Here is a 54,296-nt window from a genome sequence, read left to right as displayed (position 1 = left end):
GGTGGCCCGCGTCGAGGCGCTGTCCTGCCTGCGTTCGGCGGGGATGACGGTCAGCGGGATGCGCCGCTACCTGGAACTACTCGCCCAAGGGCACTCCGCGGCAGCCGAGCAGCGAGATCTGTTTGCCACACAGGCGGAAAAGCTGGCCGCCGACGTCGAGCAGCTTCAGCTGCGTCTGACGTATCTGCGGCGAAAGACAGATCTGTGGGACGCCCGTGTACGCGGGGACGCCATCGCCGAGAACCGCGCCGCCGAGGCGATCACTCGCGTACTGGAAGAATTCACGTACTGAAGGACTGAACAAGATGAGCACAGAAGATCTCACCGCCTCCACTCCCGAAAGCGAGACAGTACTGGTCACGGGTGGCACCGGCTTCGTCGGCGGCCACATGGTCGCCCGGTTGCTGCGCGAGGGGTACCGGGCCCGTGTGACGGTCCGGGAGTCCGGACAAGAGGCGGGGGTGCTGGCAGCCCTCCAGCAGGCCGGGGTCGATCCGGCGGACCGGCTGGAGTTCGCCGTCGCCGACCTCAGCGTCGAAGCGGGCTGGGCGGAAGCCATGGGCGGAGTCAGCCACGTACTGCACCTTGCGTCGCCCTTCCCGGTCACTCCGCCCGAGACGGAGGACGAACTCGTCCTCCCCGCCCGTGACGGTGCGTTGCGGGTGATCTCCGCGGCCCGAAAGGCCGGGGTTCCGCGGGTCGTGATGACGTCCTCCTTCGCCGCAGTCGGGTACACGGTGAAGCCCGGCAACCGCTACTCGGAGGCGGACTGGACCGATCCGGACACCGAGGGTCTGCCCGCCTACCCCAAGTCGAAGGTCCTCGCCGAGCGTGCGGCCTGGGACTACGTCCACAACCACGGAGACATCGAGCTGGTGGTCCTCAACCCCACGGGTATCTTCGGCCCTCCGCTGAGCAACCGGTCCTCCGGCTCGGTCGGACTGGTGAGCGGCATGCTGACCGGGCAGATGCCCGTGGTGCCGATCATGTACTTCGGCGTCGTCGACGTACGTGACCTGGTGGACCTGCATCTGCGGGCCATGCTGCACCCGAAGGCGGCGGGGGAGAGGTTCCTCGCGGTCAGCGGGTCGTCGATCAGCTTGTTCGGCATTGCGCAGATCCTTCGTGAGCACTTCCCCTCGGCAGCCGGCCTGCTTCCCTCCGCCGAACTGACCATCGAGCAGGTGCGCGAGGCCGCGAAGACGGAGCCGGCCCTGCGCGGGGCCGCAGGTCTGCAGGGCCGGATCCCCGTCATCAGCAATGAGAAGGCCCGTTCGCTACTGGGCTGGGAACCCCGGGATGTCAGCGAGACGATCGTGGCAACCGCCGACGCCCAGATCCGACTGGGCTTGACCCTGCCCGAGAACGACAGCCTCCGGTCGTGACCGACCTGGCGGCGTCCGCGCGATGGTCATACCGTGGTCGGGATGCCGAGCTCGGTGAGCAGGCCGCGTACGCGGTGCTCGATCTCGTCCCGGATCGGTCGGACGGCGTCGACGCCCTGGCCGGCGGGGTCGTCCAGCTGCCAGTCGAGGTACCGCTTGCCGGGGAAGACCGGGCAGGTGTCCCCGCAGCCCATGGTGATGACCACGTCGGACGCCTGGACTGCCTCGGTGGTGAGGATCTTCGGGGTCTCGGCGGAGATGTCGATGCCCCTCTCCTCCATCGCCTCCACGACGGCCGGGTTCACGGCGGCTGCGGGAGTTGATCCGGCCGAGCGCACCTCGACCCGGTCGGTGGCGAGGTGGGTGAGGAACGCGGCGGCCATCTGGGACCGGCCGGCGTTGTGAACGCAGACGAACAGCACGGAGGGGCGCGGGGCGGCGGTGCTCATAGCGGGTGTCCTTGAGGAGCGGGAGGAGTGGTAGGGGAGGGGCGGTCAGGAGGAGGCGAGTTCGGGCTCGCCGTGCGTGACGACGACGTCGTCCGCTATGGACACGGGGCGGCCGTACAGCACCGCCACGGCGCCCAGCCCGAGCGCGGCGCCGAGCAGTTGGGCCGCGATGAAGGGGGCGACGGAGGCGGGGGCGATGCCGGTGAAGGTGTCGGTGAATGCGCGGCCGACGGTCACCGCCGGGTTCGCGAAGGAGGTGGAGGAGGTGAACCAGTAGGCGGCCCCGATGTAGGAGGCCACAGCGGCCGGGGCCAGGGCGGCGCGGCCGATGCGCTCCAGGCCGAAGATGAGCAGGATCAGCCCGGCCGTGGCGACGACCTCGGCCAGCCACAGGTGTCCGGCTGACCGGTCGTGGGTGGAGAACGTCACCAGCGGCTTCGCGAACATGGCGTCGGCCAGGACCGCGCCGCCGATTGCCCCGGCCATCTGCGCGGGAACATACGCGGCGACCTCCCGCAGGGCAGGGCCGGTGTTGTCACGACGGCCGGTGAACCAGGCGGCGAGGGTGACGGCCGGGTTGAAGTGCGCGCCCGAGACCGGCCCGAACAACGTGATCAGCACGGCCAGGCCGAAGACGGTGGCGAGGGAGTTGGCCAGCAGCTGCACGCCGACATCGTCCGACAGTTCGGTCGCCTGGATACCCGAGCCGACGACCACCGTCACCAGAAGCCCGGTCCCCACGGCTTCGGCGGCGACGCGGCGGCCGAGCGGCGCACTCACGCACTCGCCCCGGCGGTCTGCGGCGTTGCCAGGAACGCGGCGAGCTGGTCCAGGACGCCGGGCAGCACCCAGTAGTACACCCACGTGCCGCGGCGCTCGCAGTCGATGAGACGGGCCTGTCGCAGCAGCTTGAGGTGGTGGGAGATCGTCGGTTGAGACAGCTCGAAGGCCGGGGTCAGCTCACAGACACACACCTCGCCGCTCTCCCCGCGCGAGGCGATCATCGACAACAGCCGAAGCCGCACCGGGTCGCCCAGTGCCTTGAACACCTTCGCCAGCTCCCCGGCGCGTTCCTCGTCCAGGGGCGCGGCAGTCAGACCCTGGCAGCAGGCGGCGTTCTGGCCGATCACCTCAAGCTCTTGTTTCGACATACGTCTATGTTGACGTCTTTCGATCCAAGGCGCAAGGTTGCATCAACGAACGTCAATACAGGCCGTTCCGAGGCGCTGCCATGCCTCGTCACCGAGGAGTGAGTCATGAGCGAACAGTCCACCGACCTGCGCGAAACCGTTCGCCGGCGATACGCCGCGGCGGCCGTTCAGGTCACCGAGGGCGGCACCGCCTGTTGCGGGCCGCAGGCTGTCGAGGTCGACGAGAACTTCGGCTCCACCCTCTACGCCGCCGACGAACGCGACACCCTGCCCGCCGAAGCCGTGGCCGCCTCCCTCGGCTGCGGGAACCCCACCGCCGTCGCCGAACTCCGTGACGGCGAGCGCGTCCTCGACCTCGGCTCCGGCGGAGGCATCGACGTCCTGCTCTCCGCCCGCCGCGTAGGCCTCACCGGCAAGGCGTACGGCCTGGACATGACCGACGAGATGCTCCAACTCGCCCTGGCCAACGCCGAGAAGGCGGGAGCGACGAACGTGGAGTTCCTCAAGGGCACCATCGAGGCCATCCCGCTGCCTTCGAACTCCATCGACGTGGTCATCTCCAACTGCGTGATCAACCTGTCCACCGACAAGCCGGCCGTCTTCGCCGAGACCTTCCGCGTGCTGAAGCCCGGCGGCCGGATCGGCGTCTCCGACGTCGTCGCCGACGACACTCTCCCCCCGGAGCAGCGGGCCGAGCGCGGCGACTACGTCGGCTGCATCGCCGGAGCGCTCTCCTTCGCCGAGTACCGCCAGGGCCTGGAAGCCGCTGGATTCACCGACGTCGAGATCACCCCGACCCACTCGGTCGCCGACGCCATGCACTCCGCGATCGTCCGGGCCACCAAACCCCGGATTGCCGACGCCTCCTTGAGCATGATGGGCTCCACGCAGACCGAGGCCGAGGCGTCGTCAGGCTGCGGCTGCCAGAACTGAGCGAACGCGGGTTGGCAGCGCGGACGCTGCCCCAAGATCCACGCCGAGTTGGCTGCCACGGGGCCGGCACCGGACATCCCGGGAACGGAGAACAAGGGCTGTACGGTGCCGGCCGATCCGGACGTGCTGGTGCGCGTCTACCGCCCGCACCAGGCACAAGGCGCCGCCGTCTGGCTGTACGGCGGTGGATCGGTCGTCGGCAACCAGGACACAGAGGACCTGGCACCCGCCACTAAACGTTTGCTTCTGTTCTCGTGGCGGACGCGGCTGCAACGGCCGTAGCCAGTGGGTCGCGGACTGGGCGGTCAAGGAGGTCCGGGAGGTCGGTGGTGGTGCCGTCCAGGAAGCCGTGTCGGATGCCAGTGGCGATCGAGGCGAGCATGGGCGGCTGGAACGGCAGCAGCCCCGGCGTCTCGTCGAGAAGCCTGCGCCGGTACTCGACGAGGCTGATGGCGCCGTACGGGACCCCGAGTCGGTCGGCCACCTGTCCCGCCGTGATCGGCGTGCCGACGAGGTCGTAGACGCGTCCGCTGTGCCGTGTCGGATTCGCCGCAACGATCGCCGCCGCGTCGGCGAGATCCTCTCGCGGGACCGCGGCCAGGGCGCCGTCCCCGAACGGGGACTCCACACCACTGTCGGCCCAGATCAGGAGACCGCCGAAGAGTTCGGCGTAGAGGCCGTTGCGCAGGATCGTCCACGGCAATCCGCTTGTCCGGACAAGGCGTTCGGTCGCACGGTGCGCGAGCGCGAAACCGAGGTGGTCACCGGCGCTGGTCAGGCTTGTGTAGACGACGTGGTGGACGCCATCACGGACAGCGGCCTCCAGGACCGCCGCGTGCCGCCCGACGACCTGGTCGTCCTCCGCATAGCCGGCGGAGATCAGCACCAGGGTCGACACACCGGCGAGATCGAGGCCCGCAGGGTCATCGAAGTCGAGACGCCGCATGCCCTCGCCCGGTTTGCGGCTGCCGCCCGTCGCGACGACGTCGCGAGCGTGCAGCGCCGCAAGAGTGGCCGAGCCGAGGTTCCCGTTCGCTCCGGTCACCAGAATCATGTCAGTCTCAATCTGCCGTCGTGGTTCTCATCGGTAACTACGCTTGATCCTTGACCGCACGCCCACGGGCCACAAGAAGGCAGTCTGATGTCACTCACGCACACCGGAGTAACCACCACCCCCGCCGACCTCGATCCCTGCGGACGCGAGGACCACCCCGACTGCGGCATCCGCGACGTCCTGGACCGCATCGGGGACAAGTGGTCGGTACTCGTGATCGTTGAACTCGCAGGCGGGCCACGCCGGTTCCGCGAACTGCAACGTGCCATCGACGGCATCTCCCAGCGCATGCTCACCCTCACCGTACGAAGGCTCGAACGCGACGGCCTCGTGCTGCGCACCGTGTACCCGACCGTCCCGGCCCGGGTCGACTATCGCCTGACCGAGACCGGATCAGGCCTGACCCACTTGGTCAAGGCACTCGCCGACTGGTCCCTTGCTCACCGTGCCGTCATCGCCGAGTCACGGCACACGTACGACCAAACCCACCCCGACCATGACATCCGATGACGAGAACAGTCATCGCCGCCGCGAACTGAACACCCCGCCGAACTCTCATGCGGTCACAGCCCTAGCCGGCATGGTCTGCGGCGGTGTGTTCGAGGATCGCCGGGACGATCGTCGGCCAGTCGGCCGGCTCGACCCCGTGGCCGGCGTTCTGCAGAGCCAACAGCGTGCCGTCGGGGATCTGTTGTGCGAGAGCCTCACCATGCCCGAGAGGGAACATCGGATCCGCGGTCCCGTGGATCACCAGCGTGGGCACGGCGATCGAGGACACGGGGGCTTGTGGGAGCGCGCCGTCCGGCAGTATGTCGTGGTTACGGGCCGCGGCGAAGTCGTGCGCACGCTCGACGTCGCGACGTACAAGGCTACGGGCAGCAGTCTCATCGAATGGGCGTCGGCCCCCCGAGAGCACAAGCGCGTAGGCGACCAGGTAATCGATCACCGACTCGGCATCCGACCATTCAACCTGCGCGGATGAGACGAACCGCATGAACTCCTCGGTCGGCGGAGGGAGTTCGCGGTTGCCGGGCACAGCAGAGGACGTGCTGATCAGGACGAGGGAGAGAAGGCGATCGGCGTGGTCGAGGGCGAGCAGCTGCGCCAACGCCCCTCCGGCCGAGACGCCTACGACATGAGCTGTTGAGATCTCATAGGCGTCGAGCACGCGGATGGCGTCGCCAACCAGGTCCGATGCGGTGTACTCGGGACGGCCCGGCTCGTAGGTCACCGATCGACCCGTGTCGCGGTGGTCGTACCGGATCACGAACCTCCCGCTCCCGGCGAGCATCCGGCAAAAGCCCTCCTCCCACCAGAGCATCGAAGCTCCCGTGCCCATGATGAGCAGAACGGGTGGATCGGACGGGTCGCCGAAGGACTCGGTGCAGAGCTCAATGCCGTCCGCCTCAATCACGCACTCGGTCATCGCTGCTTCTCCTCTCCTGGCCGATTGTGCCCATGCGTCGAGGGATTGGCCACGCGGCGACCCGGTCGAAGAGTCCATGCACTCGCCGCTGTGGTGACCGGCGAACAGGGCGTTCGACGCGCCGCCTATCCTCCGGTAGGTGCGTCCATCCGCTGGCTTCCGATGACGGAAAGCAGTTGGAGCTTGTCGTGGTCCTCCGTACCGGGGATCGCGGTGAACACCAGGAGCGATTGGGCTTGGTCCGGGTCGACGAGTGTCTGACAGTGAAGGTCGATCATCCCGACCTGTGGGTGCAGGATTCTCTTCCGGTTGGTGTAGGAGACGCCGACTTCGTGCTGGGCCCAGAGTTCCGCGAACTCGGGGCTCTCCGCGGACAGACGCTCGGCGAGCGCGGCGGCGTGTGAGCCACGGCCTTCGCGGGAGGCGACCGTGCGGAGCTGAGCCACGTAGACCCGGCTGTGCGTGGGGTGGTCGTCCGGCGCGTAGTGCGTTCGCTCGTTCGGGTCGGTGAACCAGCGGTAGACGATGCTTCGCGCGAGGCCGGTGAAATGTGTCTGGTCGCCGAGCAGGGCCACCGCCAGCGGGGTCTGCACGATTGTCTCGCCGGTTGCGGTGACGACCTGCGCGGGGGTGTCCTCGAGTCGATCGAGAATGCGCATCATGCCGGCGTTGACGTGGTCGTCGCGCGTCGTGCGAGCCGGTGCGTTGTGTCCGGCCAGGACGAACAGGTGGTCTCGTTCGTCGAGGGTGAGCCGGAGCCCACGGGCGATCGCGGCGATCATCTGCTCCGAAGGCTGTGGTCCGCGGCCGCGTTCCAGACGGCTGTAGTAGTCCGTCGACATTCCGCACAACACGGCCACTTCTTCGCGTCGTAGCCCTGGCGTGCGTCGACGCTGCCCCGGAGGAATGCCGACGTCGTCGGGTTGCAGCGCCTCTCGACGCTTGCGAAGAAATGTCGCCAGGCCGCTCTGATCCATACCGACACTGTGCCTCACCCGAATACGGCTATCCACTGTCTGCCAGTCCCAGGCTGCCGGCCCAGCCTGGGACTGGCAGACAGTGGATAAGCAGGCACTGGATGGCTTCTCGGATCGCGCGTCAACTGGTCATCGGGGTTCGGCACACCTTCGCGAGCCCCTGCTGAACGACCAAGGAGCCATCGTGAGCACCACCCAGAAGATCGCCGTCATCACCGGAGCCAACCGAGGTCTCGGACGCGCATACGCGCTGCACCTCGCCAGGGCAGGTGTCGACGTCGTTGTGACCTATCGAAGCAACCGGACTGAGGCCGAGGACGTCGTGTCCGCAGTCACGGACCTGGGACGTTCCTCCCTCGCGCTGCGGCTCGACACCAGCGTCGTGAACACCTTCGTGGACTTCGCCGAGCAACTCGGCGCCGAGCTCCAAGCTCGCTGGGGCAGGACGACGTTCGACTTTCTCGTCAACAACGCCGGTACCGACCTCACCGCCCCGTTCGCCGAGACGACCGAGAAGGACTTCGACGATCTGGTGAACGTGCACCTCAAGGGCGTGTTCTTCCTGACGCAGACCCTGCTGCCGGCGGTTGCCGACGGCGGCGCCATCGTGAACGTCTCCAGTGGTCTGACCCGTTTCGCGATCCCGGGGCATTCCGCCTATGGCGCCGTGAAGGGCGCGGTCGAGGTCCTCACCCGCTACCAGGCCAAGGAGCTCGGCAGCCGCGGCATCCGGGTGAACACCGTCGCGCCCGGGGCGACGGCGACCGACTTCGGCGGCGGCATGATGCACGACGAACAGGTGCGGAACTACCTCACCTCGCAGGTCGCACTGGGACGCGTGGGCGAACCCGACGACATCGCAGGCGCGGTGACGGCACTCCTCTCGGATGCGAACCAGTGGGTCACCGCGCAGCGCATCGAGATCTCCGGTGGACAGAGCCTGTGAGCACCGGCCCCGTTTCCTTTGCCGGGTGTCCTCGGAGTCGCGGAAGTGGGATACGCCGAGCAGACAGGGCTCCGCATCGACTGCGCCGGCGTCGACGATCGCGTGAGCGGTGCCCACCTTCACCGAGGCAGCAGCCCCGCTGCCTCCGTGACCGGCCGCGGCCCACTGATTGGAGCATGACCATGACTGACGCATTCCAGACCGCCGCCGGGCTCGGATGGGCGAGCCTCGCCTCGACCGACTCGCACACCGTCGCCTCCTTCTACGGGGCCGTGCTGGGCTGGGCGATCACGGAGACCGATGGCCGACTGATCGCATCCGCCGCGGGCGCGCAGGTTGCCGACATCACCGTCGCCACTGAGGCCGACGGGCCATCTGGATGGCTCATCCACTTCGACGTCGACGACCTCGACGCCGCGCTGACCGCCGTCTCCAAGGCTGCCGGTGCGGTCCTGCCCTCGGTCACCGGCGGCTCCGCCGAAACCGCGGTCGTGACCGACGCCAACGGAACACGGTTCGCGCTCCGTACGTCCGCCACACGGCACCGCGCGCGGCCCGCACACGGCACCCTCGCATGGGGCGAACTGATCACCGACGACGTCGACACATCCGCGGCGTTCTACCGCGGGGCCTTCGGGTGGGGGCTCACTGAGCCGAGTGGTCCCCTCGGCCGCCGTGAATGGCAGTCGCACGGCAGGTCCTTCGCCGGGCTCCTGCCACGGCCACCGGCGATGCCTGCCGGGACCCCTGCGTACTGGGACATCTACTTCGCCGTCGACGACATCGAGGCCGCCGCGACAGTCGCCACCGAGCACGGCGGCATCCGGCTCATGCCGCCAACGCCCATTGAGATCGGCACAATTGCGGTCTTCCTCGACCCCGCAGGCGCCATCTTCACACTCGTTCAACTCACCCCCGAGGAGGCCGTCGCGTGAGCACCAGCACTCGCGACAAGCGTGACAAGACCGGGAAGGTCGGGCTCGTCACCGGCGCCGGATCCGGCCTCGGTGAAGCGGCCGCCAGACGACTGGCAGCCGACGGCGCGCGCATCGTCGTCGCCGATCGTGACGCCGGGGCCGCCGAACGCGTCGCTGCGGAACTCCGCGCCGCCGGACACTCGGCATCCGCGTTCGCCGCGGACGTCCGCTCGTTCGACGACACCGAGCGGCTCGTCGCTTTCACCGTCACGACCTACGGCGCCCTCGACCTCGCCTTCAACAACGCCGGCGTCACGCCCGGCCTGGTCGAGGTCCACGACATCGCTCTCGACGACTGGAACGACGTCATGGGCATCAACCTGACCGGCGTCTTCCACAGCATGAAAGCCGAGATCGCCCACATGCTCCAAGCCGGCGGTGGGGCCATCCTCAACATGGCCTCCACCGCTGGAGTGATGGCCCACGCCGGGCGGGCCGCGTACTCGGCCTCCAAACACGGCATCGTCGGCCTCACCCGCTCAGCCGCCGTCGAATACGCCAAGCGCGGCATCCGCATCAACGCCGTCGCACCCGGTCCGATCGACGCGCCATCGGCACGAGCACTCCCGCCGGAGGTCCGCGCCTCAATCGCCGCGAAAACCGCGATGGGCCGGGTGGGCCAGGTCCACGAGGTCGCCAACGTGGTGAGCTTCCTACTCTCGGACGAAGCCGCCTTCATCACCGGTTCCGTCTACGAGGTCAACGGCGGCCAGACCCAACTCTGAACGTCGCGCAACGGCGAACTCCTCAACAGCTCGGTACCCATGTGCGGCCCAGCGTCCTCGTCATGGACGAGGTTGTGAAAGTGCCGGTCACGCCGACTCGTTGATGGCTGCGACCAGCATGGCCGCTCCCTAGGGAGCGGTGCGACTGTCCGTGTCGGCGGCGTTGATCCTATTGGTCGCCAACGCTTGAATCAGTCGGCGATTCGCTTCCTGTGCGGTCATTCCCCAGTCCCACTCGGTTTTGTGGAGCCGTAGGGAGACGACACCGTGCCACGCCGACCACAGCAGGAGTGCGGAGGCGAAGGGTGCGTCCGGGTCGACGAGCCGTGCGAGTTCGACGATGCGTGCCTGGAGGCGGGGGCCATGCGCGGCTCTGGTCTCCGGCAGTGGGTCACTGCTCTCGAACAGGAGCTGGTACGCGCCCGGGTGGGCGGCGCCCCAGGCGATGTAGGCGTCACCGGCGACGACCAGGTGATCGTCAACCTCGTCCGTGGCGTCGAGGGCCGTCTCGACCGCTTCGACCAGCGAGGCGTATTCAGTGTCGAGCACCGCGGAGCGCAGGTCCGCCTCGGAGGGAAAGTGCCAGTACACGGCCGAGGGGGCCACCCCGCAGGCCCGGGCGATCGAGCGCAGCGACGGAACTGCCACCGCTTGCGGATCCGCCAGCATGCCGATCGCGGCGGCCACGAGCTCGGAGCGTAGGTCGCGGTTGTCTGACTTGGTCACCGATTCATTGAACACCCGTTCATGGTAGCGTGCAATGAACAGGTGTTCAGGAAGGTGGTAGTGGCATGCTCAGGCTGATGACGGTGATCAGGAAGCGCCCGGAGGTTTCCACGGAGGACTTCCGCCGGTTCATGGAACTGGAGTACGGACCGACCTATGTGGCGCTTCCCCAGGTCAAGGAGTACGTGCAGTACTACCTGACGGACCTCGCGGCGGACGGGGAGGAGGAGCCGATCGACGCGATCGTGCGGATCGGCTTCGAGTCGGAGAAGGAGATGCGCGAGGCCCTCGCAACCGAGGAATACCAGAAGGCGCACGAACTGCGGACGGCCTACATGCGGGAAACGTCCGTCGGTATTCATTCGGCAGTTCTGGACCGCAGGGTGCAACTGGTCTAGGGAGCGTTGCGACCGTGCTGTTCACAGCCGCTCGTGCCCCTGCTTGACCGCGAGGTGAATCTTCGTGGTCATGCCGCCCCGGGAGCGTCCGAGCCCGTGGGCGTCCGGCTCGGTGTCGATCCTGCCGGGAGGCTCTGCGCTGCAGATCTCCTTTTTACGTGCGCCGGCGGCGTGCTGGTGGGCGCGGCAGACGGCCGAGTCCACGCTCACGTTCCAGCTGATCAGGCCCTTCGCTTCGGCTTCGACCTGCAGTTGCTCCAGGATTCCCTTCCAGGTGTCGTCACGCTGACATCTGCGAAAGAGGTCGTAGGCACGATCCCGCGGGCCATATCGTTCAGGCACGTCACGCCATGGCGTCGTCGACAGCGCGGCGGCTAGTTGACTGTCATGGCGCGGCGGACGCTCTCGCGGAGCAGGACGCGACGCTGCTCGTGCAGTTCGGGGGGCTCCTGTGCGGTTGCCGCGTAGACATTGCTGACCGGTGACCACGCCATGGACATGGCGATCACCATGGCCATCACGTCGAACGGGTCTCCCTGGCGTACCAGGCCGGCGGCTTGGGCCTCGGCGATGGCGTGCAGTTTGCGGTCGTCGAGGCGGTCGGGGTCGTCGACCAGATGGCCGGCCGGGCGTCGCTCCAGGCGCGCCCAGGTGGCCAGTCGGATGAGGTCGGGGCGGCGGAGATACTCGTCGTAGAGGCGTACGGCCCAGTCCGCGAGGTCGCCGGCGTCGATGGGGACGACGTTCACGATTCGCTCCAGCGAGCCGAAGAAGAGGGCGTCGAAGAGCCCGTCCTTGCTGCCGAAGTAGGCGTAGAGCTGCGCCTTGTTGGTGCGTGCGGCGGCCACGATCCGCTCGACGCGTGCTCCCGCGATCCCATGCTCGGCGAACTCCTGGGTCGCCACGTCGAGGATGCGCTGGTACGTCGCGGCTCCGCGCGAGCTCAGGGGCTGATCAGCCATTTCCCTACCTTACCAAACAGAACAGTTGGTTTGCCTGATGGGTCGGATGGCCCTACTCTGAAATAGACCAACCAGTCTGTCTGTGGGGAGATGTTATGAGGAACACCGTTGGCTGGCAGGTGGAAGGTCCGTCGACGACGCTGCGGCGGACGCCACTGGAACGGCGCGACCTTCGCCCCGACGACCTCGCGGTCCGGGTCGACTACTGCGGTGTCTGCCACACCGATCTGCACGCCGTCAGTGCCCGGGACGGTGAAGGAGGACAGCCTCTGGTGCCGGGGCATGAGTTCACGGGCGTGGTGACTGAGACCGGACCCGCGGTCACCCGCTTCGCCGTCGGCGATCCGGTCGCGGTGGGCAACATCGTCGATTCGTGCGGCGAGTGCGCCATGTGCCGGGCCGGCCAGGAGAACTTCTGCCAAGCTTTTCCGACCCTGACCTATGGCGGCATCGACCGGCACGACGGATCGGCCACACTAGGGGGCTACTCCCGCGAGTACGTCGTCCGTGAAGCCTTCGCCTACCCCCTTCCCGCAGGTCTGGATCCAGCCGCCGCCGCTCCGCTGCTCTGTGCCGGGATCACCGTCTGGGAGCCGTTGCACGCCCTCGGTGTGGGGCCGGGAACGCGCGTCGCCGTGGCGGGACTTGGCGGCCTGGGGCATCTCGCGGTGAAGATCGCCGTAGCGCTCGGCGCCGACACCTCGGTTGTCAGCCGCTCACCGGACAAGGCCGACGACGCTCGTCGTCTCGGCGCCCACGGTCTCGTCGTATCCACGGACCCGGAACAGATGGCTGCCGCTCGCGACCGGTTCGACGTCGTCATCGACACCATCTCCGCCCCGCACGACCTCGGCCCCTACCTGCGTCTGGTCGCCATGGATGGGACGCTCAGCCACCTTGGGCATCTCGGACCCGTCAGCGTGGAGACCACCGACCTGCTCGTGGGGCGCAAGAAGCTCAGCTCCGCGGGCAGCGGCGGCAGGCTCGCGACCGCCGCCATGCTGGACTTCTGCGCCAAGCACGGCATCACCGCCGACATCGAACTGTTCCCCTCGGCGCGCGTGAACGAGGCCCTCGATCGACTCCGGCGCAACGATGTCCGCTACCGCTTCGTACTCGACATGTCCGACCTGGGCTGAACTGCGAGGGCCGCCGGGCATATCGCAGTCTGCCCGGCGGCCACCCCCGATGTCCTGGTTGCGGGGAGGCTTTCACCGGCGAGTGTGGCCGAGCTGGGCCATGACCTCGGGCAGCCGCTCCCGCGCCAGGTCGTACTGCGTGGTGTCGGTGTGGCCGCGGTAGACGGTCTCGATGACCATGACGAGCAGCAGGTGCAGGCAGTACAGACGGCGGCGCACGCTCTCGGTCTCGGTCGGCGGAGGATGCCCCTAGCCGCGTATGAAGTGCGTGGAGTCGCCGAAGGCAGCCATCTGCGTGCCGGTGGACCCGTGCTCGATGAGCGGGTCGCCGAAGAAGGCCCGCTCATGGCCGATGACGCACGCGATCATCCCGTCGCGGACCATGACGTTGCCGTCCCACAGGTCCCACTCCACCAGCCGTGGCTCGCTCACCTCGTCCACGCTCGCGGCGTGTTCGGCCAGCACCTCGCGCACCGCGGACGAACTGGCCGTTCACCGGGATCACGAGGCGTCGGTGATCGTGCTCGAGTACGCGGTGCACGGGCAGGCAGTTCAGACCGGGCGGACCGACGACAACCACTTCGTCTCTGTGATCACCGTCAAGGACCGCAAAGTCACGCACTGGCGGGACTAGCTGGATCCCGTCGCAGTCTTCAACGCGACCGGATGGCCTGCGCGTTAGAGGTCGGCTCGCGGCGGTTCCGAGGTCGACGCTCTCGCCGCGGAACCCTGGTGGCGGAGTGCAGGAGCTGTGGCGGGATCCACGACCTTTTGCGAGGACGCGGGCCGCTGCCTACTGACCCGAGAGGAGACGGTGGCCCACGATTCGCCTGGTGGTCCTGGCCGCGCCACCACCCGGCACCCCTGGGTGGGTGAACCGTACGAAGGGCTCACCGCGTCACGCAGAACAACGTAGGGGATCGGGTGACGGTGCCGGGTGAGGGCGAGGTCCGCAACGGACAGGGCTCCCGTGCCGTTGAGTTCTCCGGCAGAGCGCTGAGGCTGTTCAGCACCACAGCAGCGTGCGGGGCCGGCAGCTGCCAGGCCGACCACGTCGGCGGGTCCTCGGGGGTCGCAGGTCTCCCCGGCGGCTTCTGCTGCGGCCTTCAGCAGGCGCGCGGCCAGTTCTGTAAAAGTCAGCAGGTCCGGGCCAGGTGCCGGGCGGCTGGTGTCGCGTACCAGCGGGTGCAGCCGCGCAACCGGCAGCGCGTCCAGCCGGCCGCTGAGTGCCAAGTCAACCTGACACTTCCTCCCGTCGCCGTTCATCGCCGGCTGTGGCGGGGATGGCGTTGTCGATGAGGACGGCGGCGATGGCGGCGGCGGTGGGAAAGGCGTCGGCGTTGATGACCCGGGTGCGGGCCGCGGCGCCGTCGATGAGCAGCGCGAGCTGCTCGCCGAGCTGTTCAGGGTCGGCGGCGCCGGCTTCGCGGGCGGTGTCGGCGAGCCGCGCGGCGACGGCTTTCTTGTAGTCGCGTGCGTACTGGGATGCGGGGTGCTCGGGGTCGTGGAGTTCGACGGCGGTCGCGATGTAGGGGCACAGGGGTGTGGTGGGGGGGATGTCGAAGGCGGCGAGGAGCCGTTCGCGGGGCGTGAGGTCGGTGCGGTCGAACACGCCGGAGAGAACGGAGGGGTCGAACCGGCGCAGGTACTCGGCGACGAGTTCGTCCTTGCCGGTGAAGTGCTGGTAGGCCGTGCGCTTGGACACCTCGGCCGCCGCGCAGAGCTGGTCCATGCCGGTGCGGTTGATGCCCTGCTCGCGGAACAGTTGCTGGGACGCGCTGAGGATGCGCTCGCGGGCGCCCCGGCCGCGGCGGCGGCCCGTGGGGCCCTTCTCCAACTCCGTCATGCGTCCACCGTACCGCAGCTAGGTAACGACCGGTGTACATAGTTTGCGTCCCGACCGCCCGACCATTACGGTAAGCACACAGACCGGTGTACTTAATGCCGTCGCCCCAGGTGCACACGGCACCACCGACCAAGGGAATGACTATGGGAAAGCTCGACGGCAAGGTCGCGGTCATCACCGGCGGCACCACCGGCATGGCGCTGGCCGGCGCGAAGCTGTTCGTCGACGAGGGAGCGCACGTCTTCATCACCGGCCGCCGCCAGGACGCCCTGGACGAGGCCGTGAAGCAGATCGGCCGCAACGTCACCGGCGTCCAGGGCGACGCCGCCGACCTGGACGACCTGGACCGCCTGTACGACACCGTCAAGCGGGAGAAGGGAAGCCTCGACGTGCTGTGGGCCAGCGCCGGAGGGGGCGAGCCCGCCCCGCTCGGCGAGATCACCGAGGCCCAGTTCGACACCTGGTTCGGGCTCAACGCCCGCGGCACCCTGTTCACCGTCCAGAAGGCCCTCCCGCTCTTCAACGACGGCGGTTCCATCCTCATGACCGGCTCCAACGCCTCCCTCGGCGGCTTCCCCGGCTGGAGCGTCTACGCCGGCAGCAAGGCCGTCCAGCAGGCATGGGCCCGCGTCTGGCTCAACGAGCTCAAGGACCGCCGCATCCGCGTCAACGTCCTGACCCCCGGCCAGGTCGCCACTGCCAAGCAGGCAGAACTCTTCGACGAGGCCACCAAGCGCCAGTTCGAGTCCCTCATCCCCCGCGGCCAGATGGGCCGCCCCGACGAAATCGCCACCGCCGCCCTCTTCCTCGCCTCCGACGACTCCAGCTACGTCAACGGCATGGAACTCGTCGCCGACGGCGGCACCACCGCCATCTGAACCCAACAACACACAACCAGGGCAGGACATCTCATGAGCAACATCAGCATCATCGGCACCGGGAACATGGCCCGCACCATCGGAGCGCGGGCGATAGCGGGCGGCAACACCGTAGAGGTCCTGGGCCGCGATCAGTCCAAGGCCGCTGACCTGGCCAAGGCTCTCGGCGGCGACGCCACGACGGGAGAATGGGGCACCGCCCCGGCCGGGGGCATCGTCATCGTGGCCCTGTTGGCCGACGATGTCGTGCCGGTCGTCGCCCAGTACGGAGACGCTCTCGCGGGCAAGGTCATCGTCGACATCAGCAACCCCTTCAACTCCACGATCGACGGGCTGGCCCACCGCGAGGAGACCTCGATCGCGCAGGAAGTCGCCAAGGTCGCCCCGGCCGGCGCCAGCGTGGTGAAGGGGTTCAACACCGTCTTCCGTCATGTCCTGGAGAAGGGCCGGCCCGACGTCTTCATCGCCGGCGACAATGCGCAGGCCAAGGCAAGTGTGGAAACGTTCATCAAGAGCCTCGGGCTGCGCCCGCTGGACGTCGGCGGCCTGAAAATGGCGTACTGGCTGGAAGGAGCGGGCCTGCTCACGATGGGCCTCGCCAACCACGGGGTGGGGAACTTCGACTTCGCCCTCAGCGTCACCGAACTTCCCGGCTGAGCAAACGGTTGACGGATCACCGAAGTAGTCGCCGATGAAGCTTGGTTTCACACTTCCCGTGGTCGGGCCCGCTGTTGAGGGAGGTGTTCGAAGTCTCAACCCACCGGCACAGGAGCCCTGTTGGTTCCCTGTCCTGCCGCACTCGACCTCCCGCACATTCTCGTCGAGTGGGTCACGATGCTCATCGTCACTCAGTGCACCGAGAACCGCGCCCTCGCCCAGGCCCGAGCTCCCGTCGAACGCGGCATGGCGTGACTGAAGTCCTGGCAGATCGTCCGCAGATCCCGCATCAGCTTCAACCGCATGACCGTCATCGCCAAAGCCATCCTCACCCTGGAGAGGCAACGCTGAAAACGCTCGGTGAGTGGCCGTCAGGTCCGGAGTGTCAGTGTTCGCGGCGGAGTTCGTGGTACGTGCGGAAGTCGAAGAAACATAGACCGTCGATCACGGTCCCGGACTCGATTTCCAGCAAGGTCCAGGGGTGGGCGGAGTAGTCGTCGATCGCAACGCCTCCATGCCGAAGCAGGAGCGCGACCATGAGGTGGACCTCGGCGGTGCCATCGATCCGCCCGGATATGTCGATCTGCACTGCCCAGGTGGGGCGGTGACCGAGCGTCGCTTCGAGGACTGCCACTTCGTCGGGATCCCAGTCCGCGAAGAGTGAGCCGGCTCGTTGGTCGTCGATTTCGATGTAGACGTTTCCGTCCAGAGTCCACGGATCACGCTGCTGAGGCAGGTGTCGGTCGAGTGAGGCGGCTGTCTCGGCTCGCTCACCTGCGGGGAACACAAACACGCTGCGCACGAGAGGAGCGTAGAGGGTCGGTGTGAAGGGACTGGCGCCCTGATCCCTGCGGAGCGGGTGTTGTCAGGTGGTGGCCCAGGTGCGCAGTTGGCGGGCGATCTGGGCGACGCCGACGGTGGCGGCCGTGGCGTCCCGGACCAGGGCTACCGCGTCCTTCGGCCGGTAGGTGAGGCGGTGTCCGTTGAGGGCGAGGTAGGCCTCGCAGGAGTGCCAGGCGAACGCCTCGTTGGAGTGTTCCAGGGCGGGCAGTCTCACCAGCGTCTGCAGCAGGGATGCGGCCTTCAGGTACAGGGAGCCGTAGACGTCGCGTTCCATCGCCCGGGCGTTGGCGCGGGCAGCGGCGGCATACAGAGGGCCGTAGTCGTCGACCTGGGGGTCGCCGTCGAGGAGTCCTGCTGCGTGCAGCAGGAACGGCACATCGAGGGAGTGGGACTGTTGCGGGGCAGGCTGGCTCACGCGGCGTGGCCCTGCTCGCCCGCATGCAGTTCCCTGCGGGCCTCTTGCTCGGCGGCGCGCTGCTCGGGAGCGGGGTCGGAGCTGCTGGGCTCGGCGGCGAACGCCTGCCCGCTGCGGTCCATCGAGTCCTTGAAAGCGGCGAGGAAGCGGTCCTCGACCGCGGTGGCACGCGCGTAGGCGGCGGAGAGGATGTACTCCTGCATGCTGACCCCGGCCTGCTGCGCGGCGGCCGCGATGGCGGCCTGCTGTTCAGGATCGCGGAAGCGCAGGCTCATCGCCTTGGAATTCGACATGGTATCCACGGTATCAGTGGTATCACTCGTTGCCCAGGGTGATGCTCCCGCCTCGGACACAGGCCATATCCCGAACCTGTGCGGGGCGAGCGTGGCCCGGCTTCCGCAAGCTGGGCGTGGCCCGGCTTCCACAAGCTGTTTTCCGGGTTCGTGTGTCAGTTTGAGCCCCACGATGTCCTCCGTGGTGGCGGTCGGCGCAGGGGATCGGAGGAGGCTCATCGGGAGCGGATCCGGGTCGTCACCCACGGGATGCTGCGGCCGGTGGCCGCTGCCAGCTCCCGAAGGGTGGCCCCCTCGGCGGCCCGCTCGCGCAGCCACACTGTGATGTTCCGCGCGCCGACGCGCTCGGCGGCGGCCCGGTCGTTGAGCTGTACGCGTGAGTGCCGCCCGGCGGCGGAGTTCTGCCCCGTCGCGCGGACCTCGATGCCGTGCTCGGCCAGGAGACGTCGCAGCCTGCCTTTGCCGATGCCGAGGATGCGTGCGGTGTCCTCGATGCTGTTGTGCCGGTCGACGTACAGAGTCCGCAGTGCCTGCGCGAGGTCCGTGAATCCCCCGGCGCCCAGCGCGGCCGCCGTACGGTCGTCGGCGGTCCGGGCCTGAGTGCGGCGGCCGGCGGTGAGGCTCTCCCGGCGCACCCGCCGTAGCTCTTGCGGATCCGCCTGCTCGCGGGCGACGGCCCGGCGCGCGCGGGTCAGTTCGCCGGAGCGGGCCATCGCCCGGCCCGCTGCGAAGCGCGCCTGAGCATCCTCCGACGCCCGGTACCTGGCTCTGCGGATGCCGGACTGCTCCCGCGAGAACTCCCGCGCGCTCAGTGCCCGGGCGCGCAGCAGGCCGAACTCCTGCCGGTACTCCGCGGCGGTCATCCTGTGCGCACGCACATGCGCCCCCAGCGAGCGAAAGGCCCGCCCGCACACATGACAGATGACGGTGTCCGCGGCCTCGTCACGGATCAGTCGACCGAAGTCGGGGTGCCGGCCGGCGCGGTCACTCTCCTCTCTACTCTGCATTCGTGGACCGGTCATGGCCGTCTCTCGCCGGGCTGCGGTTCCTCGAGCTGCGATATCTCGGGCTGCGATATCTCGGGCTGCGCTTCCTTGGGATGCGTCGACTGCACCTGGAAGAGCCGAGGCTGTACGTCGGTGGCGATGGTGGCCGCCTGGTCCATGCGGACGAGGGCCTCGGGGTTGGCGAGCATCGCGCGGTAGTGCTCCTCGGACTCCCACTGGGCGTAGTCGATGACGCGCTCACCGTCCTGGGAAGCGTGGAAGTTGGCGCAGATGAAGCCGGGCTGGTGTTTCATCGTCTCCTCGGTGGCGCGGGCGAGCAGGGTGATGAGTTCGGCCTGGCGGTCGGGGGAGATGGTGAAGACGTTGATGAGCGTCGCAACCGGGCGGGTGCTGACGATCTGTGCGGTAACGGTCATGTTCCCCTCTCTCCTCCTACGGGTGGTGTGGTCGGCAGGTGAGGACGCGCATTCCCCCGATCGGAGGCGGCCCCGCGCCCTGCGCCACCTCTGGCGAACCAGCGGCCGTGGAGCAACTGTTTGACCACGGCGGTGGCGTCCCAACCGGACCTGCGGGCGGGGGGATCTCGACGGTGCGCACGACAGGGCTTCGGACGACGGCAAGGGTGATTAAAGGGGCTGGGCGGCGAACGCCCGGGCGGGGTGGCGGGGGCTGAGGAAGACGACGATGCCTTTGCCGTCGGGGGAGGGGTGGGTGGCCTGGGTCCAGCCCTGACGGCGGTAGAAGGCCATGGCTCGGGTCGACTGGACGGAGGTGAGCAGCCAGGAGCGTCCTTCGGGGGCGTCGGCCGTGACCGCCTCCAGGAGGTCAGCGGCGATGCCCCTTCCGTGGGCGTCCGGGCGGACGGCGAGTTCTTCGATCTCGCGGGCTCCGCACAGCCAGCTCGCGGTTTGGTCGGACCCGAGGCCGGCGGCGGCCTGGGGGTAGCAGCGGTCGGTGGGGAAGGGGGCGAGGGTGGTCCAGGCGGTGGCGAAGCCGGTGAGTTCCTCGCCGGCGAAGGCCAGCGCGGCGGTGAAGCCGGGACGCCTCACGTTCATGGGCAGACGGCCCACGAATGCGACGGCCTTCTCCGCGTCCTCGTTCCAAGGCGGAGCACAGAAGGCAGCGACGTACACGGCGCGCAGCGCGGCGGTGTGGGCCAGGAGGTCGGCGCCCTTGAGGACCTGGATGCTCATCAGGCTGCACCTGCCAGGGATGCCGCCGGGTGCAGCGTGGCGTACTCAAGAGGTGCGGACGGGTCGATGGACAGGTCCAGCGGGGCGGGTTCGGCCCCGGCGCGTACGAGGAGGTCACCGACGGCGGCGATCATCGCGCCGTTGTCCGTGCACAGGCTGAGGGGCGGCACCCGCAGCTCGACGCCCGCCGCCCGGCAGCGCTCCTCGGCCAGGGACCGCACCCGAGAGTTCGCGGCGACGCCACCGACCACGATCAGGCTCCATACGCCGTGCTCGACGCAGGCCGCGACGGCCTTCTTCGTCAGTACGTCGGCCACGGCCTCCTGGAGCGAGGCGGCCCCGTCGGCCACCGGCAGCTCACGGCCCGCGTGGCCCTCGGCCCAGCGTGCGGCGGCCGTCTTCAGCCCCGAGAAGGAGAAGTCGTACGAGTCGGGCAGCGGGCGCGGGAAGGAGACAGCACGTGGATCCCCCGCGCGCGCTGCCCGGTCGATGGCCGCACCGCCGGGATAGGGAAGTCCGAAAACCCGCGCGACCTTGTCGAAGCACTCCCCGGCGGCGTCGTCGAGGGTGTAGCCGAGGTGGACGATCCGGTCACGTGCGAGGTCGCGGACGAGGAGGAGGGAGGTGTGGCCGCCGGAGACGATCAGCGCCATGCAGGGGTCGGGCAGCGGCCCGTACTCCAAGGTGTCGGCGGCGACATGACCGGCGAGGTGATGCACGCCGTACAGCGGGACGCCCAACGCGTACGCCAGCCCCTTCGCCCCGGCAAGCCCCACCTGGAGCGCCCCCGCCAGGCCTGGCCCGGTCGTCACCGCCACCGCGCCGATGTCGGCCAGCCGCAAACCTGCCTCGTCCAGCGCCCGTTGGATAACCGGCCGCACGGCGTGCACGTGCGCGCGGGCGGCGATCTCGGGCACGACGCCGCCGAAGCGGGCGTGCTCGTCCATGCTCGACGCCACCGCGTGGCCCAGCAGCCGCCCGTTCCGGACCAGCCCCGCGCCGGTCTCGTCGCAGGACGACTCAATTCCCAGCACGATCGGAAAGCCCATGCCCACCCCTCCTGCACTCAATAAGCTATCGCAAGTAGTGTGCAATAGGGAGTTGGGTGATGTGTACCCGAGCGCGAATGTGCAGGCTGCCGACCGTCGCCCTCGTCGGGTCGGGTCGGGGCGACGGCTGGGAGCACCTTCTGGCCCGCTCCCGCAGGTCCCGCCCAACTCCTCAATCGTGCCCGCCGCAGTGCATGGCGTGGGTGGCGCCCACGCATGACGGTTGCCCTCCCGCGACACGACATGGTCCTAGGGCCAATGCCTGATCGGCGGGGGCCCTCATCTGCTGTTAGCGTGCAGTTGCATACTATGGGCAATAACAAGGCCGAAGGATGTTGGACATGGCGGTTTACACGCTTCCGGAGCTCCCGTACGACTACGCGGCGCTCGAGCCGGTCATCAACCCGCAGATCGTCGAACTGCACCACGACAAGCACCACGCGGCGTATGTGAAGGGTGCGAACGACACGTTGGAGCAGCTCGCGGAGGCGCGCGACAAGGAGTCGTGGGGTTCGATCAACGGGCTGGAGAAGAGCCTGGCTTTCCACCTCTCCGGCCACATCCTGCACTCGATCTACTGGCACAACATGACCGGCGAGGGCGGCGGCGAGCCGTTGGCCGCCGACGGTGTGGGCGACCTCGCGGACGCGATCGCCGAGTCCTTCGGCTCGTACGCCGGGTTCAAGACCCAGCTCACCAAGGCCGCCGCGACCACCCAGGGTTCGGGCTGGGGCGTCCTGGCGTACGAGCCGCTCAGCGGTCGGCTGATCGTCGAGCAGGTCTACGACCACCAGGGCAACGTCGGCCAGGGCTCGACCCCGATCCTGGTCTTCGACGCCTGGGAGCACGCCTTCTACCTGCAGTACAAAAACCAGAAGGTCGACTTCATCGACGCCATGTGGGCCGTCGTCAACTGGCAGGACGTGGCCAAGCGCTACGCCGCCGCCAAGGAGCGCGGCGACAGCCTGCTGCTCGCGCCGTGACGGCGTAGGCGCGCACAGATGTCCTGCTCGTGATCGTCTTCTCAACCTTCACGGGGCAGGCAGTAAGAAGAAGGGTTCCCGCAAGGACGTGACTTGCGGGAACCCTTTCTTTCTCAGCTTGTTTTTCAGCATCTCTCATCAGCCATGGCCAGGCTGTCCCACTCGGCGGTGCGGTCGCACCAGCTGTGCAGGAGTACGCGGTCGTGGCCGACGGCGAGCAGACCGGCCCCCGTTGCAGTGCGGTAGTCCTCGACGGCCGCGACGAGCGCGGTGTGGTGGAGGCGTCCAGCATCGCCGTCATCTCGTCGCAGATCAGCCAGCGTGGGCGCAGCACGAGTGCGCGGGCGAGGCAGGCGCGTAACCGGGAACGCTCGTCGTGGCCGACGACGTAGACTTGAGCAGTTTGCAGTCCTATCTGGAATACATGCGTACCCCGGCGAACGGCTACCAGAGCGTCACCTTCCCCGTCGAGGACGGCATGGAGATCAGCTGCCGTCTCTGAACGGGAAGCCGTTCTGTGCCATGTGGCGGCCGCCCACCGGGTCACACCAAGGGCCGCGTTAACGGATCGAGGAATTTTCCTGGTTCACGAGTTACGCGTGCTCACGGGCAGAACAAATAGCTCAGCGTTCACCTCGCGGCGGCTAGGACCAAGGACGCCACGGCCAGCAGGAAGTAGCCGCCTGGAAAGGCCATGTTGTGGATGACCCGGGCGCGGAAGTGGGCGGCCAGGGCGCCGATGAAGAACAGAACAAGGCCGATCGCGGCGGCGATGCCGATGAACCGCGCGCCCAGGAGCCCAAGTAGGAGCCCGACAGCTCCGACAGCCTTCAGCGTGGCAAGCGGGACGAGCCAGGACTGCGGGAGGCCCACTTCAGCCGAGTTGGCGAGGACGAACTCGGCCTTTGAGAAGTCGGCGATGGCGATCCCGGTGTTGACCACGATCGTGATGACGGTAACGACCACGTAGGCGGTGAACATTCGTATGCCGCCGGTTCAGCCGACAAAACGGTGGGCGCCTAGCGCGTCGCGTGGTTGCGGTGTCGGGCCGCTCCGATATCTGGTCTTCAGTACAGGCATGGCAACTCCTCGTCGTTCCTCAGCGTTCGCGAGCCGCTGCTCGCGTGCCGAATCAAGGCTCGTCCAGCCCTCGCTTCACGTCCAATACCTGCGTCTATAACCTGACGGCATGGATGTCGATACCCGGCTGTTGCGCTACTTCATCGCCGTGGCAGAGGAGGGGAGCCTTACCCGCGCCGCGGATCGGTTGTTCGTGTCCCAACCGGCGCTGACCAAACAGATCAAGCAACTGGAGACCCAGCTGCGAGTGCGGCTGTTCGCACGGTCCCGTGCCGGCATGGCGCTCACGGAAGCGGGTCGGACCCTGGCGGAGCGGGTGCCGGCCCTGCTGGCCGACTGGGACCAGATACTGCGGGAGACGAAGAGCACGGCCGACCGGGCAGCCCACGTGCTGCGGGTCGGCTTCCTGGCCAGTGCCGCCAACGAGGCCACCCCACACATCATCACGGAGTTCACCCGTCGGCAGCCGGGCTGGAGGGTCGACATGCGGCAGGCCGCATGGTCGAACCCGACCGCCGGGCTCATCGTCGGAGACGTGGATGCCGCCCTCCTGCGGCTGCCCTTCCCAGGCCAGGAGAGCCTGCGAGTGGAGGAGTTGTTCACCGAGCCTCGGTGGGTCGCGCTCCCCACAACCCACCCGTTCGCCACGTGCGACCAGATCCCCTTCAGGGACCTGTGGGATGAGCCCTTCGTGGCAGCCCTACCAGAATCAGGCTGGTGGCGGGACTATTGGCTGGCGACCGACGAACGCGACGGGCACCCGGTCCGCATCGGCGCCGTCACCGACCAACCCGACGACTGGCTCAGCGCGATCGCCAACGGCTACGGCGTCGCCCTCGCCCCCGAATCGGCCGCCCGCTTCTACGCTCGCCCAGGCATCGTCTACCGGCCCGTCAGCGGCGTCAGCCCGAGCCGGGTGGGTATCGCCTGGGCACCGGCCGACGACTCCGATCCCGTCGTCCAAGCCTTCGTACGCTGCTGCCTCGACAACAGGCAGCCCCAACACGACAAGACCACCGGGTGCTGACAGGAACGAGCTTTACCTGGGTCCAGGACACCCGGGTCCTGTCTTGGTCAGCGTGAGCAGACCACGCTGACCGGTGCGCTGGGCGCACTGCCTCGTGCACCGGGGCGGTCGCTTCCCACAGGGGCTCCTCTTCCTCCCGCCGCTTCTTCCAGTGTGCAACGTAGGTGCCCGCCGCCCAGGACGCCGAGGCAGGGGCACTCCGCGGTCCAAGCGCGTCGCCCTCGTTCGGTCCGTGCTGTTCGGACCGTGGTAGGGCTTACTGGAATTCCACTGATGGCGCCTGCGCTGACCAGCCGGTTTTCCAGCGCCGACAGCCCGTGACAAGGAGGGCCGCGATCATGCGTGAGCTGGCGGACACCGCACGGCGGTGGGCAGTCGAGGGCCGTACGGCGGTGCTCGCCCGGCCTATCACCGACCGGGGTTTCGGGTTCCGCCACTTCAGGTACCGGGGGTCGTCCTCACCGGCCTCGACTGCCGGCGAGTTGGTGCAGCCCGTCCACGCTCTGCGTGATCACCCGCACCGGGACCCCGAACCGCGCCAGCTCCGCCACTGCCCAGTGCGCAGCATGGGGTTCGGTCTGCACCGTCGCCTGCCCGCCGCAGGTGACCAGGTTGAGGTTCGGTTCCGCCCGGACCCGGTCCAGGTTCGCGGTGGGAACAACGAACCGACCCACCGTGGCGGGCGTCAGATCGAGCGCCGTCTGACGCACCTTCAGGTTCGACAGGTTCGCACATCGCCGGGGCCCTGAGCGTGGCCAGGGGACCGTAGTGCAAACAACCTGCTCAATCTGTCCCTGGAGGATCGGGCGTAGAGGCTGGTGTTGACTGTCGAAATCGCCGCGGCAGCGCTATCTCGGGGAGATCAGGACGAGGGGGAGCAGCACCTGGTCGATCATCTCGGCGATGTCCTGCTCCGTCAGATCGTGCGTGTCGAGAAGGGCGCGCTTGATGACCAGCGCGTGGAGGACCTCCAGGACGGGCGGGGTCAGCCGTTCGGGATTCACCTCGCCGCGCTCGGCGCCATCGAGCAGCACGGCGGTCAACGCCGCGAAGAGCGGCTCGAGTATCTGAGATGTGAACCTGGCCAGAAGCTGTGGGTAGCGGTGTGCTTCTCCCAACAGGCTGCGGAATGCGTCGGCCCTTTCGCCTGTCAGCGACGCGGTCATGTGGTGGGTGAGCCCGATGAGGTCGTCCCGCAGTTGCCCGGTCCGTTCATAGCCGTCCGGATCCGAGCCCAGCTTCTCCAACGTGTCGATCACCAGTGACGTCGTGTCGGGCCACCGCCGGTACAGCGGGCTCTTGCCCGTGCCCGCGCGCTCGGCGACGCCGTCGAAGGTGAGCCGTCCGAACCCGACCTCGGCCAGTTCGGCGAGGACCGCATCGGAGATCGCCTTCTCCACCGCGGCTCCCCGTCGTCGCGTACGGACAGGGCGCTCGGTGAGATCAGCGGTGCTGTGACGGCTGGCCATATCGCAAGCGTATACGAGTTGGGTGCGCCGAGGTACGACGCATCGAGTGAGGGTGGTACGGGTGCGCAATGGCCAGGGATCAGCAGAAGTGCTGATGCGGAAACCGCACTCGACCTGCTAGTTCGCGAGTCGCTGACTGACCGGCATCAGATAAGGACGAAACTGTCCTTGACGGAGGAGGGGCCCATGGCTACTGTCACGAATTAAAGCGGCGCCTCGGAGAAGAGGACCGTGAGGTGCTGGTACCTGGACGGTCGCGAGGCGACGACCGGCCGGATCGGCAACGAACAGCAAGCACTACCCGACACCGTCGCAGGCGCTTGGCAACAACGCCGTGCGGATCTGTCTTGAAGCGAGCCACGAGTCGGTCACCTCCTCAAGTCGCCGGATTGGCGCGTCGGCAAATACGCCGGCACCGGCCCGAGGAACATCGGCTCGACCTTCAACTGTTGCAACGTGGTCGGGGACTGGACATCACCTAGTCAGGGGTTTGCGGTGTCTGATTTGCGTTTCATGCGCATGTGCTGGTGGAGCGTGGGGCGGTTGTTCCCACGGTCAGGAAGCCATCAGGGTCGCCTCGTCGTCGTAAAGACAGAACAACCCGCTGCGGATGTCGCCGTGCCGGGGCAGCTGCGGCGCGTTGTGGGCCAATTGCCGCGCGGCTTGTGGGCGGGACTGGTGCAGATGGGCAGGGCGTTGGGGGGCGTCCCGCAACCACTGGTCGGCCCACCCCCGGGCCACCCGGAACGGCTTGTCCACAACACTGCCCTGGACGCTGAGGAGTGGACGTTGTGGGCCGACATCCTCGGCCGGGCGCCTAGTGGTTGAAGGGGGCCAGGCGTTATGCCGGGAGGTCAGGAGGTCCGCCGGGTGGACGGAGTCCGTCGAGCAGGCCCGTACTGCACCTGTTGAGTCGTCGGCCCCCAGCGCGCGGGGCCGCCCCGCGCAGCCGGCGATCGCAGCCAGCCGGTTGGCATCCAATAGCGACCAGGAGGTAGTCATGTCCCTGTTCCGTCTCGACGCGAGCATACGAGTCGAGGGCTCACACAGCCGCGAGATCGCCGACATCGTCGAGCAGGAGTGGCGCACCGCCCACCCCGATTCACAGGTCGTCACGCGGCATATCGGCATAGACCCGATCCCTGCGACCGCATGGTCGACCGCTGTGAACGCGACCTACGTGCCGGAGGATCATCGCTCCCCGGAACAGATCGGGGCGGTGAACCTGGCCGCAGAGGCGGCCGATCAACTGATCGGCGCAGACGCCCTGCTGTTCGCTGTACCCCTGTACAACTTCGGCGTGTCACAGCACTTCAAGGCCTGGGCAGACCTTGTGATCTGCGACCCGAGGATGACCGCGGGCGTCGAGCCGGCAACTGCGGGTAAGCCGACGGTGCTGGTGACCGTACGCGGCGGCAGCTACGCACAGGGGACACCGCGCGAAGGGTGGGATCACGCGACCGCCTGGATGCACCGCATCCTTGCCGACGTGTGGAAACTGGACCTGAAGATCGTGGAGTCGGAGTTCACGTTGGTCGGTGTGAACCCGGCATTCGAGCAGTTCAAGGCTCTGGCCACGCAGATCCGCGCCACCGCCGAGCAGACCGCACGCGAGCACGGCCGCAGCCTGGCCGGCGCGATCAGGGTCTGACGCCCGCCCATTGTCAGGGGTCACCTGTACGTGGCCTGCTTGACGCATCATCGGCATCGTTTTGAGCCCCCACACCCTGCGCTAACTCCTCAGCTCGCGCTGGTTTCTTGGTGTGGCTCTCAACAGGTACGAAAGCCGTGGGCGTTCCGCTGCTGAACGTGAGACGAGTTCATCGATGCTTCCGAACTCGCCCGTCGGTTGCGCTCGAATATCAGCGCTTTGTTTCGTCAGATAGTCTTGCGCAAGAACATCTTGGATCGTATTATCTGGGTAGAGCCTATCGCTGACCATGAGTCGCGGAAGTGCCTTCCCGGCCGAGGACTTGCCCGCCCGCCGTGCGTGGGGCGAACAGGCATTCGCCCCCTCGACCGAGACAGTATTCAGAGCCAACAGGCCGGCGCCGCAGATACGTATGCGAGGCGCCTATTGCACCTCGCGTCACAAGGAGACAAAGCATGAGCATTAATACTTCTCCCAATCGGCCGGTCATTCTCATCAACGGCATGGCGTCCAATTTCGAGACGCAGTGGCGCAGGGGTGGCTGGGTCGACAGCCTGGAGGCGGCGGGTCGAACTGTGATCGGCGTGGACCTTCCCGGCCATGGGGAAAACACGGATGCCGTAGGCCGCGACGCCGCTGACCTCATCCTCGAAGAGGCCGCCAAGCACGGATCGGTTGACGCCATTGGATTTTCCGCCGGCGCCTGGGCCCTGTTGCTGGCGGCCAGCGAGCAGCCGGCCCTCTTCGAGCGGATTGCCGTTCTCGGTGCCGCCGACATGGTGCTGACCGCCGGGCTGCACCACGCGACCATGCAGCAGCCGCTCGTCGAAGGTCTGCGTTCGGCCGAGGAGCCGACGGACAATCTCATGGCGCTGCTGATCCGCACGATGATCGCCGACGCGGGCAACGACCGAGAGGCGGTCGCAGGCCACCTCGCGTCGAGCCATCGCTTCGTCACCGTTGAGGGTTTGGGTGCAATCAAGGCCGCAACCCTGGTCGTCGACGGCGGCTCCGACGGGGCCGGACCGTCGGAGCTGGTGGCGGAGAAGATTCCGAATGCGACGCGCTTCACTGTCGACGGCGCAGACCACTTCGACATCCCGACCAGTAAGCAGTGCGAGGAGGAAGTCGAGACGTTCATAAACAAGGCCGGCTAATAGCCGACGCAGGCCGGGCACGGGTCGGACCTCTTGGCGGGGCGTAGACGCAATACACGCCGACTGCACGTTCCAGCAGACCGCCCGTGCCGCCGCCCGATACGGCGTGTATTTCGAGGAGGCGTTGATAGTGAGCGAAGAAGCCGAAGTATTGATCATCGGGGCGGGTCCAGTGGGCCTGAGCGCCGCGCTGGCTCTCGGCCGGGCCGGCATCAGGTGCCTGGTACTGGAACGACGAAATGAATTCTCCAGGTACCCGAAGGCCAACGGGGTGCATGCGCGGACTATGGAGATCTTTCGTGAGTGGGGCGTCGCCAACCCCATAAGGGAACTCACCGCGGGCATGCCCGACGACATCACGATCGCGTGGATGACACGCTTGAACGGTATCGAGATCGGCCAAATGTCCGTCAGCGATGCCGACGAGACCCCTCGCCTGTTCGACGAGCAATCGCCCGAGCGCATCTCGACAGTGGGCCAGCACATGTTCGAGCCGATCCTCGCCAGGGTGGCCGAGGACATGCACAGCGTGACGATCAGACTCGGATGCGAGGTTGTCGACCTGGCAGGTGGCCCCGGGTCGGTTACGGCGACCTACACCGACTCCGACGGTGCGCGGCACACGATCGTCGCGCAGTACGTGATCGCGGCGGACGGTATCCGCAGCATCACTCGCCGCACTCTGGGCATTGGTGAGCACGGCCAGGAATCACTCGGCACCGCGATCAACGTCCAGTTCGACGCTGACCTGGAACCGTTTCTGGGCGGACAGTTCATCCCCATCATCTGGATCATCAACGCCGATACGCAGGGCGCGTTCATCCGCGACGGCGTCACCCGGTGGCGGTACAACTTCGAGATCCCGCCCGGAGCTGATCCCACTGCCGTGACGACAGAGGAGTGCGAGAAGCAGGTCGCTGCAGCGATCGGCGAGGCCGTCGCCATAAAGATCCACCACATCTGGTCCTGGAGCCATGACTTGTCCGTCACGGACACATGGCGGGACGGGCGTGTCTTCCTAGCAGGCGACGCAGCCCATCACTTCCCACCCCACGGCGGCTTCGGACTCAACAGCGGCGTACAGGACGCGCAGAACATCGCGTGGAAGCTGGCTGCGAGGCTTCGCTGGAACGCCGGCGACGGACTGCTCGCAACGTATGAGGACGAGCGGCTCCCGGTCGCGGAGTTCAACGGCGAACAGATGATGCACAACACGCGGCAGATGGAAAAGACCGGTTTCATGATGCAGGACAAGAACTTTCTTGTGATGCTCGAGACGCCGGAAGGGGCGCCCGCACGCCTGGCCATCGCCGAAGGCATACCCGCCCAGCGGGCCATGCTGGCCTCGCACGGCCAGCAATTCGGATATCAGTACCGGAGCGAGGCGATCGTGCCGGACGGCACAGAGATCGTCGAGTCGAGCATTGCCGAGTACCGCCCGACGGCCCGCCCGGGCGCCCGGGTGCCGCACTCCTGGGTGCACTCCCAGGGGGAGACGATCTCGACCATCGACCTCTACGACGGTGGGTTCATCCTCCTCACCGGTCCGGACAACGCCGACTGGACGAGGGCGGCAGATCAGCTTCGCGAGCAGTTGCAGGTCCCGCTCAAAGCGTTCGGCCTCGGCTCGAACCTCCTGCCGGTCGACGAGACCGTCGCCGAACTCCTGCAGCGTTACGAACTGCAGCCCTCCGGTGCCCTGATGATCCGTCCGGACGGATTCGTCGGCTTCCGCTCCGGCGGGGGCGTCGACGACGCCCACCAGGCGCTGGGCGACGCGCTGCACCAGATCCTGAATCTGGCCCCGACCGAGCGTGGCCCGGCACCCGCCGACGGCATCTGAATCCCCTCAAGCGTCGGACACTGCTTTTCGAAGCACGCTTTGAGCCATACGTCGAAGGAGACAAAGGCATGGAGAACGGTGCTGCTTCAAAGGATTCCTTGATCAAGAATGAGGCGGTTCGCCTCCGCGAGATCTCGTCGTGTTGCTTCGGGGTGGTGATCGACAACCCACCCTTCAACCTGATCGACTCGCAGGTCTTCGCGGGCCTGAAGGCCGTGAAGTCTTTTGCCGAGGACTCGGCGAATGACGTTCGGGTACTCGTTTTCGAGAGCGCGAATCCGGAGTTCTTCGGCGCTCACCTGGATCTCATGGGCGGCGACAGCGGCGGCTCGGGGCACGAGGTGAACGAACCCATGGAGATCATCCAGGAGTGGCCTGCGTTCAGTTACTGGCTCGGCACCACCCCGGTCGTCAGTATCGCCATCCTTCGCGGGCGGGCCCGCGGATTCGCATTCGCTTTCGCCGCGGCCGCCGACATGCGGTTCGCGAGCAAGGAGAACACCCGCCTGTGTCTGCCTGAGGTCGGCTTCGGTGCATTCCCGGGCGGAGGGGGAATTGAGTGGGCTCAACTGCATGCCGGCCGCGCGCGTGCCATGGAGTTCCTTCTCAGCTCTGACGATCTGGACGGCGACACCGCCGAGCTGTACGGGTTGGTGAACCGGTCGATAGATGATGCCGAGCTTGACGAGTTCGTCTACAAGCTCGGTCGCCGCATCGCGAGTTTCACTCCGGCCTCGATTGCCGCGGTGAAGAGCGGCCTCACGAAACTGCAACCCATTCCTCTCCCGGAGGAGATGGCTGGAACCCTCGCCGTTGCAGGCGCCTTGCAGTCGTCGGACGCGGCGCAGGCAGTCGCGATGCGGATCATGACCAAGGCGGGTGGGCTGCCCTTCAGTCGCGCCGTGGAGCTCGATCTGCCCAGACTCTGCGACGTTGACTGACCGGAACGCTATCCAGCTTCGGCAACGACATTCGGCCGACGGATGTCCCGCCCGGGTGCGCCAGTTCCTGCACATTCCTGCAGTGCTACATGCGCGCGTTGGTCGAAGCCGCAGCGGAACTGGTGACGGTCTGCACCGTGATCGGAAGCCGGGGCCAGCAGGGCCCGGGATATCTGACGCCGGTCCGGGGCGAGCGTGCGCTTGCCACCATCAAAGTCTGGCGAGATTTGCACGCCTACAACCGCCAGTATTTGACCGCCTTCATTGACCTGGTCCACGCCGCCATCGATCTGTTGTTTCCCGAGAGGCTTCTGGATCATCACCCCGCTTCTGCTGTGAACAAATCCATCAAACGTGATGCGCGGCGTGGCCGGATATCCGACCCGGCAGTAGCATTGAAAGTAGTCTTGACAGAGAACATCTCGCTTCATAGCATCTCTGGAAGAAGCAGACGGACTCTGGTTCGCGAAATTCATACCGCCAGATTGCGCGCACACGGTCGATTCTGGCCGGCTCACCAACGTAAGGGGCCGAGCTTAATTGCGCGGCCCACTAAGAGAAGGGGCAGTGATGCCGTCGCCCAAGCTTGCTCATGTCATCTTGAACACCGGCAACTTCGAAACGGTGAAGAACTGGTACATGCAGGTTCTCGAGGCGACGGTCGGCGTCGAGACCTCGGACCACTCCGTGTGCTTCCTCCGCACGGACGAGAGCCACCATCGCTTCGGCATCTTCAAAGCCGCCAAGATCGACGACTCGACTGCCGTTGTGCCGCCCGGTGTCGATGAGCTCATCCAGCAGTCCCGACTCCACCATTTCTCATTCGAGCACCCGACCTTGCCCGAGCTGCTCGATGCTCACGTCCGGCTCGCGGATGCCGGCATCGTGCCGACGATGTGCCTCAACCACGGGCCCACGATCTCCATGTACTACACGGACCCTGACAAGAACGTCGTCGAACTGTTCTTCGACACCGACTACACCGAAGAGCAGATCGTCGAGTTCTACGCCGGCGGCGACAGCAACGCCTTCGGTGCCACCCCCTTCGACCCTGCGGAGATGCTGCAAGGGCTCCGCAGCGGAAAGTCGGTGGCCGAACTCATCGCCTGGTCCCCGCCGGACAAGCGATAGGGCCCGGCAGACGAGGTCGACCCAGCGTCCGGCCTCATCTCCACGCAGTCAGCACGATGTACCACTCGGAAGGACACACGCTCATGCGGTTCGTCAGCTTCGGCCCTCGCGGAAATGAACGTCCGGGCGTTCTGGTCAACGACAGTTCCATCCTCCCGCTGTCGAGGGTGATGGCGGACATCGGTATCGCGCCGAACGGGACCATTCGCAACCTACTGCCGTTCCTCGATCGGGTCAGTGAGGGCGTCGCAGCGGCAGTTGACCGCGGCGACGAGGTGATCCCGGTGGCCCAGACGCGTCTTGGCCCTCCGATCACCGACCCCCTGAACCTTTTCAACTGCGGCGCGAACTACCTCTCCCACCTCGTCGAGATCGGCGCTGAGGCGACGCCGACGCTTCCTGTGGTCTTCCAGAAGCCGAGCTCGGCACTGGCAGGCCCCACGGACGCGATCGTGCGTCCGCTCGAATGCGTGAACCTGGACTACGAGGCCGAACTCGTGGTCGTCATCGGCAAGGCCGGGCGCAGGATCCCTGCAGAGCGCGCTGCTGAGCACATCGCCGGTTTCATGATCACCAACGACGTCAGCGCCCGTGACCTCGGCGAGGGAGAGAGCAGGAAGCTCAACGCGCCGGCCCTCTTCCAGTTGATGCGAACCAAGGGCTGGGACACCTTCCAGCCGACCGGCCCCTGGCTGGTCACGCTCGACGAGGCCCGCAGCTACGAGGACATCCGGATCCAGACCTGGGTCAACGACGAGCTGCGACAGGACGCGTACGCCAAGGAGATGCTCCACAGCCCCTACAAGATCATCGAGTGGCTGAGTGCGACCACGACGCTCCAGCCGGGCGACATCATCACCACCGGCACTCCTGGCGGCGTTGCAGCCGGGATGGCTTCCCCCAAGTGGCTGATGCCCGGCGACACCGTCCGCATCGAAATGACCGGACTCGGCCAGATGAACACACCCGTGCTCGACGAGCAGGGCACACGAGCGGGAGGCAGGGGTGGAAGCGATGGCTGACATGCCTGGAGCAGAGAGGCACAGCGAAATGGGTCGGCGCGGTGTCCGCGACATTCATGCGGCCGTTCCGAGCAAGTCCACCGTTGGGGCACCGGAGATGCTGAGACGGAGTGTGTGGTGACTCAACAGCGTTGGCGGAGCCTTGCCAGTGGCGTCGTAGCCGCATCCTGTCTGGTGCTGGCCTCCTGCAGCACCAGCAACAGCGGTGGTGGTTCGGCTCCGTCCAGCGGGAGCGTGGCGCCCTCGGCAGCTACCAGCGCCGGGTATCAGAAGGTGGTCTCCGAGGCGCGTAGCGGTCTGGTGACCGCGAAGGGCGCGTCCTCTCTCGCTCTCACGAGCATCAAAGAGTTGACGAGCTTCGACGGTCCAACGCCGGTCAAGCAGCCGACGGGTAAGCGTTACAAGATCGCTGTCATCGGATGCGCACCGGTAGGGGCATGTCTCAACACTGCGAACAACATCCGCGATATCGCGACCGAACTGGGCTGGTCGGCAGCGCTCTCGAGCGGAGATGGAACCCCCCAGAGCTTTCAGCAACTCTTCAGTACGGCCTTGTCGCAGCATCCCGACGCGATAGTGGCGGTCGCAGTGTCAGGGATCTTCGTCCAGCAGCAACTCGCCCAAGCCAAGGAACAGGGCGTCGTCGCGATCGGCGTGAACGTGTCGTCGCTGGGCGGACCCGGTTACACCGGTTACGTCGACGGACGGGAACCAGTGTCGAAGGCCGTACTGGCGTCGTGGATTGCTACCGACAGCCACGAGAAGGCCAGAGCCGTCTTCCTGGACATCCAAGGCAATCCGGATCTTGCCGTCGCGGTAGGCGCGACGTTGCTCAAGCAGTGCTCGACCTGTTCCGTGAAGACCGAGTCGTGGTCGCCTACGGATTTCATCGATCCCGTGAAGGAACAGCAGAAGGTCACTGCGCTGCTGCAGACGAATTCGGATGCTCAGTATCTGGTCCTGCCGACCAGCGGGCTGCCGCTGACACCGGTCTTCCAGGCGATCTCCCAGGCCGGCCTGTCCGGCAAGTTGAAGGTTGTGGCCTCCGACTTCGATCCGCCGTCGCTGGCGCCCATCCAAAGCGGCCAGTTGTCCGCCAGCACCGTCATGTCGCAGAAATGGCTGGCACTCGCGTCCATTGACGCGGTCAACCGCGGACTGGCCAAGCAGCCGATCCCAGCGGCCGACGCCTGGGGAATCGGTATCGGCCTGATCGACAAGTCGAACGCGCCGAGCACCGCCTCGTACTCCGCCTTCGACAGCTATGTCCGATCGAAGGTCGACTTTGTCGCTCCGTACGCCAAGGCATGGAACGTGGACCTCGGCTCGGTCGGGTGACCGTGCGGGACCACGCACCAGCGTTGATCAAGTGCGTGGTCTGCACGGAGTGTTGTGGCGGGCGGTGACCGTGTGCGGAAGGAGCACGAAGCACCGTGACGGGAAGTTGGCGGGATTCGGCTGGTGATGCCGAAGTTGTCGGCATCTGAGGTGCGAGGGGTTGCGATGTCAGAGTCGGCCATCGAGGCCCGATCCGTTCAGCGCGTCTACGGAAGTACACGAGCACTCATCGACGCGAACCTTGTCGTTGCCCCAGGTGAGATCCATGCGCTGCTCGGCGAGAACGGCGCCGGCAAATCCACTCTCGTCCGCATCCTCGCGGGGTTGGAACAGCCTGACGGCGGTTCTGTCACCGTGTTCGGAACACCGATGTCCCGCGCCTCGGTCGCCGACCGAACCGGCCGCGGGATGTCGGTCATTCACCAGGACCTCGGTCTTGTCGAGGCACTCTCAGTCGCAGACAACATCGCGCTCGGAGCACGCTATCCGACCCGCTTCGGACTCGTCACCAGCGAGCGGGTCCGCCGGCAGGCGCGCGAGGCGCTGGCGCTCCTGGAGATCGAACTCGACGTCGATCGGCCGGTTGCCGAGCTCTCACCTGCTGAGCAGGCCATCGTCGCGATCGCTCGTGCACTTCGGGTCGGCGCGCGCCTGATCGTCCTCGACGAGCCCACGGCGCGCCTGCACGCCGGCGAGGTTCGGGTACTGTTCGCGCGCCTGGACCGACTGCGCAAAGCCGGCGTCGCCTGCCTGCTCATCACGCATCGCATCGACGACGTCCTGAGGGTCTGCGATCGAGTCACCGTCATGCGGGACGGCCGCAGTGTGGGGATGCGGGACGCGAAGGAACTGGACCGTGACGAACTGGTCTCGCTCATCGTCGGGCGCGAGACGACGACAGCCCACTCGCCCACGCGCTCACGATCAGCTCCAGGCTCCACAGCTCTCGAAGTGCGCGAGTTGGGAGGCTTCGGATACGGGCCCGTGTCGTTCTCGGTCGGCGAGGGCGAGATCGTAGGCCTTACGGGACTCGCAGACGCCGGCCATAACCAGGTGGCGCTGTCCATCAGCGGGGGACTGCCGGCGGCACGTGGCAGCATCGAAGTCGATGGGGTGTCCTGCGTTTTCGGCTCGGAACGGGACGCGATCAGACACGGTGTCCGCTACGTACCTGCTGACCGACTTGTCGACGGCCTGGCGCAATACATGACGGCCGCCGAAAACCTCTTCCTCGCGGGTCCACAGCGAGGCGTCTGGGTGCGACGGGGCAAGGAACGACGTGCGGCGCGCAGGGCGCTGGAGCAATTCGGAGTGCGTCCACCGGAGCCCGATCGCGAGATCAACACCTTCAGCGGGGGCAACCAGCAGAAGGTGCTCCTCGCCCGGTCCTTCCTCCACGGCCCACGAGTCCTTGTGCTTCACGAGCCGACCGCCGCGGTGGACGTCGGAGCCCGGTATGACATCTACCAGTTGCTTCGACGGCGTTGTGCGGCCGATCACTGCGGTGGGTTGGTGGTCACCTCAGATCTCGAGGAAGCCGCCGGCCTGTGCGACCGCGTGATCGTCATGCGTGCGGGCCGAGTCGTGGCGGAGCTCTCCGGAGACGAACTCGAACTCGAATCCGTCACACAACTGGCCTATGGAGGAACAATTTGAGACGTCGCAGGCCTGTCGGAGCACCTGCTCCATCGGTGGGACCAAGGGACCCTGGGCCGGTGCTGCCCAGTCGTGACCGTGAGAGTGTCGCCCAGCAATCCTTGACTGTGCTCTCGCGGTTCGGACTCCTGCTCCTGTTGATTGTGCTCGTTGCGTACTTCTCCGTCGAGAGACCGGACTCGTTCGTGAGCTTCGCCAACGCGAGCTCGATTCTGTCCGCCCAATCCGTGACGGTCATCGCGGGCTTGGGCATCCTGCTCACCCTCACGCTGGGGGAGTTCGACCTCTCGGTTGCGGCCAACCTGTCTCTGGCAAGCGTGTTCGTCGTGACGCTGCCCGAACGCCAAGGTGTTCCGGTATGGCTCAGCATCATCATCGCCGTCGCGATAAGCGCAGGTGTCGGATTGATCAATGGTCTGGTCGTGGTCCGTCTGCAAGTGAACGCGTTCGTCGGGACGTTGGGTATGGCGACCCTGCTGGGAGGCATGGCCCAGCTCTATCTCGGGGGCACAGATCAGTACGTGGCACCGACCTCACTGACGGCGTTGGCTCGGACCGAGTGGCTTCGACTGCCCTTGTCCGTCTTCTACGCGCTGGCGATCGCGATGGTCCTTCATGTCGTTCTGCGCTACACCGCCGTGGGGCGTCGGATGAATGCCGTGGGTGGCAACGTCCGCGCCGCGAGGTTGACCGGCATCCCTGCGGATCGCTATCGGATTGCGGCGTTCACAGCCGGCGGTCTGCTCGCAGGCGTAGCCGGTGTCGTGCTGGGGGCGACCCTGGGTGCTGCAACAGCGGCGGGCAATCCGGCACTGCTGTTGCCGATCTTCGCCGCAGCTCTCCTCGGATCGACAACCATTTCTCCCGGACGATTCAACGTCCCGGGGCTACTGGTCGCGGTTCTCTTCCTGGCCGTCGTGGTTTCGGGTCTGCAACAAATGGGCGTAGCGGCGTGGATCCAGCCCGCCTTCAACGGAACAGCATTGGTTGTTGCCGTGGCTCTGGCGGGGTGGGCGTCCCGAGCACGAGTCGCACACGCACGTCGAAGGCAACTCGAAGCGATCGCCGCCGAGGGTGCAGCGACGGCCACCCGAACCTGACAACGGACGCCTTGAGCCACCGACTTGGCGGAGTTCGTTGCGGACGTGTTCGCCTCGGCGGGCTGGTGGGATCATCCTGATCCAGCCACCATGGGACGCGCTGCCGGTCCGGCGCCGGAGCGCCGAACGTATGGCGACATCTCTCGCCCCGGACGCCTGGGCTATCGATAACGACGAGCCAAGACGCACGTTCCCGAGGATGTTGGGCATCGGGAGTGGCTGCTCGGCCTGGACATCCTCGACGAACTCGCTGCCTGGGACCTGCCCCCGCCGGTGAATGCCCAGATCAGACACCTGATCAGCTTGTGGAGAGTGGCATCGGATGAGAGGCACTCGGTACCATAGTTGAATGGGGAACGCTGAGCATCCGCTGAACGGCGATGTCAATTGGCTGCTGAATCGGGCGTGGCTCGGCTTCGGCGCGCGTAAGACGGCTGCTCTGGAGTCGGTCGGCGTCAACATCAAAGAGCACTTCGTCATGGTCGCGCTGATGACAGCGCCGATGGCGCAGCTCGAGTTGTCCGCACTTGTCAAGATCGACAAGTCTGTCATCACGGCAACCGTCGACTCTCTTGAGGCCAAGGGACTGGTAGTCCGAGTGCCCGACCCGCGGGACCGAAGGGTTCGCAGGCCGACGCTTACCCCCCGCGGCCGTCAGGTCTGCCTGCGTGCGAGTGCGGCGACGGAGAAGGTGGAGCGGGAGCTGCTCGGCCTTCTCGATCCGGCCCAACGCGATGTCTTCCTTGAGGTGCTCCGCTTTTACGCATTCGATGAGTTCGTCGACGTTCCCGAGTTCGCCCGTCGCCTGCGGAAGTAACCGGGGTCAGGCACCGCCAAACTACTCTTGACCCAGAACATCTTGTTTCATACCATCTTGATGGGGTCGACCTCGATGCAGGCGAGGCTCCCGAACCGACGTCTCGATCGATAAGCCTCCCTGCGGGACCCTCGGCAGGATGCTGCGGCCCGAAGTCCTGGCATGGCCGCTGGTCGAGGGACCTTCGGGTGCCTGTATCTCCCGGTACGGCTTTCATCATGCGGACCGCTCCCTGTCGGCCTGGTCGGCGCGATCGGGTTGCCGCACCGCTGCTGTGCGGGGCTGAGATTTGGGCCGGCCTGGCGCGAGATGAACATCGACGAGGTCGGGTGCCTTGACGAGATCCACCGGAAAGGAAAGTGGCGTATCCATGCAGATTGGTGCCGATAGCCGGTCACTCCAGGAGCGCCTGGTGGGTTACTGGCGGTTGACGTCGTACGAGGTGCGTGACGGGCTCGGCGTGCTCGTCGGCCATCCGCTGGGGGACGATGCTGCGGGCTGTCTTTGCTACACAGCAGATGGCCTCATGTCGGTACAGATCATGCGGCTCGACCGACCGCGCTATCAGGCTGGCGGACTCGGCGACGGCACTGATGCCGAGTCTGCCGCCGCCGCCCGTGGCTATGTGGCGTACGCCGGTTCTTACCACGTCGACGGCGATTCCATGGTCGTGCACGAACCGGAAGTGAGCCTGTTCCCGAACTGGGTCCACGCGTCCATGGCTCGCAAGGTCGTACTTGTCGAGCCGCGTCTCGAACTGATCACGCCAGAACCCCTGCCGTTCGGAGGGCGGCAACTTACCGCCGTCCTGAGATGGCAGCGGGTCGAGCAGTCGGGTTCGACCAGATGACCGTCCGACCTCAAGTGGGCGGCTTGCCGGCTCGACCGTCAGCGCCCGGCCGGAGATCGCCACCGGCATGCGAGTGAGGGCCGATCCGGGAACCGCCACGCCTCTCGCCCGCACTGCCTTCTGTGCCCTGCCCACCGGCAGGGCACAGAAGGCGCGAAGACCGGCGTCCGGATGTCGCTCCCAACTCAGGCCCGGGTGAAGCGGGTTTTGAGAGTGACCGTAGTCAGGCCTCGCACGGTGCCGCCCGGGTTCTTCCAGGCCATCGCGAAGTTCTTGTAGTCGATGTCCACCTCGCCTGTGAGCGTGACGTCGGTGGTGCTTGCGACGGTGACCTGGGTGGTGAAGGTGAGCGGGTGGGACTTCCCGTGGACCGTCAGTACGCCACTGACCTGGGCGTTGCCGGCGCTGTCGGCGGTGATGCCGTCGGCCGCGAAGGTGAAGGTCGGGTGCTTTTCGACCTCGAAGAAGTCTGCCGAGCGCAGGTGGGTGTCGAGCCTCTTCTTCTTGGTGTCGACCGATGCCGCGTCGATGACCAGCGTCCCGCGGCCATGGCCCGGTGCGTCGACCTCGCCCTCGCCGCTGATCTTGGTGAAGGTGCCCTTGATGGTGACCAGGCCCCAGAGCGACTTGTGGCGGAATCCGACCCAGGACGCGGCCGGGTCCAATACCCAATCGCCGGTGGCGAGGTCGGCTGCGGAGCCGGCCGCGGAGTTCGTCGTGTCGTTGGTCATGGCGGGCATGCCTTTCGATTCTGTCGACGCTGTGATGCTTTTTCGTACACTCCTATTGATACCGTACCTGCTTACTTTTTTATACCTACAGTGGGGACTCAAGTAGAGTGGCTCCATGGCGACGCAGCGGGGGTCACGGCGGGGGGCCGAAGAGTACGGAGCGATGTGCACCGGTGCCGGCAGTGCGGTCCAACGCGTATTCGGGCTTCTCGGTAAGCGCTGGACCGGGATGGTTATTGCCGCGCTCATGGGCGGCCCGATCCACTTCGCAGACCTACGGCATGCTGTCCCCGGCATCACTGGGCGTATGCTCTCCGGCCGTCTCGCCGAGTTGGTGGCCACCGGCGTGGTCGTCCGCAACGTCGACCCCGGGCCGCCGCTGCGCGTCAGCTACTGCCTCACCGCTACGGGGGAGGCGCTGCGCCCCGCCCTGGTGGAGCTGGGCCGCTGGGCCGAAGGGCACTTGCCGGACGGTGAGGGAGGCGCACAGTCTTGACCTCGGTCCGGTGGCGCACGATCTCCGCACTGACTCCGACCGCCAGCCGTGCGGCACGCTGAGCCGCCCCAGGTTTCGCAAGGGCCGGTTTCTGTGGTTCCGGGCGGCACTCGGGGCTGCCTGGGATCAGTGGGAGCTAGTGGGGGAGCAATGCCTGAAGGTGCTTGACCTCAAGTGTCGTTGAGGTCAAAAGATGACCCTATGAACGCAACTGTGATCGATGGGCAGATACAGGAAGCTGAGATCGTGGCGATCAAGAAGGTGATCGCCGTCCTTGAGCACTCCCGGCAGAACGAGCTCGTGGACGAGTTCATCAGGCTCTTCCGGAGCGACGCGATCTGGACGACGGGCCACGGCAAGCGCCTCACCGGGCGCGATGAGATATCGGCCTTAACGCACCAGGTACTTCCCGGTGCCATGAAGGACTCGACGGCCAAGTACGAGGTGGTGCATGTGCTGTTCATCCGCCCCGAAGTCGCCGCTGTCAAGGCGCATGCCCAGTACCTGACACTTGACGGTCAGCCCATCGGGAACCCGGGTACGCCGCTCTATGTCATTGCGAAGGAAGACGGGCAATGGCGCCTGGCCGCCTGCCAGAACACGGAGATACTCAGCGCGTGACCTGACAACGGCCGCGTGGGTTGGGTGAGTTGTGACACTGGCCTGGGCCCGTGCGGCCGGTTCCCATCCTGCCTGTCAGGGGTCTCCCGCACGCACTTGGGCGAGTTGCTCGCCGAACTTACCGCCCAGTGGGAGGCCGCACGATGTCCTGGCCGAGCAGTACGACGTCGACCGCTCGACCGTGTCGACGGCGTTCCGGCAAGTGCGTCCGTTGCTTGCAGCCCGCGGCTTCGCAGTGCCTGACCGGTCTGGAGTGCGGCTGCGGACACTGGAAGACGTCTTCGCCTACGCCGAGGTCGAAGACATCGAGCTTCGGCTCGACGGCGCCGAGCCCCAGGTCAGGCGCCCGCGGGCGGGTCGACCCGGGCGGCGGGCCTTCGTCTCGGGCAATCGCCGGCGCCGGACGAGTACCGCACTCATCCCCGTCCACAACAGCGCCTGCTGATCACGTACCAGTCGAACCGCCAGGCCAGTACGTCCCGACCTCAATTGCCCCCGAGGTCGTCAAGCGCCTGAGCGTGTCGGCGCGGCCCCCATCCAGGCGGCCGCTTCCCTGATTCGGTAGGTGTGCGTGCGTGGAAGGTCCTGCCGCAAATACGATGGGGAAGTCTCCTATTACATCGCATGAGCCGGATGTTTGCTAAGTAGGGATGGGTATGTGCGTTTGTACGGGACTGTTGCCCGGGTACCGTCATTCGGGAGGTGATAGCCGGTGAGTCAGTCCCTCGTGGAATCGGTCGCCGATCCGGTGGCGGAGCTCGCCTTGACCGGCGACCTCGCGCGCCCGGCCCGTCTGACGGTGCCGGACCTGCTCGCCTGGCCCCAGCACCGCGTGCGGGTCAGCTTCGAGTGCGCCACCAGCGGCGTCCAGCACCATCGCTTCGCGGGACCATTGCTGCACGACGTGCTGTCCGATGCGGGTCCCGTCTTCGATCCCGCCCGACGCAAGGACCGCCTGCGCTTCCTGATCGCCGTGTCCGGCATGGACGGCCACCACGCCCTCCTGTCCTGGGCCGAGATCGACCCCGACTTCGGCCAGGCCCCCGTCCTGCTCGCGGCCAGCATCGACGACACCCCACTCGACCGGGCCGGGCCCCAACTGGTCCTGCCCCAGGACCGCTGCGGCGCCCGGCACATCAGCGGCATCAACGCGATACGGGTCGACGGCCGCTACACGTCCTGGACGTAGTTCTCCGAGCCACCCGTCCAAGAGAACGGTCAGAGGCTGTCGATTCCCGGGTCGGGTCGTCGGACCACAGCCCCTTGCCGTCCGGGGCGGTAATGCGTACCGCGGATCCCTTGGGTGGCGTGGTCAGCGTGTGCTTTTGGGTGGCATCTGCGGATCTGGAGGAGGTCGCTGGTGGCTGTTCTGGTGGTGCAGCACGTGCCGGTTGAGGGTCCGTACGCGATCGGCGCGGCGCTGGAGGCGGCCGGGCTGGAGATCCGGGTGTGCCGCGTCTGGGCCGGAGACGCACTGCCGTCCGACCTGTCCGGGGCCGAGGCGCTGGTTGTGTTGGGCGGGCCGATGTCCGCGTACAGCGACGACGGTTTCCCCACCCGGGAGGCGGAGTTGGCGCTGCTGCGCACGGCGCTGGAGGCCCAGGTGCCGGTGCTGGGTGTGTGCTTGGGGGCGCGGTTGCTGGCGGTGGCGGCGGGTGGCGGAGCCCGGCCGGGCACGGGTCTCCAGGTTGGCTGGGAACCCGTGCGGCCGGATGCCGCCGCCGGTACCGATCCGTTGTTCGTCGGGGTGCCCGAGCGACTGCGGGTGCTGCACTGGCACAGCGACACCATGGATCTCCCGGACGGGGCGGCGCTACTGGCCTCCTGCGATCGCTTTCCGGTGCAGGCCTTCCGGGTGGGCGGGACGGCCTGGGGGCTTCAGTTCCATCTGGAGGTCGATGCCGTGGCCGTGGACGCCTTCGTGACGGCTTTCCCGGAGGAGGCGGTCACCGTGCCGGGCCTGCGTGAGTCGGCCCCGGCCGAGCCGGCGGTCCTGGCGCCGTACCGGGACCAGGTGTTGCGGCGGTTCGGCGCGTTGGTGGTGTCCCGCGCTGGGCATACGTCGACGCGCGCGTTCTTCACGCCGAAGGCCGATACGTGGGAGGGGCGCTTCGCGGCCGACGGGCCCGTCTACGCGGCAGCCGTGGCCCGGATGGGGCTCCGCTGCGGGCAGACCGCTCTCGACCTGGGCTGCGGCACCGGGCGGGCACTGCCCGCGCTGCGGGCCGAGGTGGGGGACATGGGCGCGGTCCTGGGGGTGGACGTCACTTCGGCGATGCTCGATGCCGCAGCCCGGCACGGCCGCGCCGACCTCGCCCTGTTGCTGCTGGCCGACGCCTCTCGCCTGCCCCTTCCCTCCGGCACGGTGGACGGCATCTTCACCGCCGGACTGATCAACCACCTCCCTGAACCAGCCCCGGCATTGCGCGAGTGGGCCCGCGTGACGGCCCCCGGCGGCAGCCTCCTGCTCTTCCACCCCTCCGGCCGTGCTGAACGGGCCGCCCGGCACGGCCGTCCCCTCGACCCCGCCGACCCGCTGGACGAGACCAACCTGCGGCCGGCACTTCACACAGCCGGCTGGCATCTGGCCTGCTACGAGGACGCCCAACAGCACTTCCTGGCCCGTGCCGTACGCGTCCGCTGAACCCCTCGGCTCAGTGCAGCGGTGCCGAATTGGGCCCTTACGGCAGGCGCTGCGCACCCGGTCCGCCGGCCTCGAGCCCTTCCCGACCCGGCCGTACGCCGTGCGCGGTACGGCACCCCGCCCCCGCCGACGCACAGCTGAGCCGATCAGTACACGTCACGGACGTACCGCCTGGCGGCGGCGAGCTGCTTGACGTACGAGACTGCCCCGTCCTCGTCGAGGCCGCCATGGACGGAGACGATGTCGCGCAGGGCCCGGTCGACGTCCTTGGCCATGCGGGAGGCGTCGCCGCAGACGTAGAAGTGGGCGCCCTCCTGGAGCCAGGACCACAGCAACGGACCGTGTTCGCGGATCCGGTCCTGGACGTAGACCTTGGCCCGTTGGTCGCGGGAGAAGGCGGTGTCCAGGCGGGCGAGGGTGCCGTCGGAGAGGAAGGCGGTCAGCTCGTCCTCGTAGTAGAAGTCGGTGGCCCGGTGCTGTTCGCCGAAGAAGAGCCAGTTGGGCGCGTGGTGGCCGAGGGCGCGGCGCTCATGGAGGAAGCCGATGAAGGGGGCGATCCCGGTGCCGGGGCCGACCATCACCATCGGGGTGGCGGGGTCGGCCGGCGGCCGGAATTTCGAGGAGGACTGGACGAAGACCGGCACGGGTGTGCCGGGGGAGGCGTCGGCGAGGAAGGGCGAGCAGACGCCCTGGCGCGGTCGTCCGTCCGGGTTCTCGTACCGGACGACGGAGACTGTCAGCGAGACGAGGTGGGGGTCGGTGAGGGGGCTCGACGATATGGAGTACAGGCGGGGCTGGAGCGGCTTCAGTAGGTCGGCCCATTCCTGGGCTGTGGCGCGGACGGGGCGTTCGGCGATGACGTCGACGGCCTGGCGGCCCCAGGACCACTTGGCCAGTTCGTCCTTGTTGTCGGGGCGCAGCAGTTGCTTCAGTAGGCGGTCGTGGGTGCGTTCGGCGACGAAGCGCAGCAGGCCGGGGGTGATGCGGGTGATGTCCAGATGCCGGTGCAGGGCCTCGTGGAGGAGGACCTCAGCGGTGCCGTTCAGGTGCACGGTGGCCGCTGGGTTGATGCCGGTGGTGGCCAGCCATTCGGTGACGAGGTCCGGGGAGTTGAGGGGGCGTACGCCGAGGGCGTCCCCGGCCGCGTAGAGGAGCGGAGTCTCGTTGTCGCGGGTGTCGAAGGTGAAGCGGCGGACCTCTTTGCCCGCGCCGGGCAGGCTGAGCAGCTGACTGCCGGTGAGGCGGGTGGTGACGGGGGTCGGCCTTCTCGACCGGCGAGCGGACGATGTGGTCGGCGCGGGCGCTGAGGCTGTTTCCGGGGCGTCGGTCAGGGTGGTGAGGACCTGGTCCAGCCAAGCCGTGGCGGAGGGCTCGTAGTCGGGTTCGCAGTCCGTCCGTGGGGCGAGACGCACCGCGCCCAGCTCGTCGAGGCGCTGGTCGAGACGGCGGCCGTGGCCGCAGAAGTCGTCGTAGGAGGAGTCGCCGAAGGCGAGGACCGCGTACCGCACACCGTCCAGTCGGGGCGTGTCGGATGCGGTCAGGGCGGCCCAGAAGCCGGAGCCGTTGTCGGGGGCCTCGCCGTCGCCGAAGGTGCTGGTTATCAACAGGATGTCGGCGCCGGTCGGCAGGTTCCCGGGGTGGGCGTCGTCCATGGAGACGAGGGTGGCCCTGTGCCCGGTGGTGGTGACCCGGTCGGCGACCGCCGCCGCGTACTCCTCGGCGTTGCCGGTCTGCGAGGCCCACAGGACGACGACCTCACGGACGGGGGCGGCAGGTGCCGCGGGTACGGCGGGCGTCCCGGGGACGGTCCGGGAGTACATGCCGGCCAGTACGCCGTTCACCCACAGCGCGTGCTCGGGGCTGAAGGGTGCGCCCGGCGGCAGCACCGGCACGCCGGGGACGCCCGATCCGATCCCGGCGAGGAAGCCGACCAGGTACTGGCGCTCGTGCTCGGCCAGTACGGGTGGTGGGGCGGGCTCGAGCCCGAACGAGGGCCCCAATGGTGTGGTCGTACCCGCAGGAGCCGGACCCAGCGCGGCACCCGGACGAGCGCCGGCCGCGACCAATGGACGTACCGCCACGGACACCGGAGCCACCTTCGTCAGCGACACCGCGCACACCTTGAACTCCGGCTGGAAGGAGAGCGGGTCGACGGCGTCACTGGTGACGGCGTTGACGCTCAGGTATTCGCCGAACAGGTCGTTCCAGTGGAAGGGCGCGAAACAGCAGCCGGGCCGTACCCGGTCGGTCACCACGGCGGGCAGCACCGCCCGTCCGCGCCGCGAGGCGACCTCCACCGAGTCGCCGCCGGCGATGCCGAGCGCGGCTGCGTCGCCGGGGTGCAGTTCCACGAAGGGCCCGGGGTTGAGCTTGTTGAGCTTGGCGACCTTGCCCGTTTTGGTGAGGGTGTGCCACTGGTGCTGCAACCGCCCGGTGTTCAGGACGTACGGATAGTCGTCGTCCGGCATCTCGGCGGCAGGGACGTGCGGGCGGGCGTAGAACACCGCACGGCCGCTCGCCGTGGGGAAGACCGGACCGCCGCCGTCCTCGTTCACGTAGCGGATCGGATTGCGGTCGGGGCCGCCTTCGCTCGCCGCAGGCCATTGCACGGGGGTGGACCGCAGCCGTTCGTAGGTGATGCCCCGCAAGTCGTAGCCGGTCTTCGGGTTCCAGGCGCGCTTGATCTCCTCGAAGACCTCCTCCGCGCTGTCGTACGAGAAACCCTTCTCGTAGCCCATCTCGCGGGCGACAGCGGCGATGATCCGCCAGTCCGCCATCGCCTCCCCGGGCGGCTCCACGGCGGGCTGCGCGAGGGTGAGGTTGCGCTCGCTGTTGATGAGCACGCCCTCGGTCTCGGTCCACAGCGCGCCGGGCAGTACGACATCCGCGTACGCGTTCGTCTCCGTCTCGGCGAAGACGTCCTGGGTTACGACGAACTCGGCCCTCTCCAGGGCCTCGATGACCGTCTTGCGGTTGGCCACGGAGGCGACAGGGTTGGTGCAGATGATCCAGCACGCCTTGATGTCCCCGTCGGCCATCTTCTGGAACATCTCGATGGTGCCCTGGCCGACCCCGTCCTTGCGGACCGTGCCGGGGGGCAGTTCCCACAGCTCCTCGGCGAAGGCGCGCTCCTCATCGACCAGCACCGACCGCTGGCCGGGCAGGCCCGGACCCATATAGCCCATCTCCCGGCCGCCCATGGCGTTGGGCTGCCCGGTCAGCGAGAACGGACCGCTGCCGGGGCGGCAGATGGCGCCCGTCGCCAGATGCAGATTGACCAGCGCGTTGGTGTTCCAGGTGCCGTGCGTGGACTGGTTGAGGCCCATGGTCCAACAGCTCATCCACTCCCCGGCCTCGCCGATGAGCCGGGCCGCCTCGCTGATGTCGCCCTCCTGGACACCGGTGATCTCGGCGACAGCGGCGGGCGGATAGTCGGCAAGGAACTCCGGCATCGCCTCCCAGCCCTCGGTGTGCGCGGCGATGAACTCGGGATCGGTGTGCCCGTTCTCGTAGAGCAGGTGCAGCAGGCCGTTGAGCAGTGCCAGGTCCGTCCCTGGCCGGACCGGCAGGAACAGGTCCGCCTTGTCGGCGGTCGCGCTGCGGCGCGGGTCGACGACGATCAGCTTGGCGCCGCCCGACCTGACCCGGTCCATCATGCGGAGGAAGAGAACGGGGTGGCAGTCGGCCATGTTGGAGCCGATGACGAAGAAGACGTCCGCCCGCTCGAAGTCCTCGTATGAGCCGGGCGGGCCGTCCGCACCGAGCGACAGCTTGTAGCCGGTGCCCGCGCCGGCCATGCACAGCCGCGAGTTCGACTCGATCTGGTTGGTACGGACGAAGCCCTTGGCCAGTTTGTTCGCCAGGTACTGAGCCTCCAGGCTCATCTGCCCGGAGACGTAGAAGGCGAAGGCGTCGGGTCCGTGCTCGTCGATCACCGCCCGCAGCCGTCGCGCCGTCTCGGCGATCGCCGCGTTCACCGGGGCGGGCTCGGCCTCCGCGCCACGTCCGGTGCGCACCAGGGCGGTGGTCAGCCGCCCGGGGGCGGCCAGCATGTCGGCCGTGGTCGCGCCCTTCGTGCACAGGCGGCCGAAATTGGCCGGGTGCGCCTTGTCGCCGGACGCCTTGAGGACCGTACGCCGCCCGTCGGAGCCCATCCCGATGTCCAGAACCATCCCGCAGCCCACACCGCAGTACGAGCAGACCGTCCGCACCTGAGTGGTGGTCGTGGTCACGGGCGGCCCCTCCAGATGCTCGGATCCTTCCGCCACCGACACTACAAAAGGCCCATTGCGCGGTTGTCACACCGTCTGATCGACTTGGGTTACGCCCTGCACACAGCCTTGTTCCGGGGCATGTGAGGAGCCGCTCCTTGGCGCTGTTCCCCGTCGGCGAACATCTCTCACGCGCGGTGGAGCGGGCCCGGCGGCTCGCGACACGAGGTCCATCGACGCCGCCGTCACTCAGCAGCGCGAGGACGGGGTCGACGTCCGCGACAAGGACGATCTAACCGGCGGCCGCCGCCGCGTCGGCGACCTCAGGGACAGTCGGCTTCGCGGCAGCAGGCGGCGTGCGGTAGGCGCGAAGGGGGGCGTTGGTCGCCGACACGGTGGCGATCGCCAGGATGGCGGACAGTCCGCCGAAGACCAGGGAGAAGGAGGCGGAGGTGGCCGACGCCAACAGGCCACCACGGAAGTTGCCGAGTTCGGGGCCCGCGACACCGATGACGTGTTCCACCGAGGAGACCCGCCCCCGATAGGCGTCCGGGGTCTCCAATTGGACCAGGGCACTGCGGGTGACGACAGACACGGTGTCGGCAGCGCCCGCCACGGCCAGGCATCCGAGCGCCAGCCACAACGGCCCCGCCAGGCCGAAACAGGTCAGCGCCAGACCCCAGACGCCGGCGGCGGACAGCTGGACCAGGCCGCCACGGCGCCAGCGCGTCACCGTGCCGGAGAGCAGACCGGCCGTGATCCCCCCGACCGCGACGGCCGAGAGGAACAGGCCGAGCGTCTGCGGGTTTCCCTCGAAGCGGATCTCGTTGACCAGCGGGAAGAGCGCGATGGGCATGGCGAGCAGCGTTGCGGACAGGTCGGTGGCCATCGAGCCCCACAGCGTCGGGCGGCGCAGGACGATCCGCCAACCGCCACGCTTCGGCCGGCGTCTGCCGCCTGCCGCGTCGGCGCCTTCGGGCCGCATGGCAGGCAGGCGGATCACCGCGAGCATCGCGACTGCCATGGCCACGGCCTGGGTTGCGTATGCGGCAGGGAAATCCCACCGGGCGATGATCAGCCCGGCCATCGCGGGACCGATCAGCATCGCTGCCTGGAAGGAGACGTTGGTCAGCGCAAGACCGGCCGCCACCTGGTCGCCGGGCAACAGCCGGACCGGGAAGGTGCGCCGGGCAGGAGCTCCGAGAGCGCTGCAGCTCGTCCCCATGGCTACCAGGGCGAGCAGCACCAGCACGTTGCGGTTGTCCGCCAGGGCCTGGGCACACAGCCCCGCGGCGGCCAGCAGTTGGCCCGCGGTGGTGGCCCGCACCACCGCACGGCGGTCAACGGTATCGGCCAACGTGCCGCCGAGCAGCCCGAACAGCACCATCGGCAGGCCGGTGGCGAGCCCGATGGCGCCGGTGCCCACCGGGCTGCCGGTCAGGTCCCAGACCTGGGCCAGCACCGCCACGTTGGCTATCTGTCCGCCGAGTTGAGAGACCGAGGTGCCGATCCACAGGTCGCGAAACGACTGACTGCCATGCAGCGGGCGGGTGTCGAGGAACCGGACGCGGACACGCCTCCTCATCGTGGTGGCTCGACAAGGTGGTGGAGGATCCGCTGTCGCATCGACCGGCGTTCCAGCGCCCGCCGCACCTCCGCGACAACGGTGGTCATCGCATACGGGACCTCGCTGTCCAGCTCGGCGACCGTCTCGTGGGTAGCGCGCCACTCCGCCTCCAGGAACGGCACCAGCGACCGGCCGCGCTCGGTCAGGTCGATCCGCCGGGTGCGGGCGTCGGGCCCCGGCTCGGAGGTGACCAGATCCTCCTTGCGCATGGCGGCGATGGTCTGGCTGATCGCGGAGTGCGAGCGGTCCAGGGACTTCGCAAGCTCGCGAATGGTCAGTGGTCCGGTGTGGGCGAGCCGGATCAGCGGATAGGCGAACCGAGGCCGCACCCCCTCGATGCCACGCTCGACGTAGACCTGCTCGATCTCGGCGTCCATGGCTGCCAGAAGCTCGTGCAAGGAGTGCCAGGGATCGGGTAGCGCTGTGGGATCTGAAGATGTCACAGCACTAATATAACAGCGCTGCGATAATTGCGGCACGTGATCAAACCCTTTGCGCCAACGGCTGTACCGCCGGTCTTAAGGGCTGGTCGGGGGAGCGACTTCAGGTGTGATCAATGCGGTTGCCGAAACCGAGCCGGTGCTCCTACGGTGAGCAACGTGACGGACGAATCCATTCGCGCAGCTCGGCTGCTGGACGCCCAGGCCAAAGCGTCGTTGCTGTTCGCCGAGATCGAGACGCGGCGCCTGGTCACCGCGGGCCAGGGGGAACGCGCGGTCAGTGACCGGGTCCGTGACCTGGCGAATGAGATGTTCGGGACCACGCACTACTGGCACAAGCGGATCGTGCGGTCCGGACCGAACACCCTTCTGCCCTACCGTGAGAACCCGCCGGACCGGGTCATCGGTGCGGACGACATCGTGTTCGCCGACTTCGGGCCGATCTTCGAAGAGTTCGAGGCCGACTTCGGTCGGACCTTCGTGCTCGGCGACGACCCCGTCAAGCACCGCCTTCGCGACGACCTGGCGACCGTTTTCGCAGCAGGACGCCGCGCCTTCGAAGCGGACCCGGACATCACAGGCAAGCAGCTCTACGCCGAGGTCGAGCGGTTGGCGGCCGAAGCGGGCTGGCAGCTGGGCGGCTGGCACGCCGGCCACCTGGTGGGCGAGTTCCCGCCCGAGCACAACAACTGGGAGGACGTCGACTCCCACATCGTGCCCGCCAACGACAAGCCGCTGCGGCGCGCGGACGAGGCGGGGAAACTCCTTCACTGGATCCTGGAGATCCATCTCGTCGACGTCGAGCGGGGCTTCGGGGGCTTCTACGAGGAACTGCTGGACCTCTGACGCTCGTCGAGGGCGAGCCATACCCGGTCGCGCGTGAGCGGCAGTTCTGTGAAGCGGACACCCGTCGCATCGCGCAGGGCGTTGGCGAAGGCCGGGGCGACCGGGTTGAAGGGGCTCTCGCTCATCGACTTGGCGCCGAGCGGCCCGATGGCGTCGGCGGTCTCCATGAAGTGCACTTCCGTGCGCGGGATGTCGGCGTACTGCGGCAGCTGGTAGCGGCGGAACGCGGCCGTCTCGACCTCGCCGCGCTCGTCGACGCGTACGTTCTCGACGAGCGTCGCGCCGAGCGCCTGGGTGACGCCGCCCTCGACCTGGCCGCGGCACTGCATGGGGTTCGACCTTGCCCGCGTCGGCGGCGTGCACACCGCGCAGGATGCGGATCTCGCCCGTGCCGGGATCGACGGCCACCCTGAACCACTGCGCGTTGAAGGCGACCGAGCGCGGGGTCCCGCCGAAGTGACCGTCGGCGGTGAACGACACACCGACCGCCCGGGCGGCCTCGTACAGCTCCTTCAACGTGAGCCGGCCACCCGGGTGGATCACCGCCTCCTCCGTGAGCCGGCAGTCGTCGCGCGGTACCCGCAGGTGGGCGGCGGCGAAGTCGAGGAGCATGTCCGCGAGGGCACGAGAGGCGCGCAGGGTGGCCTTGCCCGCGACCACCACACCGGTGGAGGCGAAGGCGCCGGTGTCGTGCTTGACGACGTCCGTGTCGGACTGGCGGACGGTGATCCGGTCGACGGTCGTGGCGAGTTCGCCGGCCGCGATCTGCCGGTGCACCGTGGTGGTGCCGTTGCCGAACTCCGCCGTACCGACAGCCAGGTCGAAGCTGCCGTCGGGCAACAGCGCGGCGCGGGCATCGGCGATGTGGCCACCCGGCGGTCCCGTCGCGATCATCGCGAGCGCGGTGCCCTCGCCGACGAGCCAGCCGTCCGGGACGGGCTCCGTGGCGGGCTCGGCCTGGGCGAGACGGACGACGCCGATGCACTGGTCCAGGCCGTAGCTGGCTATGTGCAGGTCCTCCTCCCCACCATCGGCGGTGATCATCGGTTCCCCGGGGCCGATGATGTTCTTGGCCTTGAACTCCAGTGGGTCCAGGCCGAGGTGGCGGGCGAGTTCATCCGATGCGGACTCGACGGCGAACATGACCTGGCCGAGTCCGTAGCCGCGGAAGGCGCCGGCCGGGACGGTGTGGGTGTAGACGGAGTAGGCGTCGACCTTCTTGCGCGGGGCGCGGTAGACCGCCATCGACTCGCCGACGCTGTGGAACATCACCGCCGGTCCGTGATTGCCGTACGCGCCCGTGTTGGAGACGACCCGTAGTTGCAGCGCGGTCAGTGTGCCGTCGCTGCGGGCGCCCGCTTTCAACGAATCGTGAACGGGTGCCGGGTGGTCGCCCCGTAGAACTGCTCGGCGCGCGTGTACTCCAGTTTCACCGGGCGGCGCAGCCGCAGCACCGCGAGCGCCACGATGTCCTCGACGAGCATCTCCTGCTTGCCGCCGAAGCCGCCGCCGACCCGGCCCACGACGACCCGCACCTGCTCCAGGGGGAGGTCGTACAGCGCGCACAGGGCGCGCCGGGTCAGGAACGGGGTCTGTGAACTGGTGCGTACGTTCAGCCTGTTGTCCTCGTCGAACCACGCCACCGCGCCGTGCGTCTCCAGGCTGGCGTGCTGGACGTGCTGGGTGCGGTAGGTGCCCTCGTACACGGCGTTGAACGGGGCGCTGGCCGAGGCGTTACGCCCTGGCCTCGGCCCGCACCACCGCGCCTCAATCCTCGTTCCTCGTCCCTCACCGGACTCGAAACCCTCCTGACTGGCATACCGGCCGAGGTTCGCACCGCCTACAGCCGCACCGTCCTGGGCCCTCTGCTCGACAACCGGAACGCCTCCGCCGCCGCGCTGCTCCAGACCCTGGAGACGTTCCTCGCCCACGACGGCTCATGGGCGCGTACGGCGGAGGCCCTGCACCTGCACGTCAACACCGTCCACTACCGCATCCAGCGCATCGAGCACTTCACCGGCCGCGACCTGTCCCGCCTCTACGACCGCCTCGACCTGTGGGCCGCCCTGCGGTGCCGTACGCCTCCGGCTACGACCGATCGACGTGCACGCTCGTCGATTTCACCCGCGCGATGACCTTGACGCCGACCGCGAGGTCCAGCTCCTCGACCGCCTCCCGGGTCACGAGCGACACCACCCGGTGCGGCCCGGCCTGGATCTCCACCTGCGCCACCACATCGTCAACCGTCAGCGCCGTGACGATGCCCGTGAACGCGTTGCGCACCGACGTGGGCGGCCCGCTGTCAACGCTGCGTTCGTCCTCGGCCGCGCGCTCCTGCGCGAACCGCGCCAGCCCCACGCCGTCGATCACCCGGTTCCCCGAGCCGTCCCGTCCCATGGGAAGCCGACCCCCGTCCGCCCACCGGCGCACGGTCTCCGAACTCACCCTCAGCAGGCGCGCGGCCTGCCCAATGCTGTACGACGGCACACCGAAACCTTAGCCGCGACGGGAGGTTGAGCCACGTCGCGGCGATCATGGCCCGGTCGGCGAGCGCACGAACCAGCATGGCGCGTCCGACGCGGATCAGGAGGCAGCCCCTCTTTTTTTCTCGTCGAGCGGTGTGGGATCGTCCTGCTGCGGCCTCTACAGCGCGGCGAGCAGCCCGGCTGTGACCAGGGCCGACGTAGCCGTCGTCGATGATCCGTCCGCGCTCGCCCGCGTAGCCCGTACCCTTCGAGGTGTCAACGGCGTCACATAGCGGGCGCCAAACCACTGGAGGCAACACCTCGTGCTGATTGCTCAGCGTCCGTCCCTGACCGAAGAGGTCGTCGACGAGTTCCGCTCCCGGTTCGTGATCGAGCCGCTGGAGCCTGGCTTTGGATACACCCTCGGCAACTCCCTGCGCCGTACGCTCCTCTCCTCGATCCCGGGTGCGGCGGTCACGTCCATCCGGGTCGACGGTGTCCTGCATGAGTTCACCACCGTGCCGGGCGTCAAGGAGGACGTCACCGACCTGATCCTCAACATCAAGCAGCTCGTCGTGAGCAGTGAGCACGATGAGCCGGTTGTGATGTACCTGCGCAAGCAGGGTCCGGGTCTGGTCACCGCCGCCGACATCGCGCCCCCGGCCGGTGTCGAGGTGCACAACCCCGACCTCGTCCTCGCCACGCTCAACGGCAAGGGCAA

General features: G+C 67.6%; 58 protein-coding genes and 9 pseudogenes (1 of these 67 running past the window's edge). 35 read left to right on the top strand and 32 right to left on the bottom strand.

Annotated elements, in window-relative coordinates; all coding sequences use genetic code 11:
• Positions 1-292 carry the 3' portion of a MerR family transcriptional regulator gene (locus AB0N66_RS13745; RefSeq protein ID WP_365432941.1) on the top strand. The gene continues 164 nt to the left of window position 1, outside the view, so only the last 292 of its 456 coding nucleotides appear in the window; the start codon falls outside the window, past its left edge; it ends in the stop codon at positions 290-292.
• Positions 293-305: 13 nt separating this feature from the next.
• The gene (locus AB0N66_RS13740; protein ID WP_365432938.1) at positions 306-1,385 is read left to right on the top strand and encodes an NAD-dependent epimerase/dehydratase family protein; all 1,080 of its coding nucleotides are present in this window, start codon (positions 306-308) and stop codon (positions 1,383-1,385) included.
• 26 nt (positions 1,386-1,411) lie between these two features.
• Here AB0N66_RS13740 and AB0N66_RS13735 read toward each other — a convergent pair whose 3' ends face one another.
• The 3 genes from AB0N66_RS13735 to AB0N66_RS13725 are packed head-to-tail and all read right to left on the bottom strand — an operon-like array spanning position 1,412 to position 2,985.
• On the bottom strand, positions 1,412-1,834 hold the full coding sequence (locus AB0N66_RS13735) for an arsenate reductase ArsC (RefSeq protein WP_365432936.1): 423 nt from the start codon (positions 1,832-1,834) through the stop codon (positions 1,412-1,414).
• A gap of 45 nt (positions 1,835-1,879) precedes the next feature.
• Positions 1,880-2,614, bottom strand: a complete 735-nt coding sequence (locus tag AB0N66_RS13730) for an MIP/aquaporin family protein (RefSeq protein WP_365432933.1) — start codon at positions 2,612-2,614, stop codon at positions 1,880-1,882.
• The gene (locus AB0N66_RS13725) at positions 2,611-2,985 is read right to left on the bottom strand and encodes a metalloregulator ArsR/SmtB family transcription factor (RefSeq protein WP_365432930.1); all 375 of its coding nucleotides are present in this window, start codon (positions 2,983-2,985) and stop codon (positions 2,611-2,613) included. Before AB0N66_RS13725 ends, AB0N66_RS13730 begins: the two co-directional genes overlap by 4 nt.
• A gap of 105 nt (positions 2,986-3,090) precedes the next feature.
• Between AB0N66_RS13725 and arsM the strand changes: the two genes are divergently transcribed.
• Entirely contained in the window at positions 3,091-3,918 is an 828-nt protein-coding gene (arsM, locus tag AB0N66_RS13720) for an arsenite methyltransferase (RefSeq protein ID WP_365432927.1), read from the top strand.
• Positions 3,919-4,150: 232 nt separating this feature from the next.
• Here arsM and AB0N66_RS13715 read toward each other — a convergent pair whose 3' ends face one another.
• The gene (locus AB0N66_RS13715) at positions 4,151-4,972 is read right to left on the bottom strand and encodes an NAD(P)H-binding protein (RefSeq protein WP_365432924.1); all 822 of its coding nucleotides are present in this window, start codon (positions 4,970-4,972) and stop codon (positions 4,151-4,153) included.
• Positions 4,973-5,059: 87 nt separating this feature from the next.
• Between AB0N66_RS13715 and AB0N66_RS13710 the strand changes: the two genes are divergently transcribed.
• Positions 5,060-5,482 (top strand): helix-turn-helix domain-containing protein, encoded by a 423-nt coding sequence (locus AB0N66_RS13710; protein WP_365432921.1) that lies wholly within the window; start codon positions 5,060-5,062, stop codon positions 5,480-5,482.
• Between the two features lie 61 nt (positions 5,483-5,543).
• Here the strand turns inward: AB0N66_RS13710 and AB0N66_RS13705 are convergent, their stop codons facing one another.
• Both AB0N66_RS13705 and AB0N66_RS13700 read right to left on the bottom strand, forming a co-directional pair.
• Positions 5,544-6,476, bottom strand: coding sequence for an alpha/beta fold hydrolase (locus AB0N66_RS13705; RefSeq protein WP_365432918.1), 933 nt, complete (start codon positions 6,474-6,476; stop codon positions 5,544-5,546).
• Between the two features lie 47 nt (positions 6,477-6,523).
• Positions 6,524-7,375: a helix-turn-helix transcriptional regulator gene (locus tag AB0N66_RS13700; RefSeq protein WP_365432915.1), complete on the bottom strand. Its 852-nt coding sequence runs from the start codon at positions 7,373-7,375 to the stop codon at positions 6,524-6,526.
• Between the two features lie 184 nt (positions 7,376-7,559).
• Between AB0N66_RS13700 and AB0N66_RS13695 the strand changes: the two genes are divergently transcribed.
• From AB0N66_RS13695 to AB0N66_RS13685, 3 genes are all read left to right on the top strand, one after another.
• Complete coding sequence (locus AB0N66_RS13695) at positions 7,560-8,321, top strand: SDR family oxidoreductase (RefSeq protein WP_365432912.1); 762 nt, start codon at positions 7,560-7,562, stop codon at positions 8,319-8,321.
• Between the two features lie 182 nt (positions 8,322-8,503).
• Positions 8,504-9,256: a VOC family protein gene (locus AB0N66_RS13690; RefSeq protein WP_365432909.1), complete on the top strand. Its 753-nt coding sequence runs from the start codon at positions 8,504-8,506 to the stop codon at positions 9,254-9,256.
• The gene (locus AB0N66_RS13685) at positions 9,253-10,023 is read left to right on the top strand and encodes an SDR family NAD(P)-dependent oxidoreductase (protein ID WP_365432906.1); all 771 of its coding nucleotides are present in this window, start codon (positions 9,253-9,255) and stop codon (positions 10,021-10,023) included. Before AB0N66_RS13690 ends, AB0N66_RS13685 begins: the two co-directional genes overlap by 4 nt.
• A gap of 129 nt (positions 10,024-10,152) precedes the next feature.
• On the opposite strand, the gene AB0N66_RS13680 is transcribed toward AB0N66_RS13685, so the two are convergent.
• On the bottom strand, positions 10,153-10,749 hold the full coding sequence (locus AB0N66_RS13680; RefSeq protein ID WP_365432904.1) for a TetR/AcrR family transcriptional regulator: 597 nt from the start codon (positions 10,747-10,749) through the stop codon (positions 10,153-10,155).
• Positions 10,750-10,826: 77 nt separating this feature from the next.
• Here AB0N66_RS13680 and AB0N66_RS13675 point away from each other — a divergent pair, with 77 nt between their 5' ends.
• On the top strand, positions 10,827-11,147 hold the full coding sequence (locus AB0N66_RS13675) for an EthD domain-containing protein (RefSeq protein WP_365432901.1): 321 nt from the start codon (positions 10,827-10,829) through the stop codon (positions 11,145-11,147).
• Positions 11,148-11,192: 45 nt separating this feature from the next.
• Here the strand turns inward: AB0N66_RS13675 and AB0N66_RS13670 are convergent.
• Positions 11,193-11,351: pseudogene (locus AB0N66_RS13670) on the bottom strand (IS5/IS1182 family transposase); the annotation flags it as partial.
• A gap of 170 nt (positions 11,352-11,521) precedes the next feature.
• On the bottom strand, positions 11,522-12,109 hold the full coding sequence (locus AB0N66_RS13665; protein WP_365432898.1) for a TetR family transcriptional regulator: 588 nt from the start codon (positions 12,107-12,109) through the stop codon (positions 11,522-11,524).
• Between the two features lie 95 nt (positions 12,110-12,204).
• On the opposite strand from AB0N66_RS13665, the gene AB0N66_RS13660 reads away from it, so the two are divergent.
• Positions 12,205-13,248 (top strand): NAD(P)-dependent alcohol dehydrogenase, encoded by a 1,044-nt coding sequence (locus AB0N66_RS13660; protein ID WP_365432895.1) that lies wholly within the window; start codon positions 12,205-12,207, stop codon positions 13,246-13,248.
• Positions 13,249-13,320: 72 nt separating this feature from the next.
• Here AB0N66_RS13660 and AB0N66_RS13655 read toward each other — a convergent pair whose 3' ends face one another.
• From AB0N66_RS13655 to AB0N66_RS13645, 3 genes are all read right to left on the bottom strand, one after another.
• Positions 13,321-13,467, bottom strand: coding sequence for a hypothetical protein (locus AB0N66_RS13655; RefSeq protein WP_365432892.1), 147 nt, complete (start codon positions 13,465-13,467; stop codon positions 13,321-13,323).
• A gap of 30 nt (positions 13,468-13,497) precedes the next feature.
• Positions 13,498-13,722: a hypothetical protein gene (locus AB0N66_RS13650; RefSeq protein ID WP_365432889.1), complete on the bottom strand. Its 225-nt coding sequence runs from the start codon at positions 13,720-13,722 to the stop codon at positions 13,498-13,500.
• 760 nt (positions 13,723-14,482) lie between these two features.
• Positions 14,483-15,094 carry a helix-turn-helix domain-containing protein gene (locus tag AB0N66_RS13645; protein WP_365432887.1) on the bottom strand — a complete coding sequence of 204 codons (612 nt, stop codon included), beginning with the start codon at positions 15,092-15,094 and terminating at the stop codon, positions 14,483-14,485.
• A 143-nt stretch (positions 15,095-15,237) separates the two neighbouring features.
• Between AB0N66_RS13645 and AB0N66_RS13640 the strand changes: the two genes are divergently transcribed.
• From AB0N66_RS13640 to AB0N66_RS13630, 3 genes and pseudogenes are all read left to right on the top strand, one after another.
• Positions 15,238-15,972: an SDR family oxidoreductase gene (locus AB0N66_RS13640; RefSeq protein ID WP_365432884.1), complete on the top strand. Its 735-nt coding sequence runs from the start codon at positions 15,238-15,240 to the stop codon at positions 15,970-15,972.
• Between the two features lie 33 nt (positions 15,973-16,005).
• Positions 16,006-16,629, top strand: coding sequence for an NAD(P)-binding domain-containing protein (locus AB0N66_RS13635; RefSeq protein ID WP_365432881.1), 624 nt, complete (start codon positions 16,006-16,008; stop codon positions 16,627-16,629).
• A gap of 180 nt (positions 16,630-16,809) precedes the next feature.
• Positions 16,810-16,980 (top strand): annotated as a pseudogene (locus tag AB0N66_RS13630) (transposase family protein); the annotation flags it as partial.
• Positions 16,981-17,014: 34 nt separating this feature from the next.
• Here AB0N66_RS13630 and AB0N66_RS13625 read toward each other — a convergent pair.
• The 7 genes from AB0N66_RS13625 to tsaD form a co-directional block, all read right to left on the bottom strand.
• Positions 17,015-17,431: a hypothetical protein gene (locus tag AB0N66_RS13625; RefSeq protein WP_365432878.1), complete on the bottom strand. Its 417-nt coding sequence runs from the start codon at positions 17,429-17,431 to the stop codon at positions 17,015-17,017.
• A 63-nt stretch (positions 17,432-17,494) separates the two neighbouring features.
• Complete coding sequence (locus tag AB0N66_RS13620) at positions 17,495-17,887, bottom strand: fic family toxin-antitoxin system, toxin component (RefSeq protein WP_365432875.1); 393 nt, start codon at positions 17,885-17,887, stop codon at positions 17,495-17,497.
• Positions 17,884-18,180 carry a hypothetical protein gene (locus tag AB0N66_RS13615; RefSeq protein WP_365432872.1) on the bottom strand — a complete coding sequence of 99 codons (297 nt, stop codon included), beginning with the start codon at positions 18,178-18,180 and terminating at the stop codon, positions 17,884-17,886. Before AB0N66_RS13615 ends, AB0N66_RS13620 begins: the two co-directional genes overlap by 4 nt.
• Positions 18,181-18,395: 215 nt before the next feature.
• Positions 18,396-19,187, bottom strand: a complete 792-nt coding sequence (locus tag AB0N66_RS13610; protein WP_365432869.1) for a MucR family transcriptional regulator — start codon at positions 19,185-19,187, stop codon at positions 18,396-18,398.
• A gap of 11 nt (positions 19,188-19,198) precedes the next feature.
• Positions 19,199-19,603, bottom strand: a complete 405-nt coding sequence (locus AB0N66_RS13605) for an antibiotic biosynthesis monooxygenase family protein (RefSeq protein WP_365432866.1) — start codon at positions 19,601-19,603, stop codon at positions 19,199-19,201.
• A 210-nt stretch (positions 19,604-19,813) separates the two neighbouring features.
• Entirely contained in the window at positions 19,814-20,380 is a 567-nt protein-coding gene (locus AB0N66_RS13600; protein WP_365432863.1) for a GNAT family N-acetyltransferase, read from the bottom strand.
• Positions 20,380-21,429 (bottom strand): tRNA (adenosine(37)-N6)-threonylcarbamoyltransferase complex transferase subunit TsaD, encoded by a 1,050-nt coding sequence (gene tsaD / locus AB0N66_RS13595; RefSeq protein WP_365432861.1) that lies wholly within the window; start codon positions 21,427-21,429, stop codon positions 20,380-20,382. The genes AB0N66_RS13600 and tsaD overlap by 1 nt, the downstream gene beginning before the upstream one ends.
• A gap of 341 nt (positions 21,430-21,770) precedes the next feature.
• On the opposite strand from tsaD, the gene AB0N66_RS13590 reads away from it, so the two are divergent.
• Positions 21,771-22,412: a superoxide dismutase gene (locus AB0N66_RS13590; protein WP_365432858.1), complete on the top strand. Its 642-nt coding sequence runs from the start codon at positions 21,771-21,773 to the stop codon at positions 22,410-22,412.
• A 125-nt stretch (positions 22,413-22,537) separates the two neighbouring features.
• Here the strand turns inward: AB0N66_RS13590 and AB0N66_RS13585 are convergent.
• Both AB0N66_RS13585 and AB0N66_RS13580 read right to left on the bottom strand, forming a co-directional pair.
• Positions 22,538-22,770: pseudogene (locus AB0N66_RS13585) on the bottom strand (ABC transporter ATP-binding protein); the annotation flags it as partial.
• 272 nt (positions 22,771-23,042) lie between these two features.
• On the bottom strand, positions 23,043-23,393 hold the full coding sequence (locus AB0N66_RS13580; RefSeq protein ID WP_365432855.1) for a DoxX family protein: 351 nt from the start codon (positions 23,391-23,393) through the stop codon (positions 23,043-23,045).
• Between the two features lie 208 nt (positions 23,394-23,601).
• Between AB0N66_RS13580 and AB0N66_RS13575 the strand changes: the two genes are divergently transcribed.
• Positions 23,602-24,519 carry a LysR family transcriptional regulator gene (locus tag AB0N66_RS13575; protein ID WP_365432852.1) on the top strand — a complete coding sequence of 306 codons (918 nt, stop codon included), beginning with the start codon at positions 23,602-23,604 and terminating at the stop codon, positions 24,517-24,519.
• Positions 24,520-24,992: 473 nt separating this feature from the next.
• Here the strand turns inward: AB0N66_RS13575 and AB0N66_RS13570 are convergent.
• From AB0N66_RS13570 to AB0N66_RS13560, 3 genes and pseudogenes are all read right to left on the bottom strand, one after another.
• Positions 24,993-25,214, bottom strand: a pseudogene (locus AB0N66_RS13570) (Sir2 family NAD-dependent protein deacetylase); the annotation flags it as partial.
• Between the two features lie 153 nt (positions 25,215-25,367).
• Positions 25,368-25,988: a TetR/AcrR family transcriptional regulator gene (locus tag AB0N66_RS13565; RefSeq protein ID WP_365432849.1), complete on the bottom strand. Its 621-nt coding sequence runs from the start codon at positions 25,986-25,988 to the stop codon at positions 25,368-25,370.
• Between the two features lie 555 nt (positions 25,989-26,543).
• A complete protein-coding gene (locus AB0N66_RS13560; RefSeq protein ID WP_365433682.1) occupies positions 26,544-26,747 on the bottom strand; it encodes a hypothetical protein in 204 nt (67 codons plus the stop codon).
• Here AB0N66_RS13560 and AB0N66_RS13555 point away from each other — a divergent pair.
• From AB0N66_RS13555 to AB0N66_RS13535, 5 genes are all read left to right on the top strand, one after another.
• The gene (locus tag AB0N66_RS13555; protein WP_365433601.1) at positions 26,685-26,816 is read left to right on the top strand and encodes a DUF6059 family protein; all 132 of its coding nucleotides are present in this window, start codon (positions 26,685-26,687) and stop codon (positions 26,814-26,816) included. The genes AB0N66_RS13560 and AB0N66_RS13555 overlap by 63 nt on opposite strands.
• A 172-nt stretch (positions 26,817-26,988) precedes the next feature.
• Entirely contained in the window at positions 26,989-27,639 is a 651-nt protein-coding gene (locus AB0N66_RS13550) for an NAD(P)H-dependent oxidoreductase (RefSeq protein ID WP_365432846.1), read from the top strand.
• A 455-nt stretch (positions 27,640-28,094) separates the two neighbouring features.
• On the top strand, positions 28,095-28,796 hold the full coding sequence (locus AB0N66_RS13545) for an alpha/beta hydrolase (protein ID WP_365432843.1): 702 nt from the start codon (positions 28,095-28,097) through the stop codon (positions 28,794-28,796).
• Positions 28,797-28,926: 130 nt separating this feature from the next.
• Positions 28,927-30,639, top strand: a complete 1,713-nt coding sequence (locus tag AB0N66_RS13540) for an FAD-dependent monooxygenase (protein ID WP_365432840.1) — start codon at positions 28,927-28,929, stop codon at positions 30,637-30,639.
• 68 nt (positions 30,640-30,707) lie between these two features.
• Positions 30,708-31,580, top strand: a complete 873-nt coding sequence (locus AB0N66_RS13535) for an enoyl-CoA hydratase-related protein (protein WP_365432838.1) — start codon at positions 30,708-30,710, stop codon at positions 31,578-31,580.
• A gap of 8 nt (positions 31,581-31,588) precedes the next feature.
• Here the strand turns inward: AB0N66_RS13535 and AB0N66_RS13530 are convergent, their stop codons facing one another.
• Positions 31,589-32,056: a hypothetical protein gene (locus tag AB0N66_RS13530; RefSeq protein ID WP_365432835.1), complete on the bottom strand. Its 468-nt coding sequence runs from the start codon at positions 32,054-32,056 to the stop codon at positions 31,589-31,591.
• Positions 32,057-32,150: 94 nt separating this feature from the next.
• Here AB0N66_RS13530 and AB0N66_RS13525 point away from each other — a divergent pair, with 94 nt between their 5' ends.
• From AB0N66_RS13525 to AB0N66_RS13490, 8 genes and pseudogenes are all read left to right on the top strand, one after another.
• On the top strand, positions 32,151-32,711 hold the full coding sequence (locus AB0N66_RS13525) for a VOC family protein (RefSeq protein WP_365432832.1): 561 nt from the start codon (positions 32,151-32,153) through the stop codon (positions 32,709-32,711).
• 83 nt (positions 32,712-32,794) lie between these two features.
• Entirely contained in the window at positions 32,795-33,733 is a 939-nt protein-coding gene (locus tag AB0N66_RS13520; protein ID WP_365432829.1) for a fumarylacetoacetate hydrolase family protein, read from the top strand.
• Between the two features lie 117 nt (positions 33,734-33,850).
• A complete protein-coding gene (locus AB0N66_RS13515) occupies positions 33,851-35,071 on the top strand; it encodes a substrate-binding domain-containing protein (protein ID WP_365432826.1) in 1,221 nt (406 codons plus the stop codon).
• Positions 35,072-35,236: 165 nt separating this feature from the next.
• On the top strand, positions 35,237-36,727 hold the full coding sequence (locus AB0N66_RS13510; RefSeq protein WP_365432823.1) for a sugar ABC transporter ATP-binding protein: 1,491 nt from the start codon (positions 35,237-35,239) through the stop codon (positions 36,725-36,727).
• A 185-nt stretch (positions 36,728-36,912) separates the two neighbouring features.
• Positions 36,913-37,827 carry an ABC transporter permease gene (locus AB0N66_RS13505; RefSeq protein ID WP_365432820.1) on the top strand — a complete coding sequence of 305 codons (915 nt, stop codon included), beginning with the start codon at positions 36,913-36,915 and terminating at the stop codon, positions 37,825-37,827.
• A gap of 91 nt (positions 37,828-37,918) precedes the next feature.
• Positions 37,919-38,103: pseudogene (locus tag AB0N66_RS13500) on the top strand (hypothetical protein); the annotation flags it as partial.
• A 73-nt stretch (positions 38,104-38,176) separates the two neighbouring features.
• A complete protein-coding gene (locus tag AB0N66_RS13495; RefSeq protein WP_365432817.1) occupies positions 38,177-38,644 on the top strand; it encodes a MarR family winged helix-turn-helix transcriptional regulator in 468 nt (155 codons plus the stop codon).
• Between the two features lie 370 nt (positions 38,645-39,014).
• On the top strand, positions 39,015-39,494 hold the full coding sequence (locus AB0N66_RS13490) for a lipocalin-like domain-containing protein (protein WP_365432814.1): 480 nt from the start codon (positions 39,015-39,017) through the stop codon (positions 39,492-39,494).
• Positions 39,495-39,679: 185 nt separating this feature from the next.
• On the opposite strand, the gene AB0N66_RS13485 is transcribed toward AB0N66_RS13490, so the two are convergent.
• The gene (locus AB0N66_RS13485) at positions 39,680-40,234 is read right to left on the bottom strand and encodes a YceI family protein (protein ID WP_365432812.1); all 555 of its coding nucleotides are present in this window, start codon (positions 40,232-40,234) and stop codon (positions 39,680-39,682) included.
• A gap of 154 nt (positions 40,235-40,388) precedes the next feature.
• Between AB0N66_RS13485 and AB0N66_RS13480 the strand changes: the two genes are divergently transcribed.
• From AB0N66_RS13480 to AB0N66_RS13460, 5 genes and pseudogenes are all read left to right on the top strand, one after another.
• Complete coding sequence (locus AB0N66_RS13480; protein ID WP_365433598.1) at positions 40,389-40,721, top strand: helix-turn-helix domain-containing protein; 333 nt, start codon at positions 40,389-40,391, stop codon at positions 40,719-40,721.
• Positions 40,722-40,922: 201 nt separating this feature from the next.
• A complete protein-coding gene (locus tag AB0N66_RS13475) occupies positions 40,923-41,342 on the top strand; it encodes an SgcJ/EcaC family oxidoreductase (protein WP_365432809.1) in 420 nt (139 codons plus the stop codon).
• A 166-nt stretch (positions 41,343-41,508) separates the two neighbouring features.
• Positions 41,509-41,748, top strand: a pseudogene (locus AB0N66_RS13470) (IS5/IS1182 family transposase); the annotation flags it as partial.
• Between the two features lie 306 nt (positions 41,749-42,054).
• The gene (locus AB0N66_RS13465; RefSeq protein ID WP_365432806.1) at positions 42,055-42,531 is read left to right on the top strand and encodes a molybdopterin-dependent oxidoreductase; all 477 of its coding nucleotides are present in this window, start codon (positions 42,055-42,057) and stop codon (positions 42,529-42,531) included.
• Between the two features lie 171 nt (positions 42,532-42,702).
• The gene (locus AB0N66_RS13460; protein WP_365432803.1) at positions 42,703-43,986 is read left to right on the top strand and encodes a methyltransferase domain-containing protein; all 1,284 of its coding nucleotides are present in this window, start codon (positions 42,703-42,705) and stop codon (positions 43,984-43,986) included.
• Between the two features lie 146 nt (positions 43,987-44,132).
• Here AB0N66_RS13460 and AB0N66_RS13455 read toward each other — a convergent pair whose 3' ends face one another.
• The 3 genes from AB0N66_RS13455 to AB0N66_RS13445 form a co-directional block, all read right to left on the bottom strand.
• A complete protein-coding gene (locus tag AB0N66_RS13455) occupies positions 44,133-48,218 on the bottom strand; it encodes a bifunctional nitrate reductase/sulfite reductase flavoprotein subunit alpha (protein WP_365432800.1) in 4,086 nt (1,361 codons plus the stop codon).
• A 271-nt stretch (positions 48,219-48,489) separates the two neighbouring features.
• Positions 48,490-49,782 carry an MFS transporter gene (locus AB0N66_RS13450; protein WP_365432797.1) on the bottom strand — a complete coding sequence of 431 codons (1,293 nt, stop codon included), beginning with the start codon at positions 49,780-49,782 and terminating at the stop codon, positions 48,490-48,492.
• The gene (locus AB0N66_RS13445; protein ID WP_365432794.1) at positions 49,779-50,267 is read right to left on the bottom strand and encodes a MarR family transcriptional regulator; all 489 of its coding nucleotides are present in this window, start codon (positions 50,265-50,267) and stop codon (positions 49,779-49,781) included. Before AB0N66_RS13445 ends, AB0N66_RS13450 begins: the two co-directional genes overlap by 4 nt.
• Before the next feature lie 156 nt (positions 50,268-50,423).
• Here AB0N66_RS13445 and AB0N66_RS13440 point away from each other — a divergent pair, with 156 nt between their 5' ends.
• A complete protein-coding gene (locus AB0N66_RS13440) occupies positions 50,424-51,110 on the top strand; it encodes a M24 family metallopeptidase (protein ID WP_365432791.1) in 687 nt (228 codons plus the stop codon).
• Here AB0N66_RS13440 and AB0N66_RS13435 read toward each other — a convergent pair.
• Both AB0N66_RS13435 and AB0N66_RS13430 read right to left on the bottom strand, forming a co-directional pair.
• Positions 51,086-51,439 carry a molybdopterin cofactor-binding domain-containing protein gene (locus tag AB0N66_RS13435; RefSeq protein WP_365432788.1) on the bottom strand — a complete coding sequence of 118 codons (354 nt, stop codon included), beginning with the start codon at positions 51,437-51,439 and terminating at the stop codon, positions 51,086-51,088. The genes AB0N66_RS13440 and AB0N66_RS13435 overlap by 25 nt on opposite strands.
• A gap of 67 nt (positions 51,440-51,506) precedes the next feature.
• A pseudogene (locus tag AB0N66_RS13430) lies at positions 51,507-52,816 on the bottom strand (molybdopterin cofactor-binding domain-containing protein); the annotation flags it as partial.
• A 26-nt stretch (positions 52,817-52,842) separates the two neighbouring features.
• Between AB0N66_RS13430 and AB0N66_RS13425 the strand changes: the two are divergent.
• A pseudogene (locus AB0N66_RS13425) lies at positions 52,843-53,245 on the top strand (helix-turn-helix domain-containing protein); the annotation flags it as partial.
• On the opposite strand, the gene AB0N66_RS13420 reads toward AB0N66_RS13425, so the two are convergent.
• A complete protein-coding gene (locus AB0N66_RS13420; protein WP_365432785.1) occupies positions 53,199-53,597 on the bottom strand; it encodes a TOBE domain-containing protein in 399 nt (132 codons plus the stop codon). The pseudogene AB0N66_RS13425 and the gene AB0N66_RS13420 overlap by 47 nt on opposite strands.
• Before the next feature lie 301 nt (positions 53,598-53,898).
• On the opposite strand from AB0N66_RS13420, the pseudogene AB0N66_RS13415 reads away from it, so the two are divergent.
• Positions 53,899-54,296, top strand: a pseudogene (locus AB0N66_RS13415) (DNA-directed RNA polymerase subunit alpha); the annotation flags it as partial.

Source organism: Streptomyces sp. NPDC093544, assembly GCF_040683495.1.
Classification (GTDB): domain Bacteria; phylum Actinomycetota; class Actinomycetes; order Streptomycetales; family Streptomycetaceae; genus Streptomyces.
The sequence above is the reverse complement of the archived record's forward strand: the minus strand, read 5'-3'. Positions and strand labels throughout refer to the sequence as shown.

Bases quoted from the DNA above. Each gene is read 5' to 3' on its own strand.
- AB0N66_RS13735 (WP_365432936.1), bottom strand. From the start codon at position 1,834: ATGAGCACCGCCGCCCCGCGCCCCTCCGTGCTGTTCGTCTGCGTTCAC.
- AB0N66_RS13490 (WP_365432814.1), top strand. From the start codon at position 39,015: ATGCAGATTGGTGCCGATAGCCGGTCACTCCAGGAGCGCCTGGTGGGT.
- AB0N66_RS13615 (WP_365432872.1), bottom strand. From the start codon at position 18,180: ATGTCGAATTCCAAGGCGATGAGCCTGCGCTTCCGCGATCCTGAACAG.
- AB0N66_RS13640 (WP_365432884.1), top strand. From the start codon at position 15,238: ATGGGAAAGCTCGACGGCAAGGTCGCGGTCATCACCGGCGGCACCACC.
- AB0N66_RS13485 (WP_365432812.1), bottom strand. From the start codon at position 40,234: ATGCCCGCCATGACCAACGACACGACGAACTCCGCGGCCGGCTCCGCA.
- AB0N66_RS13450 (WP_365432797.1), bottom strand. From the start codon at position 49,782: ATGAGGAGGCGTGTCCGCGTCCGGTTCCTCGACACCCGCCCGCTGCAT.
- AB0N66_RS13565 (WP_365432849.1), bottom strand. From the start codon at position 25,988: ATGGCCAGCCGTCACAGCACCGCTGATCTCACCGAGCGCCCTGTCCGT.
- AB0N66_RS13725 (WP_365432930.1), bottom strand. From the start codon at position 2,985: ATGTCGAAACAAGAGCTTGAGGTGATCGGCCAGAACGCCGCCTGCTGC.
- AB0N66_RS13740 (WP_365432938.1), top strand. From the start codon at position 306: ATGAGCACAGAAGATCTCACCGCCTCCACTCCCGAAAGCGAGACAGTA.
- arsM (WP_365432927.1), top strand. From the start codon at position 3,091: ATGAGCGAACAGTCCACCGACCTGCGCGAAACCGTTCGCCGGCGATAC.
- AB0N66_RS13545 (WP_365432843.1), top strand. From the start codon at position 28,095: ATGAGCATTAATACTTCTCCCAATCGGCCGGTCATTCTCATCAACGGC.
- AB0N66_RS13665 (WP_365432898.1), bottom strand. From the start codon at position 12,109: ATGGCTGATCAGCCCCTGAGCTCGCGCGGAGCCGCGACGTACCAGCGC.
- AB0N66_RS13645 (WP_365432887.1), bottom strand. From the start codon at position 15,094: ATGACGGAGTTGGAGAAGGGCCCCACGGGCCGCCGCCGCGGCCGGGGC.
- AB0N66_RS13660 (WP_365432895.1), top strand. From the start codon at position 12,205: ATGAGGAACACCGTTGGCTGGCAGGTGGAAGGTCCGTCGACGACGCTG.
- AB0N66_RS13700 (WP_365432915.1), bottom strand. From the start codon at position 7,375: ATGGATCAGAGCGGCCTGGCGACATTTCTTCGCAAGCGTCGAGAGGCG.
- AB0N66_RS13610 (WP_365432869.1), bottom strand. From the start codon at position 19,187: ATGCAGAGTAGAGAGGAGAGTGACCGCGCCGGCCGGCACCCCGACTTC.
- AB0N66_RS13535 (WP_365432838.1), top strand. From the start codon at position 30,708: ATGGAGAACGGTGCTGCTTCAAAGGATTCCTTGATCAAGAATGAGGCG.
- AB0N66_RS13520 (WP_365432829.1), top strand. From the start codon at position 32,795: ATGCGGTTCGTCAGCTTCGGCCCTCGCGGAAATGAACGTCCGGGCGTT.
- AB0N66_RS13530 (WP_365432835.1), bottom strand. From the start codon at position 32,056: ATGAATTTCGCGAACCAGAGTCCGTCTGCTTCTTCCAGAGATGCTATG.
- AB0N66_RS13580 (WP_365432855.1), bottom strand. From the start codon at position 23,393: ATGTTCACCGCCTACGTGGTCGTTACCGTCATCACGATCGTGGTCAAC.
- AB0N66_RS13705 (WP_365432918.1), bottom strand. From the start codon at position 6,476: ATGGACTCTTCGACCGGGTCGCCGCGTGGCCAATCCCTCGACGCATGG.
- AB0N66_RS13590 (WP_365432858.1), top strand. From the start codon at position 21,771: ATGGCGGTTTACACGCTTCCGGAGCTCCCGTACGACTACGCGGCGCTC.
- AB0N66_RS13475 (WP_365432809.1), top strand. From the start codon at position 40,923: ATGAACGCAACTGTGATCGATGGGCAGATACAGGAAGCTGAGATCGTG.
- AB0N66_RS13495 (WP_365432817.1), top strand. From the start codon at position 38,177: ATGGGGAACGCTGAGCATCCGCTGAACGGCGATGTCAATTGGCTGCTG.
- tsaD (WP_365432861.1), bottom strand. From the start codon at position 21,429: ATGGGCTTTCCGATCGTGCTGGGAATTGAGTCGTCCTGCGACGAGACC.
- AB0N66_RS13605 (WP_365432866.1), bottom strand. From the start codon at position 19,603: ATGACCGTTACCGCACAGATCGTCAGCACCCGCCCGGTTGCGACGCTC.
- AB0N66_RS13710 (WP_365432921.1), top strand. From the start codon at position 5,060: ATGTCACTCACGCACACCGGAGTAACCACCACCCCCGCCGACCTCGAT.
- AB0N66_RS13575 (WP_365432852.1), top strand. From the start codon at position 23,602: ATGGATGTCGATACCCGGCTGTTGCGCTACTTCATCGCCGTGGCAGAG.
- AB0N66_RS13675 (WP_365432901.1), top strand. From the start codon at position 10,827: ATGACGGTGATCAGGAAGCGCCCGGAGGTTTCCACGGAGGACTTCCGC.
- AB0N66_RS13600 (WP_365432863.1), bottom strand. From the start codon at position 20,380: ATGAGCATCCAGGTCCTCAAGGGCGCCGACCTCCTGGCCCACACCGCC.
- AB0N66_RS13550 (WP_365432846.1), top strand. From the start codon at position 26,989: ATGTCCCTGTTCCGTCTCGACGCGAGCATACGAGTCGAGGGCTCACAC.
- AB0N66_RS13690 (WP_365432909.1), top strand. From the start codon at position 8,504: ATGACTGACGCATTCCAGACCGCCGCCGGGCTCGGATGGGCGAGCCTC.
- AB0N66_RS13435 (WP_365432788.1), bottom strand. From the start codon at position 51,439: ATGCAGTGCCGCGGCCAGGTCGAGGGCGGCGTCACCCAGGCGCTCGGC.
- AB0N66_RS13525 (WP_365432832.1), top strand. From the start codon at position 32,151: ATGCCGTCGCCCAAGCTTGCTCATGTCATCTTGAACACCGGCAACTTC.
- AB0N66_RS13715 (WP_365432924.1), bottom strand. From the start codon at position 4,972: ATGATTCTGGTGACCGGAGCGAACGGGAACCTCGGCTCGGCCACTCTT.
- AB0N66_RS13480 (WP_365433598.1), top strand. From the start codon at position 40,389: ATGTGCACCGGTGCCGGCAGTGCGGTCCAACGCGTATTCGGGCTTCTC.
- AB0N66_RS13510 (WP_365432823.1), top strand. From the start codon at position 35,237: ATGTCAGAGTCGGCCATCGAGGCCCGATCCGTTCAGCGCGTCTACGGA.
- AB0N66_RS13635 (WP_365432881.1), top strand. From the start codon at position 16,006: ATGAGCAACATCAGCATCATCGGCACCGGGAACATGGCCCGCACCATC.